The 40899-nt window shown below is 42.6% G+C and carries 34 protein-coding genes, 1 tRNA gene and 1 other RNA gene; 8 read left to right on the forward strand and 28 right to left on the reverse strand.

Annotation, left to right across the window (positions count from 1 at the left end; translation table 11 throughout):
• Nucleotides 1–355: 355 nt before the first annotated feature.
• The 3 genes from ACTNDS_RS15545 to ACTNDS_RS15555 all read right to left on the reverse strand — a co-directional run bounded on the left by ACTNDS_RS15545 (nucleotide 356) and on the right by ACTNDS_RS15555 (nucleotide 3687).
• Complete coding sequence (locus ACTNDS_RS15545) at nucleotides 356–1063, reverse strand: CvpA family protein (protein ID WP_441036714.1); 708 nt, start codon at nucleotides 1061–1063, stop codon at nucleotides 356–358.
• Between the two features lie 10 nt (nucleotides 1064–1073).
• On the reverse strand, nucleotides 1074–2312 hold the full coding sequence (locus ACTNDS_RS15550) for a DUF5711 family protein (protein ID WP_441036715.1): 1239 nt from the start codon (nucleotides 2310–2312) through the stop codon (nucleotides 1074–1076).
• A 118-nt stretch (nucleotides 2313–2430) separates the two neighbouring features.
• Nucleotides 2431–3687: a LysM peptidoglycan-binding domain-containing protein gene (locus ACTNDS_RS15555; protein WP_441036716.1), complete on the reverse strand. Its 1257-nt coding sequence runs from the start codon at nucleotides 3685–3687 to the stop codon at nucleotides 2431–2433.
• Between the two features lie 220 nt (nucleotides 3688–3907).
• On the opposite strand from ACTNDS_RS15555, the gene yyaC reads away from it, so the two are divergent.
• Nucleotides 3908–4453, forward strand: a complete 546-nt coding sequence (gene yyaC, locus ACTNDS_RS15560) for a spore protease YyaC (RefSeq protein ID WP_173742615.1) — start codon at nucleotides 3908–3910, stop codon at nucleotides 4451–4453.
• Here the strand turns inward: yyaC and ACTNDS_RS15565 are convergent.
• The 8 genes from ACTNDS_RS15565 to ACTNDS_RS15600 form a co-directional block, all read right to left on the reverse strand.
• A complete protein-coding gene (locus ACTNDS_RS15565; RefSeq protein ID WP_019160571.1) occupies nucleotides 4426–5364 on the reverse strand; it encodes a transketolase family protein in 939 nt (312 codons plus the stop codon). The two genes, yyaC and ACTNDS_RS15565, sit on opposite strands and share 28 nt — an antisense overlap.
• Nucleotides 5352–6191 (reverse strand): transketolase, encoded by an 840-nt coding sequence (locus tag ACTNDS_RS15570; protein WP_019160570.1) that lies wholly within the window; start codon nucleotides 6189–6191, stop codon nucleotides 5352–5354. The genes ACTNDS_RS15565 and ACTNDS_RS15570 overlap by 13 nt, the downstream gene beginning before the upstream one ends.
• 15 nt (nucleotides 6192–6206) lie before the next feature.
• Nucleotides 6207–6860, reverse strand: a complete 654-nt coding sequence (gene fsa, locus ACTNDS_RS15575) for a fructose-6-phosphate aldolase (RefSeq protein ID WP_019160569.1) — start codon at nucleotides 6858–6860, stop codon at nucleotides 6207–6209.
• 300 nt (nucleotides 6861–7160) lie between these two features.
• Nucleotides 7161–8273 carry a LacI family DNA-binding transcriptional regulator gene (locus tag ACTNDS_RS15580; protein ID WP_173742616.1) on the reverse strand — a complete coding sequence of 371 codons (1113 nt, stop codon included), beginning with the start codon at nucleotides 8271–8273 and terminating at the stop codon, nucleotides 7161–7163.
• Nucleotides 8274–8291: 18 nt separating this feature from the next.
• Nucleotides 8292–8891 carry a recombination mediator RecR gene (gene recR / locus ACTNDS_RS15585; protein WP_173742617.1) on the reverse strand — a complete coding sequence of 200 codons (600 nt, stop codon included), beginning with the start codon at nucleotides 8889–8891 and terminating at the stop codon, nucleotides 8292–8294.
• A complete protein-coding gene (locus ACTNDS_RS15590) occupies nucleotides 8891–9247 on the reverse strand; it encodes a YbaB/EbfC family nucleoid-associated protein (protein ID WP_441036717.1) in 357 nt (118 codons plus the stop codon). The genes recR and ACTNDS_RS15590 overlap by 1 nt, the downstream gene beginning before the upstream one ends.
• 35 nt (nucleotides 9248–9282) lie before the next feature.
• Nucleotides 9283–10893: a DNA polymerase III subunit gamma/tau gene (gene dnaX / locus ACTNDS_RS15595; RefSeq protein WP_441036718.1), complete on the reverse strand. Its 1611-nt coding sequence runs from the start codon at nucleotides 10891–10893 to the stop codon at nucleotides 9283–9285.
• A 48-nt stretch (nucleotides 10894–10941) separates the two neighbouring features.
• Nucleotides 10942–12024: a 6-phosphofructokinase gene (locus tag ACTNDS_RS15600; protein WP_441036719.1), complete on the reverse strand. Its 1083-nt coding sequence runs from the start codon at nucleotides 12022–12024 to the stop codon at nucleotides 10942–10944.
• Between the two features lie 251 nt (nucleotides 12025–12275).
• On the opposite strand from ACTNDS_RS15600, the gene ffs reads away from it, so the two are divergent.
• An RNA gene (gene ffs / locus ACTNDS_RS15605) (signal recognition particle sRNA large type) lies at nucleotides 12276–12530 on the forward strand.
• A gap of 81 nt (nucleotides 12531–12611) precedes the next feature.
• Here ffs and ACTNDS_RS15610 read toward each other — a convergent pair.
• The 3 genes from ACTNDS_RS15610 to ACTNDS_RS15620 form a co-directional block, all read right to left on the reverse strand.
• Nucleotides 12612–13976, reverse strand: coding sequence for an MATE family efflux transporter (locus ACTNDS_RS15610; RefSeq protein WP_441036720.1), 1365 nt, complete (start codon nucleotides 13974–13976; stop codon nucleotides 12612–12614).
• On the reverse strand, nucleotides 13957–14463 hold the full coding sequence (gene tadA / locus ACTNDS_RS15615) for a tRNA adenosine(34) deaminase TadA (RefSeq protein WP_441036721.1): 507 nt from the start codon (nucleotides 14461–14463) through the stop codon (nucleotides 13957–13959). Before tadA ends, ACTNDS_RS15610 begins: the two co-directional genes overlap by 20 nt.
• 82 nt (nucleotides 14464–14545) lie before the next feature.
• Nucleotides 14546–14619 (reverse strand) — tRNA-Pro (locus tag ACTNDS_RS15620).
• Nucleotides 14620–14758: 139 nt separating this feature from the next.
• On the opposite strand from ACTNDS_RS15620, the gene ACTNDS_RS15625 reads away from it, so the two are divergent.
• Nucleotides 14759–15661, forward strand: a complete 903-nt coding sequence (locus tag ACTNDS_RS15625; protein WP_441036722.1) for a DUF6128 domain-containing protein — start codon at nucleotides 14759–14761, stop codon at nucleotides 15659–15661.
• Here ACTNDS_RS15625 and ACTNDS_RS15630 read toward each other — a convergent pair.
• From ACTNDS_RS15630 to ACTNDS_RS15650, 5 genes are all read right to left on the reverse strand, one after another.
• Nucleotides 15635–16330 carry an anaerobic ribonucleoside-triphosphate reductase activating protein gene (locus ACTNDS_RS15630; protein WP_173742622.1) on the reverse strand — a complete coding sequence of 232 codons (696 nt, stop codon included), beginning with the start codon at nucleotides 16328–16330 and terminating at the stop codon, nucleotides 15635–15637. The two genes, ACTNDS_RS15625 and ACTNDS_RS15630, sit on opposite strands and share 27 nt — an antisense overlap.
• A 13-nt stretch (nucleotides 16331–16343) precedes the next feature.
• Entirely contained in the window at nucleotides 16344–17624 is a 1281-nt protein-coding gene (locus ACTNDS_RS15635) for a PcsB-like coiled-coil domain-containing protein (protein ID WP_441036723.1), read from the reverse strand.
• Between the two features lie 173 nt (nucleotides 17625–17797).
• The gene (spoVG, locus tag ACTNDS_RS15640; protein ID WP_019160558.1) at nucleotides 17798–18091 is read right to left on the reverse strand and encodes a septation regulator SpoVG; all 294 of its coding nucleotides are present in this window, start codon (nucleotides 18089–18091) and stop codon (nucleotides 17798–17800) included.
• 108 nt (nucleotides 18092–18199) lie between these two features.
• Nucleotides 18200–19318, reverse strand: a complete 1119-nt coding sequence (glgD, locus tag ACTNDS_RS15645) for a glucose-1-phosphate adenylyltransferase subunit GlgD (RefSeq protein ID WP_173742625.1) — start codon at nucleotides 19316–19318, stop codon at nucleotides 18200–18202.
• On the reverse strand, nucleotides 19315–20592 hold the full coding sequence (locus ACTNDS_RS15650) for a glucose-1-phosphate adenylyltransferase (RefSeq protein WP_173742626.1): 1278 nt from the start codon (nucleotides 20590–20592) through the stop codon (nucleotides 19315–19317). Before ACTNDS_RS15650 ends, glgD begins: the two co-directional genes overlap by 4 nt.
• A gap of 297 nt (nucleotides 20593–20889) precedes the next feature.
• Between ACTNDS_RS15650 and murC the strand changes: the two genes are divergently transcribed.
• The 4 genes from murC to ACTNDS_RS15670 all read left to right on the forward strand — a co-directional run bounded on the left by murC (nucleotide 20890) and on the right by ACTNDS_RS15670 (nucleotide 26016).
• Complete coding sequence (gene murC / locus ACTNDS_RS15655) at nucleotides 20890–22269, forward strand: UDP-N-acetylmuramate--L-alanine ligase (RefSeq protein WP_441036724.1); 1380 nt, start codon at nucleotides 20890–20892, stop codon at nucleotides 22267–22269.
• A 482-nt stretch (nucleotides 22270–22751) separates the two neighbouring features.
• Nucleotides 22752–23801, forward strand: a complete 1050-nt coding sequence (locus ACTNDS_RS15660; RefSeq protein WP_173742628.1) for a DnaD domain protein — start codon at nucleotides 22752–22754, stop codon at nucleotides 23799–23801.
• A gap of 42 nt (nucleotides 23802–23843) precedes the next feature.
• Nucleotides 23844–24827, forward strand: coding sequence for an ATP-binding protein (locus ACTNDS_RS15665; RefSeq protein ID WP_441036725.1), 984 nt, complete (start codon nucleotides 23844–23846; stop codon nucleotides 24825–24827).
• 4 nt (nucleotides 24828–24831) lie between these two features.
• Entirely contained in the window at nucleotides 24832–26016 is a 1185-nt protein-coding gene (locus ACTNDS_RS15670) for a ribose-phosphate pyrophosphokinase (protein ID WP_441036726.1), read from the forward strand.
• Nucleotides 26017–26216: 200 nt separating this feature from the next.
• Here the strand turns inward: ACTNDS_RS15670 and ACTNDS_RS15675 are convergent, their stop codons facing one another.
• The 8 genes from ACTNDS_RS15675 to ACTNDS_RS15710 form a co-directional block, all read right to left on the reverse strand.
• Nucleotides 26217–27971 (reverse strand): metallophosphoesterase family protein, encoded by a 1755-nt coding sequence (locus tag ACTNDS_RS15675; protein ID WP_441036727.1) that lies wholly within the window; start codon nucleotides 27969–27971, stop codon nucleotides 26217–26219.
• A gap of 47 nt (nucleotides 27972–28018) precedes the next feature.
• Entirely contained in the window at nucleotides 28019–29410 is a 1392-nt protein-coding gene (gene asnS / locus ACTNDS_RS15680; protein ID WP_441036728.1) for an asparagine--tRNA ligase, read from the reverse strand.
• Between the two features lie 143 nt (nucleotides 29411–29553).
• The gene (locus ACTNDS_RS15685) at nucleotides 29554–32016 is read right to left on the reverse strand and encodes an InlB B-repeat-containing protein (RefSeq protein ID WP_441036729.1); all 2463 of its coding nucleotides are present in this window, start codon (nucleotides 32014–32016) and stop codon (nucleotides 29554–29556) included.
• 62 nt (nucleotides 32017–32078) lie between these two features.
• Nucleotides 32079–33569 carry a UDP-glucose--hexose-1-phosphate uridylyltransferase gene (gene galT, locus ACTNDS_RS15690; RefSeq protein ID WP_173742634.1) on the reverse strand — a complete coding sequence of 497 codons (1491 nt, stop codon included), beginning with the start codon at nucleotides 33567–33569 and terminating at the stop codon, nucleotides 32079–32081.
• A gap of 41 nt (nucleotides 33570–33610) precedes the next feature.
• On the reverse strand, nucleotides 33611–36070 hold the full coding sequence (locus ACTNDS_RS15695; RefSeq protein WP_441036730.1) for a hypothetical protein: 2460 nt from the start codon (nucleotides 36068–36070) through the stop codon (nucleotides 33611–33613).
• Nucleotides 36067–37245, reverse strand: coding sequence for a class I SAM-dependent methyltransferase (locus tag ACTNDS_RS15700; RefSeq protein WP_441036732.1), 1179 nt, complete (start codon nucleotides 37243–37245; stop codon nucleotides 36067–36069). The genes ACTNDS_RS15695 and ACTNDS_RS15700 overlap by 4 nt, the downstream gene beginning before the upstream one ends.
• Nucleotides 37246–37314: 69 nt before the next feature.
• On the reverse strand, nucleotides 37315–37692 hold the full coding sequence (locus ACTNDS_RS15705) for a hypothetical protein (RefSeq protein WP_173742636.1): 378 nt from the start codon (nucleotides 37690–37692) through the stop codon (nucleotides 37315–37317).
• Between the two features lie 66 nt (nucleotides 37693–37758).
• A complete protein-coding gene (locus ACTNDS_RS15710) occupies nucleotides 37759–38457 on the reverse strand; it encodes a 5'-methylthioadenosine/adenosylhomocysteine nucleosidase (RefSeq protein WP_173742637.1) in 699 nt (232 codons plus the stop codon).
• A 222-nt stretch (nucleotides 38458–38679) separates the two neighbouring features.
• On the opposite strand from ACTNDS_RS15710, the gene ACTNDS_RS15715 reads away from it, so the two are divergent.
• Entirely contained in the window at nucleotides 38680–38925 is a 246-nt protein-coding gene (locus ACTNDS_RS15715; RefSeq protein ID WP_173742638.1) for a TIGR03905 family TSCPD domain-containing protein, read from the forward strand.
• Between the two features lie 54 nt (nucleotides 38926–38979).
• Here ACTNDS_RS15715 and ACTNDS_RS15720 read toward each other — a convergent pair whose 3' ends face one another.
• Entirely contained in the window at nucleotides 38980–40587 is a 1608-nt protein-coding gene (locus tag ACTNDS_RS15720; protein ID WP_441036731.1) for an MBL fold metallo-hydrolase RNA specificity domain-containing protein, read from the reverse strand.
• Between the last annotated feature and the right edge of the window lie 312 nt (nucleotides 40588–40899).

The following is a 40899-nucleotide window of genomic DNA, read 5'->3' on the forward strand; positions in this document are numbered from 1 at the left end:
CGCATCTTTCGATGCTCATGTGTAAAGAATTTTCGAGAATCGTATGTGTTTCACTGTTTAGTTATCAAGGTTGTCTGTCTTGCGACAGCTTTTTTATTATATCAGCTGATTTTTATATTGTCAAGAACTTTTTTATTTATTTTTTCAAGTTCTTTTTCAACAGTTCGTACCAGCAACTCTGATATAATATCACATCCATTTATCTCTGTCAACAATTTTTTTAACTTTTTTTAGTTTCAATTTTGTTTCTGAGAAAATAGAAATCCGCCTCATTCAGAAGCGGATTTATCATACCATTGTTTTTCGTCTGCGTCAAGCACATTTTTACATTTATTTACATTTATTTTTCATTTATTTATTTTGCATAAAATATATTCATAAAGATTTTAATCAGAACGTCTTTATCATACAAATAATTTAACAAAGGATCCTGCATGATAAGCTTCAGGGCTGTATCTCCCAGTTTCGTATTGCACAAAACGGTAACTACTAAAAACAAAATCCAGACCATAATTACAAATTTCACGCCTCCCAGCAATCCCCCTGCAATTTTATTTACCCCACAGATTACAGGAAGCCCGGCGATCAGATTTGTAGCCCAGGTAATACATCTTATGAACAAAGTTGCCAGTATAAACGAGATCAAAAAGGAAATTCCATTTACTACAATTTGTGCCAGGTATCCAACAACATAATCTGAAAATGTATTCACCGAAAGATATTGATAAACTGATGAATTATTATTCTCTGTCAGCCCGCCGGACAACAGATCCGGAAAATCCAGATCAGATATGGAGTTCTCCTGGCTTTCTTCTGTCACAGTCTGAGCTTTTATCCCCTTTTCTTCTGCAAATTTGCTGCAGTTTTGCTGTATAGTTTCATATATAGATGTGTTTTCGCGGATATAGCTGTTCACATATGGATTAATAAACCATACCAGAACAATAGACAGGACTACGCATATCAGTGAAACTACTTCACGGATCAATCCGCGTCTGTAGCCGTGCAGACAAGACAGAATCAAAATTGCAATTGCAATAATACCGGGCCAGGTTATATTCATATTATTCCTCCTATCCCAGCTTGATCACATCTACACCACTGTCCAGAACGAGCAGATATCTGTTCCACCCAATCTTAAAGAAATCCTTAATGGTGCCGTCTACTGATCCCATGTATTTCTGAACTCCTCTGCTGTTCATTACACATATCTGTGAACTGTTATACATCAGAATATTCCCACCGCTCAGTTTAATTGTAGTATACGGAATATTAAAATTCTGTTTGAATTTCAGATTACCATCTGTAGAATACACTTCCATCGTATACTGCTTATCCTTATTGTCATTCTTAAATACAAGCCCTATCATATCATCATCGAAAAAGGTGCTGACAATTTCCTTTTCCACTTCCACCGTTTTACCTTCTTTGGGAATCTGGCTTCCCTGGTAAAGAGTAAATCCATTATCTTTAAGCGCTACAGCGCGCCCCTTTTCCAGATATTGGATCTGGGGAATCACCACACCTTCATATTTATAGCCACTGACAATACGGTCATCTTCATTCTGTCCTACATCCCCAAAATTATAAAAAGCCACATAGCTGGTCGTATCATTCCCATCCACAAACTGGTAAGTAACCATCATGATAACCCCATCATCTGAAATGGCAACATCCAGCGGATAACCAGGATCATCTACTTTTGTCTGGTTTTCTGCGATCAGGCTTCCGTCTGTACTATAGAAATCAATCCAGGTGTCATCGCCTCCATCCAGAATCGCAGCAACCAGACCGCTTTGGGATACTCTGGCTTTTATAATACTGTAGGACGTAGTAACGCTCCCCGTTTTGCCGGATTTATCGTAAATCTCCAGGGTAGTCCCATCTTTATCTGCTATTACTGCACGATTTCCTTTCACATCAGCCACAGGGTTCTGCATCTGATATGTTTCACTCCAGATTGTATCCATACTATCTGAAACCAGAGATACTCCGTCCGGACTATACCGCAAAATATCTCCATCCATTTCCACATAGCTGGTAGATACCACATCCTCCTGTTCACTGGATTTAACTATCTTATAATTATGGTAACTTCGTTTCTCCACATAAATGGTCACAGCTGTCACAGCCGCCACGATCACCGTTGCTATGAGCACAGTTTTTTTCACAATACTTCTTTTGTGTCCGTTATGCGAATTTTCACCATGCTCCCGACCTGTGCTTCCCTGTTCTCTGGCAAGCCTTGCTTTTTCGGCAGCCAGTTTTTTCTTTTTATGTTTTCTCATCATTTTTTTTATTGTATTTGTCATTTTTATCCTTACCTTGCAGTATTTTAGTCGAACGGACATACTCCGCATTTACCTATCATCATTGATCATTCTGCAATCTGCAGCTGCCACAATCCAGAATTTATTATAACACATATATCTAAGGTAATACAATTACTTGTCCCGGATAAATGATTTCATCTTCTTTTATACCATTCAAAGCACAAATCCGGCTTATTTCCTTTGCATCACCATAACGTTCCAGACTGATCTGAAAAAGAGTATCTCCCGGCTGTATCACATAAGATTCATGGACAGATTCTGAAGCAGCTGTTTCATTTTCCTTTTGCAGCTCCTCCCGCATTCTTTTCTGTGCTTTTCTCGTATCTGCCTCTTCTCTGTAAATCTGCTCTGTTTTATCAGACTGATCGATTTCTCCTGTCTGATTAGCTGGTTTGGGAGTCTGTTGTACAGAAACTTTCTTTTTTTCATTTCCCTTACTCTCTATGGTTTTCTTTTTTATCCTCTCGTTATCTGCTGATTTCTTTTCTATCTTCGGGGTTGGTGATGGCGTAATTTCTTCTATAATTACAGAGGACGCAGTTTTACTTTGCTCCTTAGGATATCCCGGATTCTGAAAATTCCTGTAAAAATTCATTCCCACCGTCAGCACAGCAATTGCCAGACACACAGGCACTGCATAGGAAAAAACCGAAACTGTATTTTTTTCTTTTTCCTCCTTTGTTTTTTCCGTAATGATCTTTCTGAAATCCTTCACAGCCTTATCTTCATATTTTTCTGTCAGATCCGACTGAAGCTTCTCGTTTTTCTCCACCATATAATTTTGCATACAGGTATTTTTCTCATAATACAGATAATAACCTTCCAATCGTATCATGGTATTGTTCTCATAACGAAAAAAAGCATCTTCACTTTCCTGAGGTTCCATAAGCATCAATACTTTTTCTCCTCCGAAATGCTTCAGATGTACTTTTTCCAGAAGCTCTGTTGCCTCCATAGATATCCGTGGCTGAGAAAAGAACCAGCCAACAATCTCCTGATCTTCAAAATATTTCTTTTGGTCTTCGTGAATCTGTTTCCAGACCTGCACCGAAAAGTCCACATGATCCACAGCAGCTTCCATATCTTCTGCCATAACAGCTCCTCTGATAAACAGATATGCTGTTCCTGTCTTCCATTTTATTTCTCCTGTAAGTACAGCAACCCTTCCCTTCTGTACCTCCTGGTTTTCTTCTGTCCTGGCCAGCCTTATCAGAAATGTATATACATAATCCTCCATATAGATTTTGTATTTTTCTCCTGCCACTCCTATCTGCCTTATATTTCTGGGCAGGCAAAATCCCTCCTCCCCCTCTTGTATATCTGGATTTTCCTCCTTATAAATTACTTCTATCATTTCCAAATCACCCCTTCGGCTATCAGAATAGCATACAAAAACTGCGGATTTTATCAGATTGTAAGAGCAATCTCCAAAAACTTACCGACAGATTTTGCATCATGCATAAATAGCATTCATTAAGGATATGATAAATCAGACAGAGACTTTCTTGATTTCTCTGTTCACAGACATATAAGTCAAAAACAATAATAAAGCCCAAGTAAACAGGAGAATTTTTATGGTGTTTTATGTAAACTCACAAGAAAAAGAATCCTCTAGCGAAATTGCCTTTCTTCTAAGAAAATGCATTCTCCATCATCCGGGTCCATGGTCTGAACTGATCTTTCTCTGTATCGGCAGTGACCGTGTAACCGGCGACTGTCTGGGCCCTTATATTGGTCATCAACTGAGCCAGAAGGAAATACACGGAGTTTATGTCTACGGAACTCTGTGTCATCCTGTGCATGCTCTGAACCTGGAAAAGGCATCCGACTTTATCCATACCCATCATCCCCAGGGCCTTGTCATTGCCATTGATGCCTCTCTGGGCCAAAAAAAGCACCTGGGATACGTGACCATCGCAGATGGTGCACTTTACCCAGGTGCCGGAGTCCAAAAAGAACTTCCTCCTGTAGGTGATATCCATATCACAGGAATCGTAAACATTGCAGGTATGCTAGAGCAACTGACGCTTCAGACAACCCGGCTATCTACAGTGATCTCACTGGCAGATACCATTACACAGGGAATCTTAAATTATACAAATTCTTTGATCTGTTTGTAGATGCCTTCTGCATCCAGGCCATATTTCTCAAGAAGAGCTGTTGCTGGGCCGGATTCTCCGAATACATCATTTACACCGATACGCTTTACAGGCACAGGTGCTTTTTCAGACAGGCATTCGCATACAGCTCCGCCAAGTCCACCGATTACAGAATGTTCTTCTACAGTCACAACTTTACCTGTTTCTTTGGCAGCTGCAACTACAAGTTCCTCATCCAGAGGTTTGATTGTGTGGATGTTGATCACTTTTGCATCTACACCGTCTGCTGCAAGCTTCTCTGCTGCTTCAAGGGCAGGAGCTACACAAAGACCGTTTGCAATAATGGTAAGGTCTTTTCCCTCACGAAGAACAATACCTTTACCTAATTCAAATTTATAATCTGGTCTGTCATTGATAACAGGAGCTGCCAGACGTCCAAATCTCATATATACAGGTCCAACATGCTCATAAGCTGCTTCTACCATAGCTTTTGCTTCAATATCATCAGAAGGGCAGGCAACAACCATTCCAGGAATTACTCTCATAAGAGCAAAATCCTCACAGCACTGATGGGTAGCACCATCTTCACCTACAGAGATTCCACCGTGAGTAGCACCGATCTTTACATTGATCTTCGGATAAGCAATAGAATTACGAACCTGCTCAAAAGCACGTCCTGCTGCGAACATTGCAAATGTGCTGGCAAAAGGAACTTTTCCTGTTGTAGCCAGACCAGCAGCAATACCCATCATATTGCACTCAGCAATACCGCAGTCAATATGACGTTCCGGGAATTCTTTTTTGAACATACCTGTCTGAGTAGCTGCAGCAAGGTCAGCGTCCAGAACAACCAGGTTCTCATGTTTCTTACCTAATTCAACCAGTGCAGCACCGTAGCTTGCTCTTGTTGCGATTTTCTTTACTTCTGACATAATGCTTCACCTACCTTTTCTAAGTCTGCCATTGCCTGTGCATACTGCTCATCATTTGGAGCTTTGCCATGCCATCCGGCCTGGTTTTCCATGAAGGAAACGCCTTTTCCTTTAACAGTTTTCATAATGATTGCTGTAGGCATTCCTTTGGTAGCCTTAGCTTCATCAAAAGCTGCCTTTAACTGATCCATATCATTTCCGTCTGCAACGTTGATCACATGGAAGTTAAATGCTTCAAATTTCTTATCGATCGGGTATGGAGAACATACATCGTCAATCTTACCATCGATCTGAAGTCCATTGTTATCTACGATCACTACAAGGTTGTCCAGTTTTCTGTGGCCTGCGAACATAGCAGCTTCCCATACCTGGCCTTCCTGGATCTCACCGTCACCTAATAAGGTGTATACACGATAGCTTTCGTTGCTTAATTTAGCAGAAAGTGCCATACCTACTGCTGCAGAAATTCCCTGTCCAAGAGAACCACTGGACATATCAACACCCGGGATATGCTTCATATCCGGATGTCCCTGTAAATAAGATCCCAGATGGCGAAGAGTCTTCAGGTCTTCTTTTGGGAAAAATCCTCTTTCTGCAAGTGCAGAATAGTATCCTGGTGCTGTGTGGCCTTTGGAAAGTACAAAACGGTCACGGTCAGCTTTCTTAGGATCCTTAGGATCAATGTTCATTTCTTCAAAATATAAGTATGTGAATACATCTGCTGCAGACAGAGATCCGCCCGGATGTCCTGCTTTTGCAGCATGTACTGCTGTAACGATATCCTTGCGGACTTCGTTTGCAATTTTCTGAAGTTCTAATTTTTCCATTATTATAAATTCTCCTTATTCACCAAATACGGCTTTATAGTCGTTCTGGAATTTCACAATACCAGCATCTGTCAGAGGATGTTTTGTCATCTGGACAATTACATTGTATGGAACAGTTGCAATGTCAGCACCTGCAAGTGCGCAGTCTGTTACATGGATTGGATTTCTTACGCTTGCAGCGATGATTTCTGTCTCAATTCCTGCTACTTCGAAGATCTCAGCGATCTCACGGATCAGATCTACACCTCTTGTAGAAATGTCATCAAGTCTTCCAAGGAACGGAGATACATAGGTAGCGCCTGCTCTTGCTGCCAGAAGTGCCTGGTTAGCTGAAAAGATCAGAGTAACGTTTGTTTTGATTCCTTCTGAATGAAGAACTTTAACTGCTTTCAGGCCTTCTACTGTCATAGGGATCTTAACTACCATGTTCGGATGGATTGCTGCAATAGCACGTCCTTCTTTGATCATACCTTCAGCGTCTGTTGTTGTAGCTTTTACTTCACCGCTGATCGGTCCGTCCACAATAGATGTAATCTCTTTAATTACTTCTTTGAAATCTCTTCCTTCTTTTGCGATCAGAGATGGATTTGTAGTAACGCCACAGATCACACCCATATCATTAGCTGCTTTAATATCCTCTACTTTTGCTGTGTCAATAAAAAATTTCATCTTAAAAACCCTCCTGTTTTTTTGCTTGATTACGTTGATATCCAGAATTTCTCTGTTGATAACTTCATTATAACAAGCTTCCGGAAAAGGTCAATCCCCATAAAATTTTATTAATAATTTTTGTATTAATAATGTATGTTTTTATAAATAATAATTTCTACCTGTTCCTATGCATTATTTCTGTTCAACTGATAATTCTATATGTCAGACTGGGATATTCTGCGCAGCTGTTTGAAATAGTTTTTATCAGTTCTTACACCAGCCCTTTACATTATTAATAATAATTTTTTGAAAACATATTTAATTATTTTTTTCCAAAGGGTTATTTCTGACATGAGCATAACCTGTAGTGCGTCTTGCCATTAGTTTAGGAGTATACTCAATATTATACAGGCTGATAGGAGCTGTGTCTGTAAGAAACTGCTCCTTCGCATCAATTTTGCGGATTATGATATCGCAGGCATCCTGTCCCTTAAGTGCTACAAAATGATCAATGGTAGTCAATGAGATCCTGCGGATCCCGGAATAAAAAATATTGTCACATCCAATCACCGACACATCTCTGGGAACATGCACCTTTGCCTCATGCAGTGCATCCAGTGCACCGATGGCCATCATATCATTCTGTCCTGCAATAGCAGTAAACTGGCGCCCCTCCTGCAAAAGTTCCATGGTAAGCTCATAGCCCATAGAATATTCAGAATCCATTCTGGGGATCTGCGAATCTATGGACTCATCTGCTGCCTTAATGATCACATGATCCTTCAGCCCCTCTTTTTCATATTCTTTTACAAAGCCATTCACCCGTTTGGTTCTCTGCCATTGTCTCTTTGTCAGTGGCGGTGTAATAAATGCCACATCCCTGTGTCCCAGATCCAGCAAATGTCTTGCCATAAGTCTGCCCACTACGGTATTATCCTGATTAATGGCATCTACAGTAGTAGTTTTCTCTTTGTTACTGATAATAACAAGGGGAATTGTCTGTGCCATTTCCTCTACCTGCAACTGAAAATCCGGATTTGGATTGCAGCTGTAGATAATTCCCTGAGGCTGCAGTGTCTGCATCATCCGCAGATATTTTTCCTCCAGCCTGGGGTCTCTCTGGGTATTACAGATAAAAACTCCATACCCCTGTTTATCCGCCACTGTCTCAATCCCCTGTAACAGCAATACATAATAAGGATTGGTAATGGTAGGGCAAAATACAACGATCAGCCTGTCCTTTTTACTTTCTTTTTTGTTTCTGCGGCCAGGAAGCTGATATCCCAATTCTCTGGCTGCCATCTCCACTTTCTCTACGGTTTCCCTGGAAAAAGAAACATTATACTTTTTATTCAGTACCATAGATACCGTAGCCTGAGACACACCAGCCTTTTTAGCCACATCAGAAGATGTTGCTTTTTTCTTTGCCAAAGGGCTCCCTCCTTTGCATCAAAGTTCCACTCTTCCTTCCAGGGCACGAAGCAACGTCACTTCATCAATATACTCCAGGTCTCCGCCTACAGGTACTCCACTGGCAATCCGGCTCACTCTGATTCCGGTAGGTTTAATCAGTTTACTGATGTACATAGCTGTGGTTTCACCTTCCAGGCTGGAGTTCGTGGCAATGATCACCTCTTTGACCTCATCTCTGGTAAGGCGCTGCATCAGTTCCTTGAGCTTGATATCATCCGGCCCTATTCCCAGCATAGGAGAAATAGCTCCGTGAAGCACATGGTAAACGCCTTCAAACTTCCCCGTTTTCTCATAAGCTGCCAGGTCTCTGGTATTCTCCACAACCATGATCACAGAGTGATCACGTTTGGGATTTGCACAAATAGGACAAATTTCTTTATCTGTCAGCGTATAACAGCATTTACAATACTGCACATTCTCTCTGGCATTTACAATGGATGCAGTAAGCTGTTCAACCTGATCTCTGGGCATATTCATAATATGAAAAGCCAGCCGTTGGGCTGATTTCGCTCCAATTCCCGGCAAATGAGAAAGCTGCTCGATCAGCCTGTTGATATGACTGCTGTAATATTCCATCAGAATGGAAGACCTCCTCCAAGTCCGCCCAGTCCTCCTGTAAGTTTGGACATCACTGCTGTGGATTCCTCTTCCACCTTGCGAAGAGCTTCATTGGTCGCTGCCACGATCAGATCCTCCAGCATTTCAATATCGTCAGGATCTACAACCTCTTCCTGCAGTTTTACCTTTATCACTTCTCTTTTACCGGAAATAGTCACTTCTACAGCTCCGCCGCCTGCAGCAGCTGTAAATTCCTTTTCTTCCAGCGCTTTCTGGTTCTCTTCCATCTGGCGCTGCATTTTCTGCGCCTGCTTCATTAAATTATTCATATTTCCCGGCATACCCATGCCCGAAAATCCTCCACGTTTTGCCATGGCGGTATCCTCCTCAATTTCATTCACTTTCATTTTTATTCTAATTCATCAGGATCCTCTTCTGTAACTATATCCATATGGATATTCTCGCGAATCGCCTGATCTACGCTTACCTGTGCCAGGTTAGTATGCTGATGCTTATTGGCCACCAGCATCTGGATCTCTACGGATTTTCCTGTCTGTGCTGCAATAATATCCTGCAATTCTTTCACTGCTTCCGGATTATCCACATAAGTCTGTCCCAGAAAATCCTGAAACTCTACATACAGAACAGATTCTCCTGTCTCTCCGTTGTACTTCGGCACAGATTTCTGCAGCATCTGCTTAAACATTCCTGTAGTCTGTCCCACAATTGTTCTCCATCCGGCTACGATTTTCTGCAGATCCTCCGGAGCTGCCTTAGCAGGTGCAGCCTGATGGTTTTCAGGGATCGCTTCTGCTATATCTGATCTTTTTTCCCCACTGCTCTGAACGATCACCTGCTGTACCGGTCTCTCATCCATACGCTGTTCCAATACTCTCAGGCGATCAAGCACCGAATCAAGGTTTGTCTCCATTGCAGGACGACATAGCTTGATCAGGGCAATCTCCACCAGAACTCTTTTCTGGGCAGCATAACGGATCTGGTTTGACAGATCTGAAAAAATACGGATATAACGCATCAGTGTTTCCACATCCAGCATTGTACTCTCTTCTTTCAGAAGCTTCATATTTTCAGAAGAAACATCTATAGCCTCCTCTGGTTCCTCGGAAGTTTTTACAAGAAGCAGATTTCGCATATACCATGTAAAATCCCCTACAAACTGTCCTAATTCTCTGCCGCCTACAATCAGCTCCTCCAGAATATGGATAGAGCCGGTCACATCCCCCTGGATCACTCGCCGAAGGAGTTTGCTGAATACCTCTGTGTCCACGGCTCCCAGGACTTCCAGAACCTTATCATAGGTCAGAGTCTGTCCCAGATAAAAGGCAATACACTGATCCAACAGACTGAGAGCATCTCGCATAGAGCCATCTCCGGCCTTGGCAACATACCGGACTGCCTTCTCTTCTGCCTCTACTCCCTCAATATTCAGAAGTTCTTCCAATCTGGATGCAATGGTATCTATGGTAATCCTGTGAAAATCATATCGCTGACACCTGGACAGGATCGTAATAGGAATCTTGTGCGCCTCTGTTGTTGCCAGAATAAAGATCACATAAGAGGGCGGCTCCTCCAGTGTTTTCAGCAGAGCGTTGAACGCTCCTGTGGAAAGCATATGAACCTCATCAATGATGTAGACTTTATATTTTCCCTCTGTGGGACGGTAGGATACCTCCTCCCTGATCTCACGGATATTATCCACACCATTATTGGAGGCAGCATCGATCTCTATCACATTCATGGCAGTTCCCGCCTGGATTGCCTTGCACATAGCGCACTGGTTGCAGGGACTTCCATCCACAGGATGCTCACAGTTCACTGCCTTTGCCAGGATCTTAGCTACTGTGGTTTTACCTGTACCTCTGGTCCCGCAGAACAGATAGGCATGACCAATACGGTTATGTTTAATCTGGTTTGTCAGGGTAGTTACTATATGATCCTGACCCTTAACATCCGAAAAATTATCTGGTCTGAATTTCCTGTAAAGGGCAGTATAACTCATGAATTCACTCCTGTTCTATAACATTTCTGATAAACCATACAGTCAGAATCAGTCTCCAAAGCTGATACCGATCTGCTTGGCAGCAAGTACCAGCTGATCTTTCGGAGAAACCATTTTCAGCTTGCCTGCACATTCCTCCAACGGAATACGTTTGATCTTGCCGTTAACCACACCGATCATCACACCGTAAGCTCCATCCACAATAGCCTGGGCTGCTCCTGCACCGATTCTGGTGGAAAGAACACGGTCATAAGGGCAGGGCTCTCCGCCTCGCTGTGTATGTCCCGGAACAGTAACACGCACTTCGCTTCCAATCTCCTGGAAAATCTGATCTGCGATTTCATAGGATACAGATGGGTATTTCTTTGCTCTTGCTTCCAGTTTTTCTTTGTATTTCTTTTTCGGAAGTTCTGCATCTTCTTTGGAAATCGCACCCTCAGCAACTGCAAGAATAGTAAAACGCTTGCCTGCTTTCGCACGTTTCTGGATTGCTTCGGTAACCTTCTTGATATCATAAGGAATCTCAGGGATCAGAATGATATCTGCACCACCGGCCACACCTGCATGAAGAGTAAGGCTTCCAACCTTATGTCCCATGATCTCTACAATAAACACACGGCCATGAGAAGAAGCTGTGGTATGGATACAGTCAATGGCATTGGTCGCAATGTTAACTGCACTCTGGAAACCAAAGGTCATATCTGTGCCATAAATGTCATTATCGATGGTCTTCGGAAGATGAATAATATTCAGCCCCTCCTCACGAAGAAGATTGGCTGTCTTCTGCGTACCATTACCTCCCAGGATAACCAGGCAATCAAGGCAAAGCTTATAATACGTCTGCTTCATAGCCTCAACTTTATCCAGCCCCTTTTCATCCGGAACACGCATCATCTTAAACGGCTGTCTGGAAGTACCCAGAATAGTACCTCCCTGAGTCAGTATGCCGGAAAAATCTTTTGATGTAAGCATACGGTACTTTCCATAGATCAGTCCCTTATATCCATCATCAAATCCATAGACTTCCAGTTCATCCACACTATTGGACAATCCCTTAACAACGCCTCGCATAGTTGCATTTAAAGCCTGGCAGTCGCCACCGCTGGTAAGCATACCAATTCTTTTAATCATGATAGTATCCTCCATTTCTTGCATCCCTACTGGTCAAGTGGATAAAATCATCCTGTTTGCTACTTGCCCATAACCCAATAACTGCTTTGCAGCTGATTCGGTTAAATTCCTGTATGATCACAGAAACAGTAGACCGCATGTACTTTCAATATTATATAATATTTCCCTTTTTCACACAATAGCGTTCCAGAATTTTCTGTAACTTGCCCTGAATGTATTGACAAAATGTTCTCCAGACTATATAATAAATTCCGCGCAGCCGGGGAGATAGCGGTGCCCTGTACCTGCAATCCGCTACAGCAGGGGTGATGCCAATCTGAGGCTTGTATCTTGTGGAGCTGCCCTCTATAAGTGGCGTTGACGTTTGGGTCTTACGCAACAGGAATCTGTGAACCGTGTCAGGGCAGGAATGCAGCAGCACTAAGCAGAAGCTCTTGTGTGCCGTGAGGGTGCCTGGACTGAGTTAACTGTAGAGGTAACGTCTGTGAGACCATTCCGAGGTGCGGCGCGCAAAAAAAGAATATAATCATCTTTATATAAAAACAGCATCCGGAATTTTGCATTCAGAATTCCGGATGCTGTTTTTTCTACATCTCCACAGCTTTTACAGACTGTACATTTTTATATTTTTTCATAACATAAAAATAATAAGGTACTATAGGGATCAAAGCAGCCAGCCATGCTGCCGGATCCGCCAGGCATACCCCTGCATAAGAAGCATGACCTGCCACAACTACTACAATACCGGCTCTGGCTACCAGTTCAAACACACCACCCAGCATAGGTACCAGGCCGTATCCCATTCCCTGCAATGTATTTCTGTACAGGAAAATACTTCCAAGAAATGGATATGCCCAGAATACTGTTCTGAAGTAAGTAACCGAAGCCTGCACAACAGCCTCCTCTGACGGATCTACAAACAGATAAGTCAGATACCTGCCAAAGAAAAACAACAGGATCATTCCCATAACACTCCAGGCCAGAATCATAATCTGCGTGCATTTTACCCCTTGTTTTACCCTGTCTATCTTTCCGGCACCACGATTCTGTCCCACATAAGTGGCAACCGTCGCACCAAAAGAAGTAAATACAGTACAAAAAAGGTTCTGAATCTTACCTGCAGCAGAAAAACCAGCCATATACACCGGACCATATATATTGATGGCACCCTGCACAATAATCGTTCCAATTGCTGTAATGGAAAACTGCAGTCCCATAGGAACTCCCAGTTTCATAAGCTTTCCAAAGCTTGTCCATGCAATTTCAAAATCCGGCTTCTGCAAATGAAGAAGGGGAAAACGTTTAATAATATATATAAGGCAGCAAACAGCGGATATCCCCTGGGCAATCACTGTCGCATATCCACAGCCCTCTACTCCCATTCCCAGATATACTATAAACACAATATCCAGAATAATATTGATCACTGCGGAAATGATCAGGAAATACAGCGGAGATTTTGAATCCCCCAATGCCCGCAGAAAAGCAGCCAGTGTATTATAGGCTCCTGTAACAAGCAGGCCCGCATAAATAATCCTCATATATGCACTTACATCCCCAAATACTTCATCCGGGCTATTCATCAGGCGAAGGATGGGCTTATTGGCAATTCCAAAACCAACAGTCATTGTCAAAGAAAAAAGAACCATCAGATAAACAGACATTGCCACATAATGACGCATTCTGTCATATTTTTTCGCCCCGAACATCTGAGCCACAATAATGGCAAACCCGCTGCTCAGACCATTCAGCCAGCCGGTTACAAAAAACATCAAAGAGCCTGTACTTCCAATAGCAGCCAGTGCATTTACACCAATAAATTTACCGGCAACAATGGAGTCTGCAATATTGTAAAACTGTTGAAAAAGATTACCCAGACACATGGGAATCATAAATTTAATAATAAGGCTTACCGGATTTCCCGATGTCATATCATGAATACTGTTTTTCATTTTCTCTCCTGCTCCTTTCTTTTTCTGCTTTTTTCCGTTCCCTGAGTTTTTTGAAAAAATCAGACAACATAGTTGAACACTCTTCCTGCAAAACGCCCTGGGTAATCTTTACCTGATGGTTAAATCCATCAATCTGCAAAAGATTCATCACAGAACCAGCACAGCCCGCCTTGGCATTCATACAACCAATTACCACTTCGTCGATCCTGGATTGCACCAAGGCCCCTGAACACATTTGGCAGGGCTCCAGAGTTACATACATAGTACATCCTTCCAGCCGCCAGTCTCCCAGCTTTCTGCTGGCCTTGCGGATTGCATTCAATTCCGCATGAGACAAAGTATTCTTGTCCGTATTCCTCCTGTTATATCCTCTGGCTATGATTTTCCCCTCATAAACAATCACACAACCAATGGGAACTTCGTCCAATGCCTCTGCCTTTTTTGCCTGACGTATGGCTTCTTTCATAAATTTTTCCTGTTCCGTCACCTGCTCACCCCCTGTTTTGTCAATGATTTCGAGCGCAAAAAAAGCCTGAACACATAATGTCTTCAAGCTTTCTTCTATGCAGTCGAAGCGACGGGATTCGAACCCACGACCTCTGCGTCCCGAACGCAGCGCTCTACCAAACTGAGCCACGCTTCGCTAATGCAAAAACTATTATATTAGCATTTTATTCTTTTGTCAACAAGTTTTTTCAAGTTTTTTATTTTTTTGTTTTTTTCGAATATTTTCTCATGAATTACATATACATTACTGAATCAATGAGCATGGAGGTTTTTTCATGTCCGGATATCGGCGTTTTGTTGCATATGTATATGAATATCTGAAAGGAAAAAAAGAAAACAACTGCGGATTTATCAAAGTCGAAGAGCGGGAACAGCAATGTAGAATAGAGCTGCATCTGCATTGCCCGGGACTCCCGGCAGACCTGCCGTGTAAAATTTACGGTTTTGTCCGCAAGGATGGCCTGATGAATGGCATCCTTCTGGAAATCCTGAATACCAGGCCAGATGCTATTGAGGGTTTCATTGAAACAGATTCTGCCAGCATGAACGCTTCCGGAATATCTCTGGATCAGTTAAACGGAATGCTTTTCCTCACAGAATCCGGAAGCTTTCTAGGCACCCAATGGGATGACCTGCCTATCCGTCCAGAAGATTTCCGAGAAATAAAAACTGATCATCAGTCCGAACCGAACGTTGCGACAGCCGAACAGTCTGAAGAACAGTCTGAAGAACAGTCCGAAGAACTACCTGAGTCCCCGGTAGTTCTGACCCAGCAAAGCACAGAACAGACGGTTTCCTCCCAATGGGCTGTTCCTCAGGAATCCACTGTATCCTTTCCCTATTCACTTCAGGATTCTTTCGTACCCTTTACAGACGGCTGGCTTACCAATGCCTGGAAAATCCAGTTAAACGACCTGCGGCATTTTCCATCGCAGCATAACTCCCTCCGGAATAACCGTTTCATACAATACGGATTTTATAATTTCGGGCATCTGCTGCTGGGCATTACCTGCCAGGAACAATATATCCTAGGTGTCCCCGGATGCTACAATCAACAGGAAAGCTTTATGGCAGGCATATTTGGCTTCTCTTATTTCCGGGAAAGCAGTCAGATCCAGCTTCCTCATTCCAAAGGCGGATATTGGTATCGCTCAGTCTATCCCCCGGATTTCCACTAAGGATATCGTCTCTTTTAAAATCTTCTGAAAGGCCTGCAATTCCGCCAGGGTATAACTTTCAAATCCAGGCTTAAGGACTCCGTCAGAGTCCTTATATGCCTGGAGATAATATTCCTTTGCGCCCCTGAGCCACTGTCCGATTTCCCGGAAGTCCTCCTCAGTATGAAGCTCTTTTACCACAGTGGTCCGAAACTCATAATCTAATTGTCCATGAAGCAAAAAATCCACTGTTTCTCTGACTTTGTCCATTGCCGGAGCTGAAACCCCGGCTAATCTGGAATAATGATCCGGCCCGGCTTTAATATCAACAGCAACCTTATCAATGAGCTTTGATTCTGCCAGATGCTTTACCACCTCCGGTCTGGTACCATTGGTGTCCAGTTTGATCAGATATCCCAGATCTTTGATTTGTCTCAGAAATTCTTCCAGGTCTGCAGCCAATGTGGGCTCTCCTCCCGAAATACATACTCCGTCCAGAATCCCTTTCCGTTTTTTCAGAAAAGCCAGGATATCCTCTCTGGCATAATCCGGCTGTTCCTCCGGATGCAACACCAGTACACTGTTCTGGCAAAAGGGACATCGAAAATTACATCCTCCCAAAAATATGGTACTGGCTACCTTTCCCGGATAATCCAGCAAAGTTGTTTTATTAAATCCGCAGATTCTCATGATATCCGTCTCCTTAGTTCAGCTGGTAAACCTCTGCAGACTGAAGTCCAAAGCTTAAAGCATCTGAATGATTATCAAAGAAGATATCTACATGTCCGTAGGGAGTTCCCAGATCCTCTACTGTATACACATTTCCATTGATCAGAAGCTGAGTGCCAAAAGGAACTCCTGCCATAGCAACAGTACGTCCCGCTGCGGGAACAGTTCCGCTGGCTGTCAGATTACCTGCTGTACCGCAGCACTGCGCACAATTACAATAGGCTGTCAGAGTGAAATTCCCAAGATACTTACCCTGTCCGGAATTCGTACTTTCTGAAGAAGACTGATCCTCTGAAGCATCTGAGCTGTCCTCTGTGCTTTCTGAAGACTCCTCTGCATCTGAAGTATCCTCTCCGGATTCCTGGCTTTCATCGTTCTCCTCTGTATAGTTTTCCTCTGTGGTATCTTCCTCATAACCCACTGTATCTTCTGCAGCATCTTCTTCAGTGGTATCCTCCTCACCGGAAGCTTCCTCCGCAGCTGCCGCTTCTGCCTCAGCTCTTTCCTGGGCTGCTTTTTCCGCCTCTGCCTGCTGGATCAGCTGTGCAATACTATTGTCTGCACTGTTGATCTGAGCTGTCAGTGCTGCTGCCTCCTCCTGACTGGCACTGATCTGTGCGATATAAGAAGAAATATTATCACTGGTGCTTGCAGCCAGCTCCTGCACTTCCTGCTGTTTAGCGGAACGCTCCGCAAGAAGACTGTCAATGGCTGTTTTCTCTTCCTGGGCTGCCGTTTTCTGCTCCTTAATAGTCTCCTGAAGATTCTCATATTTCTCAAGCATATTTCTGTCATACTGGGAAATCTTTGAAACACTCTCTGCAGTATTGAGAAATTCTGCCAGATCTTTGGAAGAAAGCAATGTCTGCAGTGCTGTAGTTCCTCCATTTTCATACATATACTGAATACGCAGCTTCATATCTTCATACTGCTTATCAGAAGCTTTCTGGGCTTTCTTTAATTTCTTCTGAATATCTTTTAACTGGTTTTCTTTTTCACCTGCCTGAACGCTCAGATCAGAGATCACATTGGTAAGCTCCTCATACTGCACATTCAAATCTGAAAGATAATCCTCCAGCTCCTGTTTCTTGCCTTCCATTGCACTGATATCAGCCTGAGCCTGGGCAAGTCCTGCCTCTGCCTGCTGTTTCTGTGCCTGCATATCTGCAATTTCACCTTCTGTGGCATATGTAACTGTTATATTAGAAAGAACAAACAGCCCTGCCAACAGCAATGAAATAATCTTTTTTTTCATAAACAAATCACCTTTCAAGTTTTTCTGAAGGTAAGTATAACATAAACCGTAAAAAAATCAACACTTTTTCTTAATTTTTGTAACAAATATGTAATATTTTCCGTATAAAAAGACTGCTGTGATTGATATTTCATCTCCTCACAACAGTCTTTCCAAAGCAATTATTCTTTTATTTATTCCTCTGCAGCAACAGCTTCCTCTTCCGGCTCAGCCAGTATAGCTTCCTGATATTTGCTCAGAATGATAGTCTGAATCCGGTCACGGGTTCCGGAATTAATCGGATGGGCAATATCCCTGTATTCTCCATCTGCTGCCTTTCGGCTTGGCATAGCAATAAACAGACCTTTTTCGCCCTCAATCACCTTAATATCATGTACCACAAACTCATCATCTATGGTAATAGACACAACGGCCTTCATCTTTCCTTCTTTTGCCACCTTCCTCACACGCACATCAGTGATATTCATAATGTTTACTTGCTCCTTTCAATCTGCCAGACATTTCTGACGGTTTTTCTTTCATTAGTCAATCGGATAAAATCATCCGCTTCGCTACTTGATTCGGTTAAATCTGATTTACAATACATAACGATCGTTTTTCTCTACAACGATTTTTACTTCTCCCTCACCACAGTAATAGGAGTTGGCACGGATCGTGTCTCTGCTTTCCACAATACAGTTTTCAATATGTGTATTGTCTCCCAGATATACATTATTCAGAATAACAGAATTCTTGATCACACAATTATTTCCCACAAAGACATCTTTAAAAAGAACAGAATTCTCAACTGTACCATTGATAATACATCCACTGGCCACCAGACTGTTCTTCACCTGGGCACCCGGATTATATTTTGCCGGAGGCAGGTCATCAATCTTTGTCTTCACAGTTGGCTCCTGTTTAAAGAAATAATTACGGATTTCCGGCTTCAGAAAGTCCATATTTGTTTTATAATAAGCTTCTGCTGTAGAAATATTACTCCAATAAGAATCAATCTTATATCCATAGATTCTCTTCAGATTTTTGTAACGGATAAGAATATCCTTTACAAAATCATGGCGTCCCTCCAAAGCAGCTCTCTCGATCAGCTCAATCAGCTGTCTGCGGCGGATCACATAGATTCCTGTTGAAATTGTATTATAAGAAGACACCATGGGCTTCTCTTCAAATTCCTCGATCCTGCAGTCCTCATTCATACGGAGTACACCAAACCGCTCAATCTCCGCCGGATCCTCACAAGTAGTGCATACCACTGTAACATCTGCCCTCTTTGCAATATGATATTCCAGCACTTTATTGTAATCCATCTTATAGACACAATCACCGGACGCAATTACCACATAGGGCTCATGGCTGCTTTTCAGGAATTGGAGATTCTGATAGATTGCATCTGCAGTGCCCTGATACCAGAGGCTGTTTTCCTTGGTAATCGTAGGTGTGAATACAAAAAGTCCTCCCTGTTTTCTGCCAAAATCCCACCATTTGGAAGAACTCAGATGCTCATTCAGAGATCGGGCATTGTACTGTGTCAACACTGCCACTTTCTGAATATGAGAGCTCGCCATATTGCTCAACGCAAAATCAATACTTCGATAGCTTCCGGCAATGGGCATAGCTGCAATTGCCCTCTTATTTGATAATTCTCTCATGCGGTTATTATTGCCACCCGCTAAAATAATACCTATTGCTCTCATTTCCCGTCACCATCCTTTGCTGTGATCACCTGTCCGCCTGCCAGTTCTCCATTCGGATAATCCTCCGGGGTAGTCACGCCTGATATAGCAGTATTTTTACCAATTTTCACATTGTCCGGAACCACACTGCGTTCACCTACAGTGGCAATTCCAAAAGCATAAACTGCCGGCTTTGCCACATTGGGGGCTTCCTCTCCACAGCCCAGGACAACATGATTACCTATAATAACATCTTCTGCAATAATCGCTTTGTCCATCTGTACGTTCTCTCCCACCACGGAATTGCGCATAATAATGGAGTCACGGATCACACTACCCTTTCCAATAACAACATTAGGGCCAATCACAGAATTATGTACTTCACCATAGATCTCAGAACCTTCACCTATAAGACACCTGTCTGTAACAGCCTCTGCTGAAATGTACTGAGGCGGAATAATATCCCCTTTTGTATAAATCTTCCAGAACTCTTCATAAAGATTAAATTCCGGAATAATATCGATCAGTTCCATATTGGCTTCCCAATATGAGCCAAGAGTCCCTACATCCTTCCAATATCCGTTATATTCATAAGCAAAAAGTCTCTCACCTTTTTCCTTACAATAGGGAAGAATATGCTTTCCAAAATCACAGCCATTCTGGTCCTTCAGAGAGACCAGTGCCTCCTTCAGTGCAGGCCAGCTGAAAATATAAATACCCATGGACGCAAGATTACTGCTTGGATTCTCCGGCTTCTCCTCAAACTCGGTGATCCTTCCCATATCATCAGTCACCATAATACCGAAACGGCTTGCTTCCTCCATAGGTACAGGCATACAGGCGATTGTCACATCTGCTTTATTTGCCTTGTGAAAATCAAGCATCACCTCATAATCCATCTTATAAATATGGTCACCGGACAAGATCAGGACATAGTCCGGATTATACTGTTCCATGTAATCCATATTCTGAAAGATCGCATTGGCCGTTCCTGTGTACCACTCACTGCTTGTACTTTTTTCATATGGGGGAAGTACAGTTACACCACCCTCGTTTCTGTCAAGATCCCACGGAATACCAATACCTATATGTGTATTAAGCCTCAACGGCTGATACTGTGTTAATACGCCTACTGTATCGATACCCGAGTTAATGCAGTTACTTAAAGGAAAGTCTATGATACGATACTTTCCGCCAAAAGCAACTGCAGGTTTTGCTACTTTCTCTGTCAGTACGCCCAGCCTGCTGCCCTGGCCGCCAGCTAAAAGCATGGCTATCATTTCTTTCTTTATCATGCAATCACCTCTTGTATGTTATGATTTTCTCATTATACCACACTTCCTATAGTTAGTGAACATTTTTTACAATTTTTCTTTCTGTTTTTTACTATTTTTAGAGCTATTGTATACGCCTTTTTTTGACACGCTTCGGTTTTTCTTATATTTATTATGCATTTTTTCTATATATTTATCTGTTTTTTTGTATTTTTTTGCTATATCCTTACCATCACAAAAAAGATATAACTGAAAGACTTTTCATTTTTCCTTTCCGGGAGTATAATAAGCCCAAACCAAAATAAGGAGAACCATATTATGTATCAGATAGATTTTCATAAACCGCTGCATATCCATTTCATTGGCATCGGCGGAATCAGTATGAGCGGTCTGGCTGAGATTCTTCTCGAAGAGAATTTCATTATCTCAGGTTCCGATTCCAAGTCCAGCCCTCTGACCCAGGCACTGGAGAAAAAAGGTGCTACTATTTACTACGGTCAACGCGCTTCCAATATCAGTGATCAGGTAGAACTGGTAGTTTACACTGCTGCCGTTCATCCGGATAATCCGGAATATGCCTGCGCAGTACAAAAGGGACTACCAATGCTTACCCGTGCAGAACTTCTGGGACAGATCATGCGCAATTACGAAACTCCCATTGCCATTTCCGGAACTCACGGTAAAACAACCACCACTTCCATGGTATCCCACATTCTCCTGGAGGGAAACTGCGATCCTACCATCAGTGTGGGTGGCATTCTCCCTGCCATCGGAGGCAATATCCGTGTAGGCGAATCTGAAACCTTTGTCACAGAAGCCTGCGAATATACCAACAGCTTCCTGAGCTTTTTTCCAAAAATCAGTATTATCCTGAACATAGATGCCGATCATCTGGACTTTTTTAAGGATATTGATGATATCCGTCATTCCTTCCGCCGTTTTGCCCAGCTTCTTCCTGCTGACGGAACTCTGATCATTAATGCAGACACGCCCAGATACGAAGAGATCATCCGCGACCTTCCCTGCAATGTGATCACCTATGGTCTGGAACAGGATGCAGATTATCAGGCAGGGGATATTACCTATGATAAATATGGTCACGCTTCTTTCTCTGTTCTTCGTCATGGTGTAAAAATAGGAAGTTATTATTTGAAGGTACCGGGTATCCATAATGTATCTAATGCATTGGCAGCAATTGCCCTGGGACATCTTCTGGGACTTTCCGAAGATGTGATTATCAAGGGTCTTGGAAGCTTTACCGGTACTGACCGCCGTTTCCAGTATAAAGGCCAGGTGGCAGGTGTTACTATTATTGATGATTATGCACATCACCCTACAGAAATCGAAGCTACCTTAAACGCAGCCCACAACTATCCTCACAATAAAGTATGGTGCGTATTCCAGCCTCATACATATACCCGTACCAAAGCACTTCTGCCGGAATTTGCCAAGGCACTTACTCTGGCTGACCATGTAGTTGTAGCCGATATTTATGCAGCAAGAGAAACCGATGATCTGGGTATTTCTTCCGCAGATCTTCAGAAGAGAATCCAGGAACTTGGCACTCCCTGTGAATACTTCCCGACTTTTGATGAGATCGAGAATTTTCTTCTCTCCAACTGCCAGGAAGGCGATCTGCTTATCACTATGGGAGCCGGTGACGTGGTAACTATCGGCGAACAGCTTTTAGGTAAATAAAAAATCAGGAGACCGTCAGGATTTCATATCCGGCGGTCTCTTTTTTACTCCAAATTCAGAATCACTTTTTCAATTGGCGGTGTATTTATCCCAAAGTTATAAACAAATTGTTCCACATTCTCTGCCTGTGTTTTTTTCCTCTTTTTTGCACTTATCCACATTATCCACATGGTTATACACATTTTATGTCTCCCATTATTGTGGATTTATATGTGTATAAATCATTTAACATAATTCGACAGTTTTCTTAACATAAATTCTATGTTCTTCGCCCAAAATCGTTGTTTTTCAAGTTTCCAATAATCATTTACATTTTTGCTTTTCCACATTATCCACATTATCCACATTACTACTCTCTTCATTCTCAGCAGCGCCACTTAACCAATCTTTCCTCTGGCACAAAAATAAAGGTTGTGCTATAATTCAGATGATATTAGGGTCAAAAATCAATATGACCATAAAACAGGAAAGCGAGCAGATTCATGACATCCATCACATTACAGACTGCTTCCCCCCGGGAAGTCACAGTCCTAACCAATGATTTTATAGACAACTATATGCCCAGAGCCAACGGGGAATTTGTAAAAGTATACATCCATCTTCTCCGTCTGCTGTCTGACGGAACCACTCCGTTCAGCCTGGAACAGATGGCAGATCATTTTTTCTGTACAGAGAGAGATATCCTCCGCGCCCTGAAATACTGGGAAAAAGAAAAACTCCTGATTTTAAATTGTCAGGACAGCGGCGAAATTTCCTGTATTACCCTGACCGAACCAAAAAAGCAGAATAAAAATTCCATCCTGCCTGCACCTGAACCCACCCCTGATTCTGCACCGGCTTCTGTTTCCTCTCTGACCCCTGACCGTGTGAAAGAATTGAAACAGAACGATGAGATTGTTCAGTTACTCTATATTACAGAACAATACCTGGGCAAAACTCTGACTCCCACTGAAGTTAAAAAGATCATGTTCTTCTATGATGAGCTTCATTTTTCCCCGGATCTCATAGAATATCTGATTGAATACAGTGTCAGCAGAGGACATAAGAGTATTCGATACATAGAAACTGTGGCGCTTGCATGGGCCAAAGAAGGAATCTCCACTGTTACCATGGCTAAAGAAACAAATTCCCAGTATAACCGGGAATATTACATCATCCTGAAAGCTATGGGGATCAGCGGCCGAAATCCTGTAGAAAATGAAATTTCTCTCATGGACACCTGGCTGAAGGATTATGGCTTCACACTTGACATTGTCCAGGAAGCCTGCAGCCGTACGGTTCTGGCAACCGGTCAGCCCAGTTTCCCCTATGCAGACAAGATCCTCTCTGGCTGGAAGGATAAAAGTGTCAAAAATCTTTCCGATATCCGCCAGCTGGATGCCCAGCGTCAGCAGCGTAAACTGGAAAAAGCAGAAAAAGCATCTAACAAAAGAGACTCATCTGCTAAACCTGCCAGTCAGAACCGATTCAATAATTTTCATCAGCGAAAATACGACTTCAACGAATATGAAAAGAAATTACTGAACCAGTAAAGAACCATATCACCTAAAGATATACAGAAAAGGAGGCAGTTCATGCCTTTACAGAACTATCAGTACGATAAGATTATGAGGGAATACAGCAAGGCCCAATCCAGGAACCGTCGTCTTCTGGAAGAACATAAACAGGAAATCTATGCCAAAATCCCCCGAATCAGAGAAATCGATGAAGAAGTGGCTACTTTAAGTACACAAAAGGCCAGAGCCTTGCTAAGCGGACAGGCCTCCGGTACCGAGGACCTGAAAGCAGCAATCTCTCTCCTGTCTCAGGAGCGGACTGCCTTACTTGTATGCAATTCTTATCCTGAAGATTATCTGGAGCTTCCCTACACCTGCCCCCTGTGTCAGGATACGGGTTATGTAGGAGATAAAAAATGTATCTGCTTCAAGAAGGCTGAGATAGAATTACTCTACACACAGTCCAATTTAAAAGAAATTCTCAAAAAAGAAAACTTTGAGCACTTTTCTTTTGACTACTATTCTGATACAATGAGAAACGAAGCTACGGGACTGACTGAAAGAGAAACCGCCAAAAAGGCTTTCGATACCGCCAGAAATTTCGTAAGGACATTTGACACTTGTTTCGAAAATCTTTTTCTCTACGGAGATACCGGCGTGGGCAAAACCTTTCTCTCCCACTGCATCGCACAGGAATTACTGGATACAGCCCACTGTGTCATGTACTTCTCTGCCTTTGATCTTTTTGATCTCCTTGCAGATTCCAAATTCTCCAGGGAAAAAAACGAGGGTGCAGAATTTATACTTGACAGTGATCTGCTGATCATCGATGATCTGGGAACCGAACTGACTAACAGTTTCGTATCTTCTCAGTTGTTTTTGTGCATAAACGAACGAATCATGCGCAGAAAATCAACAATTATTTCTACAAATCTAAAACTTGAAAATTTCTCGGACACCTATTCCGAGAGAACCTTTTCCCGGATAGCCAGCAATTATCGTATGGTAAAGCTGGAAGCCAAAGATATTCGGATACAGAAAATATTCTTAGGAGGAAAATAAAATCATGTCACAGACAAATACAAAGGATTTAACTACACTTCCGGTGGGCAGACTGGGTCTGATCCCACTGATCAGCTGTAAAGATCTGGGAGAAAAAGTCAATGACTGGCTGATTCAGTGGCGTAAGGAACGTTCCCACGATGAACTGGGCTCCTTTGCTTTCGAGGGTTATCAGAGAGATTCTTATCTCCTCCCTGTTCAGACAGCACGTTTCGGTTCCGGAGAGGCCAAATGTACTATCCTGGAATCCGTCCGCGGCGATGATATCTATATCATGGTAGACGTATGCAATTACAGCATCACTTACAATATCGGACCATTTACCAATCTTATGTCTCCGGATGACCATTTCCAGGACTTAAAACGTGTGATCGGCGCAGTCAGCGGAAAGGCCCGCCGAATAAATGTAATCATGCCATACCTGTATGAAAGCCGCCAGAACATCCGCAACGGCCGAGAATCCCTGGACTGTGCAACTGCACTTCAGGAGCTGGTAAGCATGGGTGTAGAAAACATCATCACATTTGATGCCCACGATGCCCGTGTCCAGAACGCAACCCCTATGCACGGATTTGAAACCATCCAGCCTTCCTACCAGTTTATCAAAGCTCTCTTAAACCATGAAGATGGCCTTCACATTGACAATGACCACTTCATGATCATCAGCCCTGACGAAGGAAGCATGAACCGTGCTATCTATCTGGCCAATATCCTGGGGGTAGATATGGGAATGTACTACAAACGTCTTGATTATTCCAAACGAGTGAATGGCCGCCATCCAATCGCAGCCTACGAATTCCTTGGACCAAACCTTAAAGGCAAAGACATGATTCTCATCGATGATATGATTTCCTCCGGAGATACAGTACTTAAAATTTCCTCTCTCCTCAAAGAAAGAGGTGCAGGTCGAATCTATATCTGTTCCACCTTCGGTCTCTTCACCGATGGCCTGGAAAAATTCGACAAAGCCCACAAAGATGGCGTCTTCGACAAGCTGCTCACCACTAACCTGATTTACCAGTCCCCTGAGCTTCTTGCCAAAGACTACTATATCACCTGCGACATGAGCAAATACATTGCCCTGATCATCGACACCCTCAACCACGACCAGTCCATCAGCCAGCTCCTTAACCCTGTGGACCGAATCAACCGCTGCGTAACCAACTACATGTCTCGCTATACTAAATGAGTTAGTATAGCGTGTTCCCTTCCAGCAGAAGCGAAGCAATCTGCGTCCCCAATAAAGCCTCTGCCAAAACACAGCCAAAAAAATCCGTAAAACTCGCCCATATGGGCGGATTTTGCGGATTTTTTTATGCAGCTAGCCGATTTTCCAAACCTTAAAGTTATTAGCTCTCAAAACCATGAGCCCCAGAGGAACCGCCGCTTTTAGCGTCCCTCCGAATACTTTTTAATAACTCCCATAGCCAGATTCAATGCCTTAATATCTATTTCTTCCCTCGCAGTCAGACAAATTCTGTCCTCATACTCTCTATATTCCTCCTGCAGATTTCCAAGGGAAACTTCCCTTTCACAATACTCCCGCTGCAGTTCTTCCCTGTTCTTTTTCAGCTCCTGCTGTCTGGACAGCCATTTTGCCTTCATGCGTCCTCTCTTCTGCAGTTCTCTGGCCCCTTTCATCCTTCCGGTTCCAAAGACACATACGCCTAAAGCCGCAATCACAAGAATGCCCAATTCAAGAACAGCACTGTCCGTAAACACAGTAGCTGCCACAAGCAGAATAATTCCCAGAACAGCAGACAGGATCATCCCTGCAGTATAAAAATCTCTCTTTTTCCTGGCCCTTTCCGTCTTTCTGTCCAGAATAGCCACTCCTGTCTCATCTCCAGGCCGCATATGAAGAGAATTCTCTTTTTCCTCAATCTGATCCAGATTACCCTTCAGAGTATTCATCTCTCTCTGGACATGCTCCACATTTGTCAAAAGCTTTTGCAGCTCCCCTTCCTCATCCCTGCACCTTCTCTCCTGCTGAACCAAAAATCCCTTTCTGGACATTTTCAACATCTGCATGGAACGCTCCAGATCCAGCGAATATCCGGCTTCCTTTTCAGGCTCTCCCTTCATCCCGGAAAACCTGCCAGTCTCCATCAATGCCTGAATTCCATAATATAAGGCTTTCTCCTCTGTTTCTGTTCTGTTATTTTCAGGAAAATATCTGATATAATCTCCGATCAGAGTCCCGCTATATTGCTTTTCCATCATCTCCAGGTCATAAGATGGTCTGGACTCATCTACAACTTCTGAAATAATTCCAAAGGTTTTCAGCTTTTCCGGCAGAAGCCAAAAACCGGGAGTCCGGTTTCCTCTGATAAAAATTTTATAAATATTCATTCTGCCCTTTTGAGACAAATCTGCCTTCAGCATATTTTCCGCAGATGCCTGTGTAGAGTCCTCACGCAGCATCAGCGTGATCTGCTCATAAGAGCGGCAGGCAAAGGGAACAAACCTGGTTTTCAGGCTTCCATTCTCCAGTTCTCCCTCCATATAGCCATGGGGTCCCATATCTTCCCTGTCCACAGGTTCCAGTGCCCCTGCATAAGCAGCTTTGTCCGGAATCAAGATCTGAGGCTCATGGAGATGCCCCAATGCAATATAATCAAAGCCTGCACCGGATACTGCCCCCATATTTACAGGAATATGCTTTGCATCTCCCCCATGAGCCAGCAGAATATGGATTCCTTCCTCTGCCCGTGGACTGGCAGAATCATAAAGGGGTTCCTCTATTTCCTGGTGTTCATAGCTGAGCCCATAAATATAGACATCCAATTTCTCATCCTTCACACAGGTTAGCTCTTCTTTTTCAAAAAAAAACACGTTGGACGACCACTGAAATCCTCTGTAAAAACAGTTTTCTTTCAGATAATCATGGTTTCCCGCCATCAGATAAACCCGGGTATCCGGTATAGAAGAAAACAAATTATTTACTTCTTTTAACTCACGCAGCAGCGGCTGACGATGGAACAAATCTCCTGCTATAAATAACAAATCCACCGGATTCTCGCGGATGCCCGCAATAACCCGGCGGAAAGTTTCCCAGATTTCTTCCTCTCGCCTGCTGCTCCAGGAACAGCCTCTGTCAGGGACTGCACCTAAATGTACATCTGCAAGATGGATAAATCTCATGCCAATCTCTCTTTCTAAATCAAACGAATAAAACAATCAGCCTATACTTACAGGTCGCAATTCTTAACAGTTCTTGGGAATGGGATTACGTCACGAATATTTCCCATGCCGGTAAGGTACATTACGCAGCGCTCAAATCCCAGTCCAAAACCTGCATGACGGGTAGTACCATATTTACGGAGATCCAGATAGAAATCATAATCTTCCTTTTTCAGACCCAGTTCATCCATACGCTTTTCAAGCTTCTCCAGATCATCCTCTCTCTGGCTTCCTCCGATGATCTCTCCAATTCCCGGTACCAGACAGTCCATAGCTGCAACTGTTTTATTATCCTCATTCATTTTCATATAGAAGGCCTTGATTTCCTTCGGATAGTCTGTGACAAATACTGGTTTTTTGAAAATTTCCTCTGTAAGATATCTCTCATGCTCAGTCTGCAGGTCACAACCCCAGAATACCTTATAATCAAATTTATCGTTATTCTTCTCCAAAATCTCTACTGCCTCTGTGTAGGTAACATGACCAAACTCAGAATTTACCACATGATTTAATCTGTCCAGAAGTCCCTTATCTACGAAGGAATTAAAGAAATTCATTTCCTCCGGGGCATTCTCCAGAACATAACGGATCACATATTTCAACATAGCCTCTGCCAGATCCATATTGTCATTCAGATCAGCAAAAGCACATTCCGGCTCTATCATCCAGAACTCTGCTGCATGGCGGGTAGTATTGGAATTCTCAGCACGGAAAGTAGGACCAAAGGTATAAACATTGCGGAATGCCTGAGCAAAAGTTTCGCAGTTTAACTGTCCGCTTACTGTCAGATTGGTCTCTTTTCCAAAGAAATCCTGAGTATAATCAATTGCTCCTTTATCATCCTTTGGCACATTATTCATATCCAGTGTAGTAACCTGGAACATTTCTCCCGCTCCCTCGCAGTCACTTCCTGTAATCAGAGGAGTATGCACATATACAAAGCCCTGTTCCTGGAAGAATTTATGAATTGCATAGGCACAGAGAGAACGAACGCGAAATACTGCCTGGAAAGTATTGGTACGTGAACGAAGATGTGTAATCGTTCTCAGATATTCCAGACTATGACGTTTCTTCTGCAGCGGATAATCAGGTGCTGAGGTTCCCTCTACAACAACCTCTGACGCCTGGATCTCAAAGGGCTGCTTAGCCTGTGGTGTAGCTACAAGAGTACCCTTTACAATGATGGCAGCACCTACATTCAGTTTACAGATTTCTGAAAAATTCTCCATAGTATCATGATAAACAACCTGAAGGGTCTCAAAAAAAGTACCGTCATGAAGCACAATAAATCCAAATGTCTTGGAATCACGTACGCTTCTGACCCAGCCGCCTACGGTAACCTCTTTATCCAGATACTGTTCTCTGTTTTTATAAATTTCTTTTACTGTTGTTAATTTCATCTCAATATTTCCTCTTTCTCCCATTATCAAACGAATATTGCTAAAAAGACGAAACGCTGTTAATTCCCACAGCCGTCTCGCCTTTTAGTATAGACTATTCCCTGATTTCACGCAAGGAGTAATCTGATATTTTCCATAATCATTTATCGTCTTTTCAGAGAATCCAGACATCTGGCATAAATTCTCTTATAAGTAGCCGCTGTATAATGAAGTCCGTCATCTATCGTCCCAGCACCATAATGATCACTTGAAAAACTATATCCTGTACTCTTCAGATAGCTGTACATATCAATATAGGTATAGGCTGAAGACAGATTTTCTCTAAGATAATCATTCATCCTTCTGAGTTCAGCTTCACTTCTGTCCGCCCTGTCTGCATTAGAAAGCATTTTTCTGTTTATAGGGTTAACTGACATAAAATACAGCTCACATCCCTTACTCGTAAGGATTGGCTCAATGAGATTATAATATGACGCATATTTCTTGTATTTTTTCAGATCATTTACACCGAAATTAAAGATCACAGCTGTTTTTTTCTGTAAAATACTATTGGTATCATGCTCTACCAAACGATACAGTTCCTGATAACCGGTGCTGATCAGCCACTCGTATCCTTCACCTCTCTTGCACACAAATTTCACATTCTCAGTCACATTCGCCGGCATGTTCTTCAGCACATTACTCATAAATTCCGTCCGGGAATCTCCCACAAATACTACCTGCTTGTACTGATAGGGATTTACCTGAGGCAGTTCCTCCGCCGGCAGGTTTTTCTCTGAAGAATTCCTGAATACCACAGCATACAGATTCATATTATCATCCACTACAATCTCCTGCTCTGCCTCATATTCAGGACTTGTGTTCTGTCCCTGCCTGGGTGACCATCCCATAAATGTATACCCGGCTGCATCCTTCACACCAGGCAGAGTATAAGTATCTCCCTTTCCAAGAGTTACCGTGGAGGATACCACTCCGCTGTTTGTATAAAAGGCAATCTTCACTGCCTTTTTCTGAACAGCATACAATTTAAGATTCTTCTTCACCGTATAAGTGGTTCTGCTGGTAGCTTTATCTGCATTCTTCTTTGTGGACCAGCCTTTATTCACATATCCGGTTCTGGCCGGCACCAATGGGAAAGTGATGGTGGTTCCCTCTTCAACCTTCATATTCAGCTTCTGGTAAGAGGCATTTGTTTTCCCATTTCCCAGGAAGAACTGTACGGTATAATATTTACTCTTTCTGCGTACTGCATAATAAGTAGTATTTTTTGTAACCTTTACCTGACTGCCTGCTGCATATACCGGATTTTTCCCTCCCTTTGTGGTAGTCCAGCCCAGATTGATATATCCCTTTGCCTTGGGAACCTCCGGAAGAGTGATTTTCTGGTTTTTTTCTGCATACAGATCCAGGGAAGTATAGGTTTTGCTGGTACTGGTCCCACTGTTATTATTAAAGGTTACTTTATATGGCATCTTTTTATAAACTGCATAAAAGTTAAGATTCTTCTTTACAGTAATCACTTTACCTTGCGCATAAGCCACTTTAGATGCATTTTTGCTCAGAGCCCAGCCCAGAGCCTGATATCCCTTTCTGGCCGGCACCTTGGGAAGCTGTATCGTCAGCCCTTTTCCAATGGTCTGATTCAACCTTGCAAATGTGTTATTACTTGCTCCGCTTTGTGAACGGAAAGTCACCTGCAAAGCCGTGCGGCGGATAATATACAGGAACTGATCCTTATTTACTGTATATTGAGAATTCAGTTCATATTTTACCTCTGTGCCTCCCTGTTCATCTGTCCAGCCATAATTCACATACTTTGTGCCTCCTGGATCCGGCAACATCACGGAATTGGTCTCATAGGCTGTCAATGTCAGTTTGGAAAAGGACGCTGTTCCGGAATTGTTATAAAGAACCACTTTACACTTCCTGGGCATATAAAAAGTCAGCACACCATCTTTGAGAAACTTTGGCCAGCTTTCTGTCTTTTTTAAAGTCAGCTTTTCACCGCCATTAAAGGTGATGCCATCAGCAAGCATCTCATTTTGCTCCAGCTTCCACTTATCAGGTGCTGCAGAATCCGGCACATGGGGAAGCAGTACAGAGTCATCCCACTTTACCACTGTCCTGAGATTTTCGCACTCAATGCCATCACCATCCATAAAACGAATCTGCACTTCTTTCGCAGGATCAAAGGGTACCGGAGTAGGTGTTGGTGTCACTGTTGGTGTCGGCATCACTGTTGGTGTCGGCATCACTGTTGGAGTTGGCGTCACTATTGGCGTTATGCTCGGAGACACCTCAGGGGTTACTGTCGGAGATACTTCCGGAGTTACAGAAGGCGACACCTCAAGGGCCGGTGAAGGTGATACCTCAGGAATCACTGTTGAAACAGGTATAGGTGTGGCCTGCACTGCAGTCTCACCCCTATCACTGTTTTCCCCCACATATCCTGTGTAAGCATCATCCTCGCCAGAGCTAAACAGCCCTGCATCTGCGCAGGGAGCCTCAAACTCCACTGCCTGTACCGGAATTCCTGCTGTTATCACTGCCGCTGCCAGAAAAAGGCAGGCCAGCCGTTTTCCTCCTTTGTGTTTTCGTCTGTCCATACTTTTATTACCTCCATTTTACAAAACCCTCAGGCACGCCGCAGGACATCCTGCAACAATGATTAGAGTCTGTCAATAAATTTCATAAACGCTGTTCTGCCCTCTGGCGTGCATTTATAAACTCCTGCATCCTCAAGAACATGAACAAAAACATTTCCCACTTCTTTGCGAAGCACATCCTGGATATTTTCTTTATCCAGATATTCATATTTTGGCAGAAATTCTGCCACCCAGTCTGCATGCTTTTCTATCTTTTCATTAGAAGAAACATCCTTTCCTTCCAGAATATATTCTCCCAGAAGCTCCAGTTCCTCCTTCAGTCTTGCAGGAAGTACTGCCAGACCCATTACCTCAATAAGACCAATGTTTTCCTTTTTAATATGATGATACTGAGCATGAGGATGATATACTCCCAGAGGATGCTCTTCTGTGGTAATATTATTTCTCAGTGTCAGATCCAGTTCAAAGGTATCACCTACCTTACGTGCGATAGGTGTAATGGTATTATGCGGTTCTCCCTCTGTCTCTGCAAAAATAAATGCAGCCTCATCTGTATATCCTCTCCACACTTCCAGAACATGTGTAGCCAGATCCACCAGACGTTTCTCATCCTTATGACGAATTCTCAGTACGGAAAGAGGCCATTTTACAATTCCAGCCTCCACATCCTCATATCCCGGAATGGTAACTGTTTTCTCAATAGGTGCCTTTGCCATTGCAAAGGTATAATGTCCTCCCTGGAAATGATCATGACTGAGAATGGAGCCTCCTACAATTGGCAGGTCCGCATTGGAACCCAGAAAATAATGAGGAAACAATTTTACAAAATCAAATAATTTGATAAAGGTATTTCTCTCTATCTTCATAGGAACATGACTGCAGTTAAATACGATACAGTGCTCATTATAATATACATAAGGAGAATATTGGAATCCCCATGGACTGTCATTTACAGTAATGGGAATAATTCTGTGGTTTTCCCTTGCCGGATGGTTTACTCTACCTGCATACCCTTCATTTTCAGGGCAAAGAAGACATTTTGGATAACTGCTTGATTTCACCAGTTTTGCTGCTGCAATGGCTTTTGGATCCTTTTCCGGTTTGGAAAGGTTAATTGTAATATCAATTTTTCCATACTCGCTGTCCACTGTCCATTTCTGGTCTTTTTTTACCCGATAACGCCGGATATAATCACTGTCCTGGCTAAGCTTGTAAAAATAATCCGTAGCTTCTACAGGATTCCTGGAATATTTATCCCAGAATTCCTTCTGAACCTGTCCCGGACGCGGCATCAGACAGTTCATCAGTCTGGTATCAAACAGATCACGATAAACCACACTGTCCTCAATCAGTCCTCTCTTCACCGCTTCATCCAGAAGTGCTTTCAGCACTTCCTCCAGATCAATATTACCATATTCTTCCTCCGGCTCTGTATATTCGTCTTCCTTAAATACATCCAGCAGAAGATTTGTGGCATAATTTTTTTCACATGCAGGTGTCAGCCCTGTCTCTATTCCATACTGAACCAGCTTCTTAATATTTTCATATAACATATCCTTTTTCTCCTTTATCTTTTACATTTCATTCTTTTTCTTTATTCCTGCACTGCCTGCACCGCTTCAATATATGTGATAAATATATTTCCCGCTTTCTGGAACAGATCTGTACTATCATTCATACCATACGGATACGTCTCCTTTTTTACAGGATCATACAGATACGTATTGTACTCATCATATCCTACAATCACCACACTGGTGTTATCTCCTGTCTTGGCAATCACAGGCCTCTGGGCACTTACCTCATACAACACACTGTCAAGACTGCACCCTGAAAGATCGATCACTGTACCAGTCTTTCTCAATTTCTTTTTCAGTATTTTTTTATCCAGAGTCCCCTCCAGTACTATATCAGGGATTTCCATGGTATCCAGCTGTATCTTTGTTTTTTTGTTACCTCTCTCCCATACATACTGCTGAGCACGGTTCAGAACAACCCCTCCCTGTTCATCAGCTCTCTGTACAGCTTTTGCCGGATCTGTCCAGGTACTGTCAAGCCCGCCTCTGGCATATACATAGTAAGTTGATTCCTGAGGTATCTGCTTATCCAGACTGATAAACTCTTCTTTTGTATTACTGATCTTTGCATAGAATGCAAGAGGATTTTCTGTCTGAGCAGTTTCACTGAGCACCAGCTTTACCCGCACCCCTGTGCGTGATGCAGAAATGAGCTCAATCTTAACATTATTGGCTGCTGCCTTTCCGTTATTCATAATCGTATCTTTTTTCTGCACAGTATAGGTATCCCCGGATTTTGCTGAAAGCTCAAATTCTATCAATGTATTTCCCACAGAAATATTGGTAATATACAGACCATCCCTATAATATTCCTTCTTCACATTTCCATCAAAATCCTCAATACGCAGAGTTTGAATTCCCTCTGATCTATGTCCGTTGGAATCCGTAAGAATATCGGACTTCTGCAGAATTCCATAAACCAGATCTTCATTGATAAACCCTGCTGTCCTAAGTCTCTGTCCTTCCTCGCAGGTAATCGTACGGGTCTTTTTCGTATCAAAATCAATTTCCCGGATACAGCCTTTTGAATCTCCCTCTGTGACCAGCCATGCAGCATGATCATTATTATCAGAAGCTACAAAATTATCATATTTAATGCCTTCTTCCAGAATCTCGTAGGAATTACCTTCTATATCCACCTTATACAGATTCTGGGCAAAAAGAAGGAAAAGCTCATTTTGCTCATTTACATATGATAATTTTCCCAGATCTCTTTTCAAAAACTCATAGGATTCGGATATAGGAATAAATGCCTTTTCCTCCACCACATTCTTATCACTGTTAAAATGATATACGACCAGACCTTCATAGCCTTCATGAACTCCCCGGTTCATATATCCATAAAGAACAAAATCTATATCCCCCTCATCACTGACTCTCACAATCTTGATATTGTGTTGATTTCTGGAATCTCTGAAATCCCCATCCTCCAACTTCCGGAAACTGAATACCCGATTTACTTTACTGCTACCCGGAGCATAGGACCACAGGTCTCCCTGCTGTGTAAAAGCAACTACTCTACCACTGTCATTTGACAAATACTCTACATCCTTATTTCGCACTCCCAGAATCACACCATCTTCTGAGAACACCGCTGTTTCCGGATCAAATATCTGATTCGCTGACCTCTGAAAATCCAACAGCCGGATTCTGGAATCCATGTATCTCATTCTGTAAAATTCCTCTACATCATATACTTCTGTAATCTCATTTTCATTCTGAGAAGTAAACTGATAATCTATGGAAATACTTGCGGTGGTCTCATTAATATCCTTGATAACAGGGATTCCTTCTTTATATATCTGCGGCTTCAGGGTTCCCCAGCTCACCTCTCCCAACGTAGAATTAATACTGATATTGGAATAATTGGTAGCTACACCTGTTGTATCCGGTTCCAGATAGCTGGCCAGATCATCTGCCGCATTTTTATCCATACTGGTCTCGTAGAAATACTTTACAAAAGCTACATATTCTCCTGCATGCACCTGAGCTCTTGCCACTATTCTGGTATAATAATATATTTCGCGTCCGCCTGTCACCAGAGTAATCTGCATAGAATACTCCTGGTTCATTCTCAGGTCACTTCCGATTTCTACGGAAGCCCGAAGGTTCTGACCATCCGACTCCAGCGCTTTGATCTTTTTATTCTCCAGAACCTTGCTTCCATCCGATGTACGAATTTCATAAGAAAAGCTCTGAACCTCTGCCCCATATGGATTTACCACAAAAGTCAGCTTCTTAGAAGTATCCAGTGGTGTTACACTGTCTCTGGTAAAATCCGCCTGCATAGGCTGGGCATATCCATACATCCTGTTTGCCAGCGTACCATCCAGATCTACCATAACTTCAGGAAAAGCAGCCTCATTAAAGTCCGAACGGTCATCTGTAGCCGTTCCATTCAGCAGCAGAGCTGTTCCCGACACTCCGGCGAGAAAAATACAGAACAGGATCAATATTCTGGCAATCACCTGTTTCATATCATCTCCCCTTCCTCAATTATTTCCAAGAGCCTGTCCAGAGTTGGATGAATCTCCAGTTCTTTCATCATTCTCTCTGTTTTGTTCTTTGCAGAAACTTTTTGATTCCCTGCAGACTTTTGGGTTTTCACAGCTCTGATCAGCAGGTTTTTAGGCGTATGCTCCATATCTATAAACTCCAGAAGCTGTGTTTCATAACCTCTGCTCTCCAGGAGATTGGCACGTACCCCGTCTGTAATCAGTGCTGATATTCTCTCTTTCAAAATACCGTACCGCAAAACCGGTTCCAGCATTTCATTTTTTATCTGTCTGTTCACCTCATGCTGGCAGCACGGCACAGAGAGGATCACTCCTGCTCCCCACTGTACTGCCTTAGCCAGTGCATAATCTGTAGCCGTGTCACAGGCATGAAGAGTTACCACCATATCTACAGAAGATACGCCCTCATATTCAGCAATATCCCCCTGGTAAAAATGCAGCTTCTCATATCCATATTTTTCTGCCAGCTTATTACATTTTTCAATCACATCTGTTTTCAAATCCAGACCAATGATATTTACGTCATACCCCTTTATTTGCCGGAGATAATAATACATGGCAAAGATCAGGTAGCTTTTTCCGCAGCCAAAATCCAGAATTGTAATTTCTCTGTCCCTGGCAAGCTGGGGCAATATATCCTCAATAAACTCCAGAAACCGGTTAATCTGTCGGAATTTGTCATATTTTGAAGTAATAATCTTGCCTTTCTCATTCATTACACCCAGATCTTCCAGAAAGGGCACCGGAACACCCTCCTTCAGGATGTACTGCTTCACCCGGTTATGAGCCTGAATCTGCACAGGTTCACTTACCGGATGTTTTTTTGTTTTTACAGTCATTTTCCCCTTTTTACTCACCAGAACCGTTCCATCCAACCGTCTTCCCCTGGCCTGAAACTGTCCAAAATGATCTATGATCTCTTTTTCCAGATATTCGATCAGCTGCCCTTGAGTATAATTTTTATGAAAAATCTTCGTACCCTCAGTAGCAGAAGCCTGATAACAGATTTGATTTTTCAGCTTTACCGGTCGGATTTTCACCCTAGAGGGACCTGAAGCACTCCGACTTCCACTTAAAACAGCCTGTATCAGATCTTCATTAATTTGTTCTTCTAAATATTCTCTTAAATTCTTCATCATTTCTTTATCTATATCAATAAATCTTTAAGTTACTGTCTGACAGAACATGCATACAATGCAATGTCCTCACCAGTGATAAAAGGTTCCTCTGCAGCGTTTTCTCCTGCAGCGTCTCCTGCAGATTTCCTGCCCCAAAAGCACATGTACCAGTTCATCCAGAAAACAGCTCTGCTCTGCCTGGGCTTTTATCTCCGGTTTCATACTCTCTTTAATCTTGCTGCACAGATGATAAAACATATACTTATCCGGATATTCATCATATATCCTGCTTCCCTCATAATCCAACAGGCGGCATTCTTCCTCCACCCTTTCCTGAATTTCCTGTACAATCCGGGGATAATAGGATTTCATCAGTTCAAATTCCTCTTCCTGCATTCTTTCCCCCTGATACAACATTGGATTGGCATATGCAGCATAAAACGGAAAATATTCATCATAATACATATCAAGATCCTGCATTTCTTCTGATGATCTATTTCAGTATATGTAATATTTTCCGTAAAGTGCCTGTTACAGTTCCTGAATCATTCTGACTGTAAGCTTTACACTGTGCTCAATGGCTGCCATTTCAAATTCTGCATAGTCCATATGAGCGCTTCCATCTGCCTTGTCAGAAATAGCACGGACTACCAGGAAGGGAATTCCATTGAGATAAGCGGCCTGTCCAATAGCAGCACCCTCCATTTCCACTGCAAATCCGCCAAATTCAGAAACAATGGCATCCTTTACTCCTTTATCAGAGATAAACTGGTCTCCTGAGCATATTCTCCCTTCAAATACATTGATCTCAGGATTTACTTCCCTGCACACCTCCATTGCCAGCTTGCGCAGTTTCTCATCTGCAGGGAAGGAAAATTCCTTCATCTGCGGAATCTGGCCTTTTTTATAGCCAAATCCCACTGCATCCATATCATGATGCAGCACATCTGTGGAAAGTACAATATCTCCAATATTAACATCATTATTCAGACTTCCTGCAATTCCTGTATTGATCACAGCTTCTGCTCCATAAATATCTGCCAGAATCTGTGTACACATTCCAGCATTCACTTTACCAATTCCAGAGCGTACAACTACAACTTTCTTTCCTTCCAGAATTCCCTCATAAAAATCCATGGATGCCTTTGTTGTAATTTTTACCTCTTTCATCATTTCCTTGATTCTTGATACTTCCTGCTCCATTGCGCCTATAATACCGATACATTTCATAATCAAAACACCTCTTCTTTTTTATTTTTACGCCTGTCCGGTTCAGGACAAACAAATATAAAGTACCTGTTTACACATTGCATTTCCTATTATAACAAAAGTTTAATTTATATGGAAACTTTTTTTATATTCTGCTATAATATTCAAGGTTATAAATATAACTTTTTCTGCCAGGCAGATAAAGGACAGCAGAAAGCACTATTTTTCACAGGAGGAAAAATCATGACATACAAAACTAAGGGTGTCTGTTCACAGGCAATTTATTTTGATGTAGATGAAGATCATAAGGTTCACAACGTTCAGTTCGAAGGTGGATGTAACGGTAATACCAAAGGAATTGCCGCTTTAGTAGAGGGCATGGATGCCAACGAAGTAATCAACCGTCTGGAAGGAATCCAATGCGGTTTTAAAAACACTTCCTGCCCGGATCAGCTTTCCCAGGCATTAAAACAAGCTTTAAACCAGTAACTCAAGGAATAAAACACAGGCAGGTCGGAGAATTCTCTCTTTCCTGCCTGCTTTTCATCTGTCCCATTTGTCACACAACGACTGGATATCTCTGGAAAAACGTTCCAGGTCCTTATTGGGAATTCCCTCATTTTTCTTAATAACAGCCAGGAGCCGATAGCCAAGAGAAAGAAGCTTTTCAAAGGCACGGGCAGCCTTGGATGCTTTCGGGGAAGCAGAAACCTTTTCTATCTTCACACCTGTGGCCTCATAAACACAGGTATTCTCTGTCAGGTCATAGATGGTTCCGCTAAAAGGTGCCATCGTATCATAACCCAATTCTTCATGCAGACGTTTTGCAAAAATTTCTGTCACTTCATCATTTCCATGAGTAACAAATACCTTCTTTGGTTTTTCCTTAAATGCCTTTGCCCATTCCATCAGGCCATTCACATCCGCATGTCCGCTGATTCCCGGCATATTACAGATGCGTGCCGCCACATGGATAGACTCTCCAAAAAGCTTTACATCCTTTGCTCCTTCAAGCAGGGCTCTTCCCAGTGTTCCTATGGCCTGATACCCAACAAACATCACTGTACATTTTTCATTCCACAGATTATGTTTCAAATGATGCTTAATGCGGCCGGCATCACACATGCCGCTGGCTGAAATGATCACCTTAGGTTCATCATCAAAATTGATTGCTCGGGAATCATCACTTGTCACAGAAATTTTCAATCCCGGAAAGCTGATAGGATTAATTCCTTTATTGATCAGCTCCATTGCCTCTTCATCAAAACAATCATACTTATGCTCTGAGAAAATGGTTGTGGCTTCATTTGCCAGAGGACTGTCCACATATACCTCAAAACCATCGTGACCATGTATCCTTCCCTCAGCCTTGATCTGACGGATAAAATACAGCATTTCCTGTGTTCGCCCCACTGCAAAAGAAGGAATCACCAGATTTCCACCTCTGTCAAAGGTTTCCTGGATCACTTTCGCAAGAAGCCCTACATAGTCCGGTTTCTCTCCGTGGCTTCTGTCTCCATAAGTAGACTCCATAACTACGTAATCTGCCATATCCAGATACTCCGGATCCTTAATCAACGGCTGGTTTATATTTCCGATATCTCCGGAAAAAACTATTTTTTCTTCCTTTCCATTCTCTGTCACTGTCAGCTCAATGCTGGCAGAACCCAGTAAATGTCCTGCATCAATAAAACGTACAGAAATTCCCTCTGCCGGACTGAAAGCCTTGTTGTAGGGACGCCCTACAAAATTCCGGATCACTCCCATTGCATCTTCCATGGTATACGCAGGTATATATTCCGGTTTCCCCTGTCTTTTTCCCTTTCGGTTTCTCCACTCTGCCTCAAACATCTGAATATGGGCACTGTCACGAAGCATAATATCACACAGATGGCTGGTAGCTTCCGTAGCATATACAGGTCCCTGAAACCCTTTTGCATAAAGGGCCGGCAAATTTCCCGAATGATCCATATGCGCATGAGTAAGAAGAACAAAATCCAGTTCTCCAGGTGCTACGGGAACAGGAACATTTTCATAATAATCCTCTCCCTGTTCCATTCCACAATCTACCAGAAATTTCCGCCCCGCAGCCTCCAGATAATAGCAGGAGCCTGTTACTTCATGGGTTGCACCAATAAAAGTAATCTTCATAAAAACCCTCCTTTCGGACTTTTCTTCTTTATTGATATATTATACACTACAACAAAAATGATTAACAGATTTTTTCTGAATATTTTCAACATAAAAAATGGGAACTGAAAATATCAGTTCCCGATTTTCTATGTCTGCCGCGGATTTTTATAAAACATTGCTGGTATTTTAATAAATTCTCACGCAGCAGACACTTTGGGACAGAACGGTAATAGATTTTTGCGGTAGTGTAAAATAGTTTGTGTTTTTGGTAAAAAATAACTCCTTTTTGGTAAGAATTCAGATATGACAATTCTTATCGAAAAGGAGTAT

This window comes from Blautia sp. HCP3S3_C12 (assembly GCF_052064155.1).
Classification (GTDB): Bacteria; Bacillota; Clostridia; order Lachnospirales; family Lachnospiraceae; genus Blautia_A.

What these genes read in the sequence shown, in the direction of transcription:
- ACTNDS_RS15550 (WP_441036715.1), bottom strand. Translation starts at nt 2,312, where the DNA reads ATGACAAATACAATAAAAAAAATGATGAGAAAACATAAAAAGAAAAAA.
- ACTNDS_RS15720 (WP_441036731.1), bottom strand. Translation starts at nt 40,587, where the DNA reads ATGAAGATTACTTTTATTGGTGCAACCCATGAAGTAACAGGCTCCTGC.
- recR (WP_173742617.1), bottom strand. Translation starts at nt 8,891, where the DNA reads ATGGAATATTACAGCAGTCATATCAACAGGCTGATCGAGCAGCTTTCT.
- fsa (WP_019160569.1), bottom strand. Translation starts at nt 6,860, where the DNA reads ATGAAATTTTTTATTGACACAGCAAAAGTAGAGGATATTAAAGCAGCT.
- ACTNDS_RS15650 (WP_173742626.1), bottom strand. Translation starts at nt 20,592, where the DNA reads ATGATAAAGAAAGAAATGATAGCCATGCTTTTAGCTGGCGGCCAGGGC.
- spoVG (WP_019160558.1), bottom strand. Translation starts at nt 18,091, where the DNA reads ATGAATATCACTGATGTGCGTGTGAGGAAGGTGGCAAAAGAAGGAAAG.
- ACTNDS_RS15715 (WP_173742638.1), top strand. Translation starts at nt 38,680, where the DNA reads ATGACATACAAAACTAAGGGTGTCTGTTCACAGGCAATTTATTTTGAT.
- ACTNDS_RS15665 (WP_441036725.1), top strand. Translation starts at nt 23,844, where the DNA reads ATGCCTTTACAGAACTATCAGTACGATAAGATTATGAGGGAATACAGC.
- ACTNDS_RS15635 (WP_441036723.1), bottom strand. Translation starts at nt 17,624, where the DNA reads ATGAAAAAAAAGATTATTTCATTGCTGTTGGCAGGGCTGTTTGTTCTT.
- ACTNDS_RS15670 (WP_441036726.1), top strand. Translation starts at nt 24,832, where the DNA reads ATGTCACAGACAAATACAAAGGATTTAACTACACTTCCGGTGGGCAGA.
- ACTNDS_RS15555 (WP_441036716.1), bottom strand. Translation starts at nt 3,687, where the DNA reads ATGATAGAAGTAATTTATAAGGAGGAAAATCCAGATATACAAGAGGGG.
- ACTNDS_RS15600 (WP_441036719.1), bottom strand. Translation starts at nt 12,024, where the DNA reads ATGATTAAAAGAATTGGTATGCTTACCAGCGGTGGCGACTGCCAGGCT.
- ACTNDS_RS15545 (WP_441036714.1), bottom strand. Translation starts at nt 1,063, where the DNA reads ATGAATATAACCTGGCCCGGTATTATTGCAATTGCAATTTTGATTCTG.
- ACTNDS_RS15565 (WP_019160571.1), bottom strand. Translation starts at nt 5,364, where the DNA reads ATGTCAGAAGTAAAGAAAATCGCAACAAGAGCAAGCTACGGTGCTGCA.
- ACTNDS_RS15675 (WP_441036727.1), bottom strand. Translation starts at nt 27,971, where the DNA reads ATGAGATTTATCCATCTTGCAGATGTACATTTAGGTGCAGTCCCTGAC.
- ACTNDS_RS15630 (WP_173742622.1), bottom strand. Translation starts at nt 16,330, where the DNA reads ATGAGAATCTGCGGATTTAATAAAACAACTTTGCTGGATTATCCGGGA.
- dnaX (WP_441036718.1), bottom strand. Translation starts at nt 10,893, where the DNA reads ATGAGTTATACTGCCCTTTACAGGAAATTCAGACCAGATAATTTTTCG.
- ACTNDS_RS15625 (WP_441036722.1), top strand. Translation starts at nt 14,759, where the DNA reads ATGTCCGGATATCGGCGTTTTGTTGCATATGTATATGAATATCTGAAA.
- ACTNDS_RS15685 (WP_441036729.1), bottom strand. Translation starts at nt 32,016, where the DNA reads ATGGACAGACGAAAACACAAAGGAGGAAAACGGCTGGCCTGCCTTTTT.
- murC (WP_441036724.1), top strand. Translation starts at nt 20,890, where the DNA reads ATGTATCAGATAGATTTTCATAAACCGCTGCATATCCATTTCATTGGC.
- glgD (WP_173742625.1), bottom strand. Translation starts at nt 19,318, where the DNA reads ATGAGAGCAATAGGTATTATTTTAGCGGGTGGCAATAATAACCGCATG.
- ACTNDS_RS15610 (WP_441036720.1), bottom strand. Translation starts at nt 13,976, where the DNA reads ATGAAAAACAGTATTCATGATATGACATCGGGAAATCCGGTAAGCCTT.
- galT (WP_173742634.1), bottom strand. Translation starts at nt 33,569, where the DNA reads ATGTTATATGAAAATATTAAGAAGCTGGTTCAGTATGGAATAGAGACA.
- ACTNDS_RS15590 (WP_441036717.1), bottom strand. Translation starts at nt 9,247, where the DNA reads ATGGCAAAACGTGGAGGATTTTCGGGCATGGGTATGCCGGGAAATATG.
- ACTNDS_RS15660 (WP_173742628.1), top strand. Translation starts at nt 22,752, where the DNA reads ATGACATCCATCACATTACAGACTGCTTCCCCCCGGGAAGTCACAGTC.
- ACTNDS_RS15570 (WP_019160570.1), bottom strand. Translation starts at nt 6,191, where the DNA reads ATGGAAAAATTAGAACTTCAGAAAATTGCAAACGAAGTCCGCAAGGAT.
- ACTNDS_RS15700 (WP_441036732.1), bottom strand. Translation starts at nt 37,245, where the DNA reads ATGAAGAATTTAAGAGAATATTTAGAAGAACAAATTAATGAAGATCTG.
- yyaC (WP_173742615.1), top strand. Translation starts at nt 3,908, where the DNA reads ATGGTGTTTTATGTAAACTCACAAGAAAAAGAATCCTCTAGCGAAATT.
- ACTNDS_RS15710 (WP_173742637.1), bottom strand. Translation starts at nt 38,457, where the DNA reads ATGAAATGTATCGGTATTATAGGCGCAATGGAGCAGGAAGTATCAAGA.
- ACTNDS_RS15705 (WP_173742636.1), bottom strand. Translation starts at nt 37,692, where the DNA reads ATGTATTATGATGAATATTTTCCGTTTTATGCTGCATATGCCAATCCA.
- asnS (WP_441036728.1), bottom strand. Translation starts at nt 29,410, where the DNA reads ATGAAATTAACAACAGTAAAAGAAATTTATAAAAACAGAGAACAGTAT.
- ACTNDS_RS15695 (WP_441036730.1), bottom strand. Translation starts at nt 36,070, where the DNA reads ATGAAACAGGTGATTGCCAGAATATTGATCCTGTTCTGTATTTTTCTC.